At 53.7% G+C, this 57671-nt stretch carries 53 protein-coding genes and 3 pseudogenes (2 of these 56 cut by a window edge); 3 read left to right on the plus strand and 53 right to left on the minus strand.

What is annotated here, in order from left to right; translation table 11 throughout:
- From tssE to C1N64_RS15220, 26 genes and pseudogenes are all read right to left on the minus strand, one after another.
- Positions 1-74, minus strand: the 5' portion of a protein-coding gene (gene tssE / locus C1N64_RS15095; protein ID WP_033742150.1) for a type VI secretion system baseplate subunit TssE. 502 nt of this gene lie to the left of the window's left edge; 74 of the gene's 576 nt are visible here — the first part of the coding sequence; the start codon lies at positions 72-74; its stop codon lies beyond the left edge, outside the window.
- Complete coding sequence (locus C1N64_RS15100) at positions 64-891, minus strand: type VI secretion system accessory protein TagJ (RefSeq protein WP_375123836.1); 828 nt, start codon at positions 889-891, stop codon at positions 64-66. The genes tssE and C1N64_RS15100 overlap by 11 nt, the downstream gene beginning before the upstream one ends.
- A gap of 16 nt (positions 892-907) precedes the next feature.
- The gene (locus tag C1N64_RS15105) at positions 908-1912 is read right to left on the minus strand and encodes a hypothetical protein (RefSeq protein WP_394514919.1); all 1005 of its coding nucleotides are present in this window, start codon (positions 1910-1912) and stop codon (positions 908-910) included.
- 10 nt (positions 1913-1922) lie between these two features.
- A complete protein-coding gene (locus tag C1N64_RS15110; RefSeq protein WP_039338221.1) occupies positions 1923-2714 on the minus strand; it encodes a PP2C family protein-serine/threonine phosphatase in 792 nt (263 codons plus the stop codon).
- On the minus strand, positions 2711-4561 hold the full coding sequence (tagH, locus tag C1N64_RS15115) for a type VI secretion system-associated FHA domain protein TagH (protein WP_133745324.1): 1851 nt from the start codon (positions 4559-4561) through the stop codon (positions 2711-2713). The genes C1N64_RS15110 and tagH overlap by 4 nt, the downstream gene beginning before the upstream one ends.
- 518 nt (positions 4562-5079) lie before the next feature.
- The gene (locus tag C1N64_RS15120) at positions 5080-5493 is read right to left on the minus strand and encodes a hypothetical protein (protein ID WP_367143895.1); all 414 of its coding nucleotides are present in this window, start codon (positions 5491-5493) and stop codon (positions 5080-5082) included.
- Positions 5490-5930, minus strand: a pseudogene (locus C1N64_RS15125) (hypothetical protein); the annotation flags it as partial. The gene C1N64_RS15120 and the pseudogene C1N64_RS15125, both read right to left, overlap by 4 nt.
- A gap of 208 nt (positions 5931-6138) precedes the next feature.
- On the minus strand, positions 6139-6540 hold the full coding sequence (locus tag C1N64_RS15130; protein WP_110268306.1) for a lysozyme inhibitor LprI family protein: 402 nt from the start codon (positions 6538-6540) through the stop codon (positions 6139-6141).
- Between the two features lie 12 nt (positions 6541-6552).
- Positions 6553-6966, minus strand: coding sequence for a lysozyme family protein (locus C1N64_RS15135; RefSeq protein WP_324030433.1), 414 nt, complete (start codon positions 6964-6966; stop codon positions 6553-6555).
- 329 nt (positions 6967-7295) lie between these two features.
- The gene (locus C1N64_RS15140) at positions 7296-8105 is read right to left on the minus strand and encodes a lysozyme inhibitor LprI family protein (RefSeq protein ID WP_394514920.1); all 810 of its coding nucleotides are present in this window, start codon (positions 8103-8105) and stop codon (positions 7296-7298) included.
- 512 nt (positions 8106-8617) lie between these two features.
- Positions 8618-9169 (minus strand): hypothetical protein, encoded by a 552-nt coding sequence (locus C1N64_RS15145; protein ID WP_110268302.1) that lies wholly within the window; start codon positions 9167-9169, stop codon positions 8618-8620.
- A gap of 18 nt (positions 9170-9187) precedes the next feature.
- Positions 9188-9727 (minus strand): annotated as a pseudogene (locus C1N64_RS15150) (N-acetylmuramidase family protein).
- A gap of 455 nt (positions 9728-10182) precedes the next feature.
- A pseudogene (locus C1N64_RS15155) lies at positions 10183-10422 on the minus strand (FHA domain-containing protein); the annotation flags it as partial.
- Positions 10423-10562: 140 nt separating this feature from the next.
- Entirely contained in the window at positions 10563-10964 is a 402-nt protein-coding gene (locus C1N64_RS15160; protein WP_052133231.1) for a lysozyme inhibitor LprI family protein, read from the minus strand.
- 12 nt (positions 10965-10976) lie between these two features.
- On the minus strand, positions 10977-11846 hold the full coding sequence (locus tag C1N64_RS15165; RefSeq protein ID WP_110268301.1) for a peptidoglycan-binding protein: 870 nt from the start codon (positions 11844-11846) through the stop codon (positions 10977-10979).
- A 121-nt stretch (positions 11847-11967) separates the two neighbouring features.
- Positions 11968-12450 (minus strand): Hcp family type VI secretion system effector, encoded by a 483-nt coding sequence (locus tag C1N64_RS15170; RefSeq protein WP_033742159.1) that lies wholly within the window; start codon positions 12448-12450, stop codon positions 11968-11970.
- A gap of 540 nt (positions 12451-12990) precedes the next feature.
- Positions 12991-14490: a type VI secretion system contractile sheath large subunit gene (gene tssC, locus C1N64_RS15175; RefSeq protein WP_033742163.1), complete on the minus strand. Its 1500-nt coding sequence runs from the start codon at positions 14488-14490 to the stop codon at positions 12991-12993.
- The gene (tssB, locus tag C1N64_RS15180) at positions 14490-15020 is read right to left on the minus strand and encodes a type VI secretion system contractile sheath small subunit (protein ID WP_033742165.1); all 531 of its coding nucleotides are present in this window, start codon (positions 15018-15020) and stop codon (positions 14490-14492) included. Before tssB ends, tssC begins: the two co-directional genes overlap by 1 nt.
- An 80-nt stretch (positions 15021-15100) precedes the next feature.
- The gene (tssA, locus tag C1N64_RS15185; RefSeq protein WP_033742167.1) at positions 15101-16126 is read right to left on the minus strand and encodes a type VI secretion system protein TssA; all 1026 of its coding nucleotides are present in this window, start codon (positions 16124-16126) and stop codon (positions 15101-15103) included.
- A gap of 10 nt (positions 16127-16136) precedes the next feature.
- Positions 16137-16853: a type VI secretion system-associated protein TagF gene (gene tagF, locus C1N64_RS15190; protein WP_033742168.1), complete on the minus strand. Its 717-nt coding sequence runs from the start codon at positions 16851-16853 to the stop codon at positions 16137-16139.
- A gap of 14 nt (positions 16854-16867) precedes the next feature.
- Positions 16868-20494, minus strand: coding sequence for a type VI secretion system membrane subunit TssM (tssM, locus tag C1N64_RS15195; protein ID WP_033742169.1), 3627 nt, complete (start codon positions 20492-20494; stop codon positions 16868-16870).
- Between the two features lie 3 nt (positions 20495-20497).
- The gene (locus tag C1N64_RS15200) at positions 20498-21745 is read right to left on the minus strand and encodes a DotU family type VI secretion system protein (protein WP_080752842.1); all 1248 of its coding nucleotides are present in this window, start codon (positions 21743-21745) and stop codon (positions 20498-20500) included.
- A 16-nt stretch (positions 21746-21761) separates the two neighbouring features.
- Positions 21762-23102, minus strand: a complete 1341-nt coding sequence (gene tssK / locus C1N64_RS15205; RefSeq protein ID WP_033742173.1) for a type VI secretion system baseplate subunit TssK — start codon at positions 23100-23102, stop codon at positions 21762-21764.
- A gap of 21 nt (positions 23103-23123) precedes the next feature.
- Positions 23124-23627, minus strand: coding sequence for a type VI secretion system lipoprotein TssJ (gene tssJ / locus C1N64_RS15210; protein ID WP_050504999.1), 504 nt, complete (start codon positions 23625-23627; stop codon positions 23124-23126).
- A gap of 23 nt (positions 23628-23650) precedes the next feature.
- Positions 23651-24247: a hypothetical protein gene (locus tag C1N64_RS15215; RefSeq protein ID WP_033742175.1), complete on the minus strand. Its 597-nt coding sequence runs from the start codon at positions 24245-24247 to the stop codon at positions 23651-23653.
- A 1078-nt stretch (positions 24248-25325) separates the two neighbouring features.
- A complete protein-coding gene (locus C1N64_RS15220) occupies positions 25326-26786 on the minus strand; it encodes an EmmdR/YeeO family multidrug/toxin efflux MATE transporter (RefSeq protein ID WP_394514921.1) in 1461 nt (486 codons plus the stop codon).
- A 344-nt stretch (positions 26787-27130) separates the two neighbouring features.
- Here C1N64_RS15220 and C1N64_RS15225 point away from each other — a divergent pair, with 344 nt between their 5' ends.
- Positions 27131-28585: an AMP nucleosidase gene (locus tag C1N64_RS15225; RefSeq protein WP_394514922.1), complete on the plus strand. Its 1455-nt coding sequence runs from the start codon at positions 27131-27133 to the stop codon at positions 28583-28585.
- A 77-nt stretch (positions 28586-28662) separates the two neighbouring features.
- Here the strand turns inward: C1N64_RS15225 and C1N64_RS15230 are convergent, their stop codons facing one another.
- Together C1N64_RS15230 and C1N64_RS15235 are read right to left on the minus strand one after the other, a co-directional pair.
- Positions 28663-29307: a hypothetical protein gene (locus C1N64_RS15230; protein ID WP_394514923.1), complete on the minus strand. Its 645-nt coding sequence runs from the start codon at positions 29305-29307 to the stop codon at positions 28663-28665.
- Positions 29308-29703: 396 nt separating this feature from the next.
- Positions 29704-31002, minus strand: coding sequence for an NCS2 family permease (locus C1N64_RS15235; protein ID WP_205955453.1), 1299 nt, complete (start codon positions 31000-31002; stop codon positions 29704-29706).
- A 437-nt stretch (positions 31003-31439) separates the two neighbouring features.
- On the opposite strand from C1N64_RS15235, the gene C1N64_RS15240 reads away from it, so the two are divergent.
- Positions 31440-32183, plus strand: a complete 744-nt coding sequence (locus tag C1N64_RS15240; RefSeq protein WP_033739476.1) for a response regulator — start codon at positions 31440-31442, stop codon at positions 32181-32183.
- On the opposite strand, the gene C1N64_RS15245 is transcribed toward C1N64_RS15240, so the two are convergent.
- From C1N64_RS15245 to C1N64_RS15270, 6 genes are all read right to left on the minus strand, one after another.
- Positions 32120-33172, minus strand: coding sequence for a carbohydrate kinase family protein (locus C1N64_RS15245; protein ID WP_054633549.1), 1053 nt, complete (start codon positions 33170-33172; stop codon positions 32120-32122). The two genes, C1N64_RS15240 and C1N64_RS15245, sit on opposite strands and share 64 nt — an antisense overlap.
- The gene (locus C1N64_RS15250; RefSeq protein WP_054633548.1) at positions 33173-34033 is read right to left on the minus strand and encodes a ketose 1,6-bisphosphate aldolase; all 861 of its coding nucleotides are present in this window, start codon (positions 34031-34033) and stop codon (positions 33173-33175) included.
- The gene (locus C1N64_RS15255) at positions 34033-34725 is read right to left on the minus strand and encodes a D-lyxose/D-mannose isomerase (protein WP_054633547.1); all 693 of its coding nucleotides are present in this window, start codon (positions 34723-34725) and stop codon (positions 34033-34035) included. The genes C1N64_RS15250 and C1N64_RS15255 overlap by 1 nt, the downstream gene beginning before the upstream one ends.
- 47 nt (positions 34726-34772) lie before the next feature.
- A complete protein-coding gene (locus tag C1N64_RS15260; protein WP_054633546.1) occupies positions 34773-35711 on the minus strand; it encodes an ABC transporter substrate-binding protein in 939 nt (312 codons plus the stop codon).
- A gap of 71 nt (positions 35712-35782) precedes the next feature.
- A complete protein-coding gene (locus C1N64_RS15265; RefSeq protein ID WP_394514924.1) occupies positions 35783-36763 on the minus strand; it encodes an ABC transporter permease subunit in 981 nt (326 codons plus the stop codon).
- A 10-nt stretch (positions 36764-36773) separates the two neighbouring features.
- A complete protein-coding gene (locus C1N64_RS15270) occupies positions 36774-38288 on the minus strand; it encodes a sugar ABC transporter ATP-binding protein (RefSeq protein ID WP_394514925.1) in 1515 nt (504 codons plus the stop codon).
- 146 nt (positions 38289-38434) lie between these two features.
- On the opposite strand from C1N64_RS15270, the gene C1N64_RS15275 reads away from it, so the two are divergent.
- Complete coding sequence (locus C1N64_RS15275) at positions 38435-41035, plus strand: ATP-binding protein (protein WP_394515510.1); 2601 nt, start codon at positions 38435-38437, stop codon at positions 41033-41035.
- Here C1N64_RS15275 and phnE (C1N64_RS15280) read toward each other — a convergent pair.
- From phnE (C1N64_RS15280) to C1N64_RS15370, 19 genes are all read right to left on the minus strand, one after another.
- A complete protein-coding gene (gene phnE, locus C1N64_RS15280) occupies positions 40989-41873 on the minus strand; it encodes a phosphonate ABC transporter, permease protein PhnE (RefSeq protein ID WP_033739486.1) in 885 nt (294 codons plus the stop codon). The genes C1N64_RS15275 and phnE (C1N64_RS15280) overlap by 47 nt on opposite strands.
- Before the next feature lie 2 nt (positions 41874-41875).
- Positions 41876-42730 (minus strand): phosphonate ABC transporter, permease protein PhnE, encoded by an 855-nt coding sequence (gene phnE, locus C1N64_RS15285; RefSeq protein WP_263758990.1) that lies wholly within the window; start codon positions 42728-42730, stop codon positions 41876-41878.
- A 119-nt stretch (positions 42731-42849) separates the two neighbouring features.
- Positions 42850-43779 (minus strand): phosphonate ABC transporter substrate-binding protein, encoded by a 930-nt coding sequence (phnD, locus tag C1N64_RS15290; protein ID WP_006119630.1) that lies wholly within the window; start codon positions 43777-43779, stop codon positions 42850-42852.
- A gap of 25 nt (positions 43780-43804) precedes the next feature.
- Positions 43805-44635 (minus strand): phosphonate ABC transporter ATP-binding protein, encoded by an 831-nt coding sequence (phnC, locus tag C1N64_RS15295; protein WP_006119631.1) that lies wholly within the window; start codon positions 44633-44635, stop codon positions 43805-43807.
- A 200-nt stretch (positions 44636-44835) separates the two neighbouring features.
- Complete coding sequence (gene phnP, locus C1N64_RS15300; RefSeq protein WP_039338203.1) at positions 44836-45606, minus strand: phosphonate metabolism protein PhnP; 771 nt, start codon at positions 45604-45606, stop codon at positions 44836-44838.
- Positions 45603-46139: a ribose 1,5-bisphosphokinase gene (phnN, locus tag C1N64_RS15305; protein ID WP_006119633.1), complete on the minus strand. Its 537-nt coding sequence runs from the start codon at positions 46137-46139 to the stop codon at positions 45603-45605. The genes phnP and phnN overlap by 4 nt, the downstream gene beginning before the upstream one ends.
- Positions 46139-47275, minus strand: a complete 1137-nt coding sequence (gene phnM / locus C1N64_RS15310) for an alpha-D-ribose 1-methylphosphonate 5-triphosphate diphosphatase (protein ID WP_394514926.1) — start codon at positions 47273-47275, stop codon at positions 46139-46141. The genes phnN and phnM overlap by 1 nt, the downstream gene beginning before the upstream one ends.
- On the minus strand, positions 47272-47991 hold the full coding sequence (gene phnL / locus C1N64_RS15315; protein ID WP_033739491.1) for a phosphonate C-P lyase system protein PhnL: 720 nt from the start codon (positions 47989-47991) through the stop codon (positions 47272-47274). The genes phnM and phnL overlap by 4 nt, the downstream gene beginning before the upstream one ends.
- Entirely contained in the window at positions 47991-48752 is a 762-nt protein-coding gene (gene phnK, locus C1N64_RS15320; protein WP_394514927.1) for a phosphonate C-P lyase system protein PhnK, read from the minus strand. Before phnK ends, phnL begins: the two co-directional genes overlap by 1 nt.
- Complete coding sequence (locus C1N64_RS15325; protein ID WP_006119637.1) at positions 48742-49590, minus strand: alpha-D-ribose 1-methylphosphonate 5-phosphate C-P-lyase PhnJ; 849 nt, start codon at positions 49588-49590, stop codon at positions 48742-48744. The genes phnK and C1N64_RS15325 overlap by 11 nt, the downstream gene beginning before the upstream one ends.
- Positions 49583-50659 (minus strand): carbon-phosphorus lyase complex subunit PhnI, encoded by a 1077-nt coding sequence (locus tag C1N64_RS15330; protein WP_394514928.1) that lies wholly within the window; start codon positions 50657-50659, stop codon positions 49583-49585. The genes C1N64_RS15325 and C1N64_RS15330 overlap by 8 nt, the downstream gene beginning before the upstream one ends.
- Positions 50650-51234 (minus strand): phosphonate C-P lyase system protein PhnH, encoded by a 585-nt coding sequence (phnH, locus tag C1N64_RS15335; protein WP_033739495.1) that lies wholly within the window; start codon positions 51232-51234, stop codon positions 50650-50652. Before phnH ends, C1N64_RS15330 begins: the two co-directional genes overlap by 10 nt.
- Positions 51231-51680 carry a phosphonate C-P lyase system protein PhnG gene (gene phnG, locus C1N64_RS15340; protein WP_006119640.1) on the minus strand — a complete coding sequence of 150 codons (450 nt, stop codon included), beginning with the start codon at positions 51678-51680 and terminating at the stop codon, positions 51231-51233. The genes phnH and phnG overlap by 4 nt, the downstream gene beginning before the upstream one ends.
- Positions 51677-52393 (minus strand): phosphonate metabolism transcriptional regulator PhnF, encoded by a 717-nt coding sequence (gene phnF / locus C1N64_RS15345; protein ID WP_394514929.1) that lies wholly within the window; start codon positions 52391-52393, stop codon positions 51677-51679. The genes phnG and phnF overlap by 4 nt, the downstream gene beginning before the upstream one ends.
- A gap of 215 nt (positions 52394-52608) precedes the next feature.
- Complete coding sequence (locus C1N64_RS15350; protein ID WP_394514930.1) at positions 52609-53451, minus strand: oxidoreductase; 843 nt, start codon at positions 53449-53451, stop codon at positions 52609-52611.
- Positions 53452-53549: 98 nt separating this feature from the next.
- Entirely contained in the window at positions 53550-55331 is a 1782-nt protein-coding gene (locus C1N64_RS15355; RefSeq protein ID WP_394514931.1) for a thiamine pyrophosphate-requiring protein, read from the minus strand.
- 138 nt (positions 55332-55469) lie between these two features.
- Positions 55470-55985 carry an Lrp/AsnC family transcriptional regulator gene (locus C1N64_RS15360; protein WP_033740352.1) on the minus strand — a complete coding sequence of 172 codons (516 nt, stop codon included), beginning with the start codon at positions 55983-55985 and terminating at the stop codon, positions 55470-55472.
- 249 nt (positions 55986-56234) lie between these two features.
- Positions 56235-57548 carry a 4-aminobutyrate--2-oxoglutarate transaminase gene (gene gabT / locus C1N64_RS15365; protein ID WP_164482129.1) on the minus strand — a complete coding sequence of 438 codons (1314 nt, stop codon included), beginning with the start codon at positions 57546-57548 and terminating at the stop codon, positions 56235-56237.
- Between the two features lie 113 nt (positions 57549-57661).
- Positions 57662-57671 carry the 3' end of a M20 aminoacylase family protein gene (locus tag C1N64_RS15370; protein WP_133745332.1) on the minus strand. Its footprint extends 1124 nt past the window's final position, so the window shows 10 of its 1134 coding nt (coding positions 1125-1134); its start codon lies off the right edge, out of view; it ends in the stop codon at positions 57662-57664.

Consider the following 57671-nt stretch of genomic DNA (forward strand, 5'->3'; position numbering starts at 1 on the left):
CGATTTTTACGCGAACGATAGCCGCCATGCAGCTGTGAATAGCCGTCACCGGATGAATTGTCGTTACGACTCATGAGGTAACTCAGTTTCGTTGAAAATCATCTGTTGCAGCGTCAGTAAGGGAAAGTCTGCCTCGTCACTGAGCCACATTTTTTGTCCGTGCCCAATGAACTGCCCTTCGTCACCGTCCAGTGCCTGCCATTCTGTGATGCTGGCACGCAGGAAGCGTTCGTCTGCGCCTTCCTGAAGAGGATAACGAACCGGGATCTGACAGATTTGCTCACTGCCATCCACCAGTTGCAAACGCGTATGACGCCAGACCAGATCCGTCACGCTTGCTGGTGCCTGGAATTCCATTTCCGCGATCGCCGCAAACGGGATCCAGTAATAGCGACCATTAGCAATCGCTTCACAGATCGGTCCGAAGCGACTGTCGCCGTCCATCAGCCAGGCGAACGAGCTTTCGCCCTCCTGCGCAACGGCACGACCGGCACTCGCTTCTGCGCTGTCCAGCGCCTGAGCACGCAGTGTCGCCCCTGCTACGCTATCCCCGGCGATATCGGCTTTCAACGCGGCCAGCATCAGATTGCACCAGGGCCAGGCACTGCCAGGCAGTTGTGGATCGGCCTCGCCGCGCAGGACAGCCTCGCGTAATACTTCGCCCGCAATTGCCTGTTGCAGCAAGGTGACGGTGGGCTGCGCCTGCGGCAGCATCGCCAGCCAGGATTTCAGTTGTGTCTGTGCCCGCTTCCAGTTACCGGCAAGGCACAACAGCTGGACGAAGGCAGCCCGTAAATCGGCATCCGCAGGGTTTGCCTGGATTTGCGCGGTAATGCTGGCCAGGTTTTCTGCCAGAGAGGCGTTAGCCAGACGCTGTTGTAAAGAATCCATTCAAACTCCTTATGCCTTAGTTGATGGTGCGATAGACGGCGGCGGCCGGATCTTTCAGTTCCGGATGGAGTTTTTCCACCAACTGCACTTTGATTGAGGCAGGGCTGCTCAGCCAGGGTGACCAGGTTTTCCGCACTTCCTGCAGGCGCGCCCGCAGGGCATTTTCATCTGCGGCTTCGCTGGCAGGCATCGCCACAACGACCTGATTCACCGCCTGCCAGCCGTTGAATTGTGGGCTGAACGGCAGCACCAGCCAGCTGTCTGGCGATTTTTCATCACTCAGCACCATGCGCTCGCTGTTGACCGTGGTAATCGTCAGCTCATCAAGCTGTTGTTTGTCGCTCAGGCCCGCCACCGGGAAACCCTGTAAGAAGCTGACAGAGACGGGTTTGCTCTGGCCCTTGCCCACTTCCGTTAAGGTACTGTGACCGCTTAGCCAGCCATCTTTGCCACAGGTCACGCCCTGCTTAGCGGGCACGAAGACGGCACTTGACTGCGCGGGCTGATGCCACCAGGTCCGGAAATGACAGCCATCCAGCAAACTGAACTGCAGCCATGGCGTGGTATCGGCGGGTGGAGAATTCAGCACGACCGGCGCGGCGGGTTGCGTCTGCGTCACCGCTGCCTGCTGCTGTGCAGTGGCAGCTGAAGCAGGCTGTGAGGTTGCCGGCGGTGTGATAACCATTTTCCACTGCTGCGCTTTTGCCGCACTGCCGTTACCCAGTTGGGCACCTTCGGTATCGGTTAATGTCCAGTGCAGTTGTTGCAGCGGCTTACATTGCGAGCCCATTAATCCGGCGACACGCGGCAGAAAATCATTTAATACTGAAGGATCTTTATCCCCGTGCGTCACAATGCGCAGGTTCACCGTGCTCTTACACCAGCTTGCGAGCTGGTTATCTTTAACATCATCAATCCAGACATCCAGTTTCTGAGTTGGCGACTGCACAATGCGATAGTTCTCAGCAAAGGCATGGGTACTCAACAGCATTGCAGCCAGGCCCACTAATCCATATTTCATGTTGGCGTTCTCAATCTCGAAGAGGGAAAAACTGCGCCGCATCTGACAGCGAGTGCAATAAAGTGGTGTCTTCCGGGGAACCTACCCAGACAGCCATGGCGCTGAAGTTGTCCTGCTGACCACCCTGCGGTTGGCTGTTTTTGATAATTTGTTGCATCAGGGTCAGCCACTCTTCTGGCGTGTTCACCATATGCAACGATTGCTGCATTTGTTCCAGCGTGACGCCATGCCAGAAGCCGTCCGTGCACAGCAGAAAGGCGTCGCCGTCTTCAATAGGCACCACGTCGCTATAGCTGGCATCACGCTGTTCATCGCCCATGCCGAGGGCGAAATAAAGCAGGTTACTGTTGATGCCTTCGGTCTGATGACCGGCATCTTTCATTTGCTGCACCAGGCTGTGATCGGTGGTGACATGATAGAGATAGCCGCGGCGAAACAGATACAGGCGGCTGTCGCCTGCGTGTGCCCAGTAAGCCAGCTCATAGTCTCTGTCGATAAACAAACTCACCAGCGTGGTGCCCATGCGACTGTGCTGACTGTTGGCTTTTTGCTGTTGCCGGATTGCGTCGTTGGCATAATTGACGTAATCGCGGATAGTTTGCGCATCCAGGTGCGCATTGCCATCGAAGGCTTCCATCAGGCTGCTGCGCGCAATTTTCGCTGCCACATCACCGCCAGGAAACCCTGCCACACCATCGCACACCACAAAGCAGGCCGAACGTTCACCGATGCGCTCACCGGTTTGATCCTGATTGGTGGCGCGGTCGCCCTGATTCGACGTGGAAGCAGTAGAGATATTCATGCGTCATCCGTGTGGGTTTGTGAGTCTTTATACTGATTTACTTCCATGTCGTACGCGTGCAAGAAGGCTTCGCCAAACAAGGTATGGAAGTCATCTTCGATTTCACCGGCGGTTTCGCCATAGCGCTGAACAAAATGTTCCCACAGCGCGGCTTTGCGATTACCGAGCAGACCAATGCGTGAGATTGATCCGTTCTGACGCGCCTCTTCTTCCAGCTGATCGGGATTAAACGATTGCAGCATGGAGGCGATAATCGCACGAATACCGGCAATCATACCCAACTGATGGGCCTGCAAATCAATCAGCGCATCGCGTACCGCCTGACGTGGTGGCATAAAGCCTGGCATGCGGCTTCCAAACATCTGCATCAGCACGGTTTTGCCCGAGGGCAACAGTTTAAACGGGTTATTCGCGTCGTCGAGAATCACCGTCATATCCGCCTTCACGCCGCGTTTCAAAATTGAGCGCGACGAGAGCAGCGCAACCGTTCCCTGTGAAAACATGCTCAGCATCTGGCCAAATTGCCGCATCTGCTCACGGTCGAATTGCGGGGTTGGTTGCAGATCCTGCAGACCCATGCCTTCGAGCAGCGCATCCAGCAATTCACCTTTCAACGCATCACCGCTACTGCTGTTTCCTGTCGTCTGCTCTGCCCCACCGTTATTGTTGTGCGAGGCAACCGGATCAATACGCAGTCGTCCTTTTGGCGTCGGCGAAGGTGCACGCTGAACCGCCTGCGGCGTCGGTAACGTAATGCCACCATAATCAATGGGACTCTGCGCCCCTTCAGGCGGCGCAGGCTCCGGCTCGGTTTCGAATACGGGATCGTGAGTGGGCTGCGTTTCAGTGTGATCAAACAGCGGTGAGCTGCTTAACTCGGCCAGCTCAACCGGCGCGCTGTCACGCGGTTCGGGAGCAGGCTCAGGCGTTTGCGGGGCCGGTTTCTGCGGGGCTGGCCGTGCTTCAGGTTGTGTAACCGGCACCTCAGGTTGCGCCAGTGGTACCGCGCCGCTCATCATTAATCCAAGGGGATCGTCATGATGACGTGGGTCGGGCGTATTCTGACTGCCAAACAGATTCAGGGGATCCAGATCGCCCGATGGCGCCTCGACTTTCGGCTGTCCCTGAGCATTTTGCTGGGCTGATAAGGTGCTCGGCGTACGATCATCAAAGATGCTTTCCTGCGCAAAGAGCGCATCGCCTTCATCAAAAAGACTGCTGGTTTTAGGCTGTTGCCCGATATCCAGCGGCTTATCGCTGATCAACTGTGCCAGCGGATCTTCCGGATTACGGTTCGCCGCCGTCGAAGTTAACGGATTGGCATCTGGCATATCGGGGGCCGGCGTTTTACGCTTCGACAAATCATCCGAAATGGAAAACTCTTTTGCCAGGCTGTCCCAGATTTCACTCGGAATGGCCGCCGTGCTTGCTGTGGCAGTTACTGGTGCAGCGACCGGTGGCGCATCGTTCATGACCGGCGCTTTAGCTGGTGCAGCCATCACGACAGGCGACGGCTGGGGTTGCTGTTCACCGTTAAGATCGTTAACCAGCAGGCGGTAGTCATCAATACCCAGCACGTCGCCGTCCTGCAATTCCACCTGGCGTCCCCGCTCCAGTGGGATATCGTTTAACAGCACGCGCGTCACGTTACCGCGATTCGTCAGGCGGCATTCACCTTCAGCAGTGATATGCACAATCGCCTGCAGGCGGGAAATCGTGCGATCGTCGTCGGGCAGTACCAGATTGTTATCCACGCCACGACCAATTGTGCCGCCGGGAGGAAGAAAATCAAAACTGGTTTGCGGCGGTTGATGGCCGGGTTTAGCGGTTATTATCGTAAAGCGCATCACGGATTCCTGCGGTTAGCTGTTCGACATCTATATCGCGCGTCTCTCGGGGAGAAAGGCGGGATATAGAGGCTTAGTGGATTGTGCTGCCTGGTCTTCATTGTTTAAATGATAACTCAGTAACGTTCATTTCATCATTAAAACATGTGCAGGCTTCTTGCTCATTATTACTAATGGCAGCCTACAGTCATTTACCCGGGCCTATTTTCTCAATAAAATGGTCTATAACTTTTCCATTTTCAGACCAAGCGATGAAACAAACAGATTACGTCGTATTAACTCAGGCGCTTTCCTGAATAAGCGCTTCAACTTCTTTACTGTCGTTAAGATGGAATGTTTGACTATGGTTAATATCAACATACTTGTTAACCCAAGTTATGAATTTTAATTTTCGGAAGTAGAACGCTATCACCCAGGAATGACCTAAAAGGTGAAAGTGTAAAGCCCGCAAAACGTAAACACCTAAAAACATCATTACCAGTTCGAGATTTATTTTCTCACTTTAATTAATCGATAAACTAGTTGAGTATGTAAACAAAGAAAAACAAAAGAAAACCAAAAATCGCAGTCAGGGCAAATATAGCTTTATAAAAAACAACTAAATCAGCGATCCACGCTGTCATATTTTTTGGTTGCGACTGAATAAAATTATAAGCTTCCTCCCTTACTTCTTCATTTTGTCTGAATTTCATTTTCACACCTTTTTGAAGGCGATATAAATATGAAATCTTTTGATAATTTGCATAAAACCCCAAGTTACTTGAAAATTTAGTAGTAGTATCAAGCTGGAGACCTGCATTATTAAATTCACGAATTATCTTAGCGTATTTTTCACTGTTTTTCTTAAAAATAAAAGAGGCATAAATATGCAAAAAACCAATAAGGAAAAATAAAAAAATAATCGTATACATGGTGATATCATATAATGTCATAAGATCTTATCCATGATAAAGTCCACGGCTTTTCCACCGGCTTCACCAAAACCATATCCACCTGCGGCACCACCAACTATACCACAAGCCAAGGCACCAACTCCGCCAGTTGCCACTCCCAACGCAACGCATGCGCCTGTGGCAAGTGAAGCTGACAACGCCCCACCATAAAAACCAGCCACTGTACTTCCTGCAAACTTCGAATATTCTTTTACAGCAACTTTTGTACACTCATTCTCGCGATCAACTGTGCATCCTTTATAGACATCATTAGTTGTGTTCAATGCACTGAAACCGATAGCAACCCAACCTCCATACTTCATGAATCTTGCGGCCTTAGCTGCTGCATCAACGTAAGTTGAGTATCCTCGAATAGCTCCTACACCTGCCGTTTGCCACTCATGGACTATTGATGAACTTGAAAGATTTAAAGCATGAACTGCAAGGGTGCCTCTGTAAAATTTTTAATACGAGCTAAAACATCCAACCCTGCCTTGCCAAAAAGAGGTGCATACATTTACGATCTATTTTTAAGCATTAATAAGGTCAAATCTTTTAAAAGACATCACTTATCCTATGCTATATTCAGTTGACGACAGCTGAAAATAAAAATGCACCCCAGAGGAATTGATTATTATAATTTAATTAATGATAAGGTATCATCTTTAACTTTTTAATTCTTTGTTCATTGTGCTCATACAGGCAGATATTGATATAAGAAAGACTTGCATCACTACCTTTATCCGCTGCAAAAGAGGCAAGTTCACAATCATTTTCTCTGTACTTTAACCATGCCCGTTGTGCTTCAGTTAACGTGCTTATGTACTTATTAAGCTCCTCATCATTGCCTTTATAAAGCTCCTGAACCCTTGATTTAGCTGCTTTATATTCCTTATTCAACATCACTTCTGTTTCAGATTTATTCTTTTCTGCACAGGAGTAAACTTCTTGATCATTATTTCCTTGTGAGCAATCACTTAAAGCATAAACCGGATTAAGCACTTGCATACCAACTATGAGCAAAGTAGAAAGCAATATCTTTTCCATGTAACCTCTTATCTATCGTCTACTTCTGAGATAACGAGCACGATGACGACCCTTTTCAAACTTTTGGAGATATGCTGAGCTATCAATAAAATCTGTCAATTTATTGATATCATTATGCATAGCCGCCTGCATATTTATCTTCGAATCTGCACCTTGATAAATTAAATCCACAATAATATCTTTGATTGCGGGCTTCAGCTTATCCCAATCCGTTCTTTCATGATGACTGGCAGTTTTAGATAGATAAGAAGATTTACCACGACTTACATAGATTGGGTAAATAATCTCAAAGAGCCTTGCCTGCGACTCACGTGATATGATGCCGCATTCATCCCTGTATTTTTTAACCCAGGCATGTGCCGCACTTCCTTTTTTTGTTGAGCCTAAAGAAAGACGCCTTGCCTGCGCTTGCTCAACCCCCACCATCAAAAGATCAGAATAAATTTAACCTGAACTTCTTCCGCCCATTTCGTAACCATCTTCCGATGGTTACCCCTGAGTTATATCCTGGCCAATGTATATGCCTACTGAAATAAGGACTATGAATGTTGTCATTACCTTCGGCATCAAATGTAATTTGTCCCGCATTAACGGTAAGACGGCCAGAATTAACATTTGGATCATCGACTTTCCCAGGAGGTAAAACTTTACTGGTATTGTTACCTGAGCGAGAGAGTACACTCCATTTTTTCAATGAACATTAACCAAACCATCTGACCGTGACATGAAACGTGCTTGTTTAAAAAGGCATTTATTTATGACTTCGCAAGCTCAATAAGTTCGGCAACACGAGCCTGCATTTTTTTCTTTATACAGGTAGAATTAGCAGAACACGCATTTCTGGCGTCAAGCCAGTGCTTTTGGTTTTGATGGAACTGAGCTAAACGTATCTTGGCATCTAAACCTGTATTTGTAATTTTCTTTAATACAATATTATATGCCTCGGCGACACTCACATCCCAGGAAGACAAATCTGGATCATGGCAAATCGTTTTTTCACTATCATTCGTTGCCCTTTCGCACGCGAACGAAGGTGAAAATCTGGCATTATCTGATAACTTTTTTAGTAATATGTAAGATTGGTTATCCCAGTTCAGTAATACCAAATTAACATCAAGTTTCACAAGCCAGTGTTCAATATGCTCATCTGAAGGACTGATCTTCCCATTCTGACAATGAATACTATAAGGATGTATATTCAGCGTTCCTTTGACCGGCAGAGAATAGCTTTTAGCAGGGTCGTATTGAACCCCTTCTGTCGTACTGCTCATCAAATGATTTAATATTGTCACATTCATAGAATGATAATCTGGAAACTCGCAGCCACTATCTGGCTGTATAGACGTCTTTATTTTATCCGACGTGAATTCAAATATACGTCCTTTTAGATTCGGATCATCAGGAATTAGCGTTATCAGCTTCGCAGAGGCAACATCCTCGTCAACATATACATGTTCAACTTTCCACTTACCATTAAGATTTAAAGAATATTCCTGTTCAGAAAAACACTTTAAGGACATGACCAACGACGCGATAAAAAGTAACACATAACCGGTTCTCTGCATGATGGACACCTGAAAGTGGGATAAAGTAAAAGAAAATATTTCAAAATACAACATTAACTGTAAGGGGTTCTTCTCAACTTATTAATGATTTGTTTGTCCAGACTTGCTTCACAGGTGTTTTGTATGCCATGCTCGCGGCAGAGTTCTTATCCGCCGTCAGTGAGGCGAACGCGCAATCCTTCATGGCGGTATTTAAGCCATGGACGCTGTGATTCAGTAAAAAGCTGCAGAGACTTATCTTAGCTTTTGAAAGGGCTATAATAAAATCATTGATCCTTAATTTTATTGCCTGGCATTCTTTGTTAAATTGCCTCTCGTCTTATTAATGATTCTTTCTGTACAAGCGTATACTTACTGCTCGTTGCTATCGTTGCAGAAATTTTCTATAGCGGAAAATTCATCAATTTCAACTAATAGTACAAAGGAGTTTAATCATACATCTCATATGCAAACCCCTTTAATTAAAATTAACATATAACCTTGGTTGGTTTGCTAAAGAGGTTTAATTAAAATTACTTTTGATAAGCCTTACGCAGTTCAGAGAGATTTTTTATATATGAATTTTGAAACTTTTCAGTAACACTCTGATCGTAATAGATGCTGTTATCACCACTTTTTAATCCCAAAATGTAATAATCATTTGCATAGTGATCAGGGGCTTCAGTGGTATAAATAACCGCAACTTTCGTAGCAGGATCGTCTTTTTTTGAAATAAGGCCAACTGAATCAACTTTATGGCAACCTACTGTTTCCCAATCCCCTTGACCGATTGTTTGGATAAACTGATCAGATTTTTTACTATCCTTTGTCCAGGCAATAAAACATACAGGCTGAACTTCTCTTACCCATCCTTTTCCTTGTACAAGAGTACCTAATACTTTGCCATTTTTGATTAAATCGAAAGTTTGATTTTTATCTAATTCAACTCGCTCAAGACCTTCATGCTGAGCTTCCTGAATAATAGTCTTTTCATAATCATTTGAATGAGGTTTAGAAAGAGTTATGGAAGCATTCGCTATAGGGCTAATAACAAGTAAAGACAATACCAGATTGAAGATTTTCATATTATATAAAATCCTGAATTAATTATGCATGGCTCTGTCATAATTTCTTGATAAATGAACATCATAATTATTCTTTTTATAATCACTACCATTGTTGTATCTGGCAAAACTTGATCAGTTCTTCGTTCGGATTGCATACAAAAGAGTCGGCGTATGAGAAACATGATTAACAAAAGCGTATACCTGCCCCGGAATAGTATTCATTCCTTTGACAAACTCTTCGATATTTTCGTAACCCGAAGTGACATAATTACTACCCATAATTTGGAATGCTCCCCAGTAAGCTGACTGGAGCGCTGCTGCACGATCAAGTGCTATTGCTTTGTTTAATTAGTCGTATTGCTCACTAAATTTACCATAATGATCGTATGGCTTTCCTGATATTTCAGGATGAGTTGCATCATAATTGTGATTTGTTAATCTACTGAAATAGTGCCTTTCATATAGAATTGTCGGCCGACCTGATGAATCGAATGGACTTTGCTTGGTTTCCGACATCACAACTGCTTTTATTGCTGCTGGTTCGCAATTTAATGCTTTCGCCATACTAACATACATTTCATCAGTAACAGCAGAGGCTGTAGTATCGAGGCTTAATTTTTATATTGCTGACCGGCGTAATATTTCCATGTAACCTACGCATTGTAGGCCCCCGGGGTGAAACAATACCGTCCGGGTTGCGAAGACCCACAATCTTTTCCTGGAATATTTTTATTTTATCAATAGTTTTTGGTCCCAAAAAACCATCAACTTTTAATTCACTACCAGTGAGGTGTAACAGACTTATTGGAATTTAATAATGATTGAACGGTTTTAACATCAAGTGATTTATTAGGTTGTCTTAAACCAACGCCCTGGCTTATCTGTATTGTAGTCACGTCAAATCCCTCTCGACTCAGCTTTAACAGATTAGTGTAAAGGGCGCCTCCTGATGGAGGCGCATCTTATTAAGCTTCTTTATTCTCTTTGATGTTCCAGCCCGCGCTGGTTTCTGCACCTTTACCAGAAGAGCTCTGCTCCAGTGGGATATCGTTTAACAGCACACGCGTCACGTTACCGCGATTCGTCAGGCGGCATTCACCTTCAGCAGTGATAAGCACAATCGCCTGCAGGCGGGAAATCGTGCGATCGTCGTCGGGCAGTACCAGATTGTTATCCACACCACGACCAATTGTGCCGCCGGGAGGAAGAAAATCAAAACTGGTTTGCGGCGGTTGATGGCCGGGTTTAGCGGTTATTATCGTAAAGCGCATCACGGATTCCTGCGGTTAGCTTTTCGACATCTATATCGCGCGTCTCTCGGGGAGAAAGGCGGGATATAAAAATAGATAGAGTTACTAGAGCCTTACAATATAATATGCACCTGGATTACAATAGGTGCATATTAAAAAAATCAATCGTATGGGATCTGTTCCAACTGTTTAGTTCTTGCCTCATCAAGTTCTGCAATACAATTATTCGTAAATACCGTATAAGGATTACTGTTTTTATCGGCAACATGCGCAAATAACTTACACTGCCCATCGCGATATTTTAGCCAGCTTCGCTGTGACTCAAGAAATATATTCAAATATTCTTTTTTGACTTCCGCTTCGTTTTGAAAGACTTTATCGATGCGTTTCTTTGCCGCCGAGTACTCATTATTTAACTTTTGCTCTGCAGTGTTTTTGTTTTTTTCAGCACAAGTAAACACTGCAGGATCACTTGTTTCCTTAGAGCAATCATCCATCGCATAAGCTGAATGACCAAATATAAAAAAAACAAAAGCCAAACTATAAATATATTGCTTGCACATAAAAACTCCCGCCTATTTATGTTTTCTCAGATAATTTGCTCGTTGGCGTCCACCCTCATAACTTTTTACTTGGGCATTATTTTCAATAAAATCTATTAATTTATCGATATCGTTGTACATGCAGGCTTTCATGGTTCTTTCAAAACCCAGCCCTTGATATACAAAGTCTACAGCTATATCTTTTATAGGAGGTTTAAGGTTTTCCCAAGGGGTTCTTTCTGGGAAGCCAGAAGTTTTACTAAGATAAATTGATTGCCCTCTAACCAGATATTTAGGGTATATCATTTCAAATAATTTAGCTTGAGCCTCACGAGTAATAATACCACACTCATTACGGTGTTCTTTTACGAACTTGTCTGACTGTGAAGGTGATAATCGAGCGCCTCTTGCCAGAAGAATAGCTTGTTCCTGCGGAACACCAGCCTGGATCAAGTCTATTTTCACCGTCTCACCAGAACGCCCACCCATATCATAACCACGTCCGATTGTTACGCCAGAAGCCCCTTTAGGCCAATGGATATGTCGACTAAATCCTGGGCTGTTAGGCCAATCATTACCTTCTGCATCAAAAGTTATTTGCCCTGCATTTACAGTTAAGCGACCTGAATTGAGATGGCGATTTTCTTCTGGTGTGGGCTGCGTTCGGTTAGTTTTTTCAGAATTAGATAATTTATTCCAGGTCCGACCATGAACATCAACCAAACCATCTGGCCGTGACATGAAACGTGATTGGTAACTTTTGATAGCTTCGATAGTTTTTGGCCCAATTCTGCCGTCATCACGAAGCTGGGGAAAACCATTATTTTGTAAAAGCCGTTGAACCGTTTTTACATCGCCGTAATTATTACGGCCACCTATACCAACTGACCCTGTAATACTCATTTACTATCTCCACCCAATGAATCTGATCCAGAGAAATCCTTGTAAATTGGCTGGGAGCCTAACGCATAAAAAGAAAAAACCACTTAGCGAGAAACGCCTCCCGATAAGGAGGCGTTTTTTCTTACGCTTCTTTATTCTCTTTGATGTTCCAGCCCGCGCTGGTTTCTGCACCTTTACCACCAGAAGAGCTCTGCTCCCAGTACTGCTGTTTCACTTTCGCAGCCTGGAATGCATAAGTTACGCCCAGGGTGTCATCGTGCTCTGAACCCACGAACTGAACGTTGGTTACCAGCACATCTTCCAGGGTGATTCGGGTGTATTCGATTTGCGTGCCGCCCGCTTTACAAACTGACACTTCAACTTTAGAAACGTGCTTACCGCTGGCACAGTTTTTCAGCAGTGCAGTTACCGCTTTGTCGATTTTGGCATTAATGTGCAGGTCGTTGAAGTTAACTTTACCAGCACCGCCACCGCCGCCCACGCTCATATTACCCGGCTGATTAGCGCCCCAGGAGAAAGAGGTAATATCAATCCAGCCGGTATGGTTAGAATCTTTAGATTCACCCGTAATGCCGTCTACCTTCAAATACATATCAATAGCCATAATATTTACTCTTCGTTATGGAAAAAGTTGTCGCTTTCGAAAAAGCATCTATATGGCAAAGAGAAAAGCATGGGGCTGAATAAAACAGTCCATATTTTACTTTTGCCTCGACTTCGGGAGTGCTACAGGCTTCCCGAAGGGTCCCACTACAATAAACTGCAACAGCAGGAGATTTTTTTGCCGTATCGGTATGTCAAATGAATGCTGACGCACACAAGGCATCCGTCGTAAATACGCTAAATTTAATTATGTCGTTCATTCTGTTGCAGGCTGATGACTTAACCCCTATCCATTCTCACAGCGATAACAGAACAGTTGAGCTAATTATTTATCTGGCCGACATGGAACAGCAAAATATCTGATTAGGTAGCCTGCCATTATACCTTTATAGCCCGGTCGAAACCCGTAGACCTTCTACCGGAGCCAGTATTTTCAGAAAAGGTTTATTTTGCGGGCAACAGAATTTTTGAAGTGAAAAAGGTCATGCTTAATCGTCTGAAAAAGCACGCCACCTGGACGTGCTTTACATTGCAAAAAAATTTAATTCTCGTTCGACTTCAGCGAAGGCAGCTTCGATACCAGACGCAGCGACACTGTTAATCCTTCCAGCTGATAATGCGGGCGCAGGAAGAATTTCGCTGCATAGTAGCCAGGGTTGTCTTCCTGCTCTTCCACATTCACCTCCGCCGCAGCCAGTGGCTTGCGTGATTTGGTTTCCTGTGAAGAGTTAGCCGGGTCACCATCAACATAGTTCATTATCCAGTCATTCAGCCAGCGTTCCATATCGTCACGCTCACGGAATGAACCAATCTTGTCGCGCACAATGCACTTCAGATAGTGAGCGAAACGGCAGCAGGCGAACAGGTACGGCAAACGGGCAGCCAGACGAGCATTCGCGGTAGCGTCCGCATCATGGTATTCCGCCGGTTTTTGCAGCGACTGTGCGCCAATAAACGCGGCGAAGTCAGAGTTTTTACGGTGGACCAGCGGCATAAAGCCATTTTTCGCCAGTTCGGCTTCACGGCGATCGCTGATGGCGATCTCGGTCGGACACTTCATGTCCACGCCACCGTCATCGCTGGGGAACGTATGGCAGGGCAGGTTTTCCACTGCGCCACCTGATTCCACGCCACGGATGGAGGTACACCAGCCGTACTCTTTAAATGAACGATTGATGTTGGCCGCCATCGCATAAGCTGCGTTGGTCCAGCTGTAGTTGCTGTGATCCGAGCCATCGGTCTGCTCTTCAAAATCGAAGCTGTCAACCGGGTTGGTACGAATGCCGTAAGGCAGACGAGACAGGAAGCGCGGCATTACCAGGCCCAGATAACGCGCATCTTCCGATTCGCGCAGGCTGCGCCAGGCGGCATATTCGGTATTCTGGAAGATTTTGGTCAGATCGCGTGGATTCGCCAGCTCCTGCCAGGATTCCATCTGCATAACGCCTGGCGCGGTACCGGTGATAAACGGACAGTGCGCGGCCGCACCGATGCGGGCCATCTCGCCCAGCAGCTCAACGTCCTGCGGGCTGTGGTCGAAGTAGTAATCGCCGACCAGGCAACCGAACGGCTCGCCACCGAACTGGCCGTATTCCTGTTCATAGATTTTCTTAAACAGCGGACTTTGATCCCAGCCCACGCCTTTATAGCGCTTGAGCGTGCGGCCCAGCTCCTGTTTAGAGATGCTCATGAAACGAATCTTCAGCATCTCATCGGTTTCCGTGTTATTCACCAGATAGCTCAGACCGCGCCAGGCGCTTTCCAGCTTCTGAAACTCTTCATGGTGAATAATCTGGTTGACCTGCTGAGACAGCTTTTCATCAATCTCAGCAATCAGTGCCTGAATGGTGCGGTAAGCATCGCTGGAAACGGTCACCGTATTTTCCAGCGCCTGCTGTGCCAGCGTTTTCACCGCGCTTTCTACCGCTTCGCGCGCCTGATCACTCTTTGGACGAAACTCTTTGTTCAGTAAGGCACTAAACTCGTCCTGACTAAAACTGGCATCGCCCTGTGACTGGGGTTGTTGAGAAGTCTGATTCATTATTGCTCCTCCTTCCCTTCTGCGGCATCCGCCTGCTTAGGCACATGCGTCAACGCCTGCAGCAGGGTCGGATCCTGAAGAATTTTGCCGATAAGCTCTTCAGCGCCATTTTTGCCATCCATATAGGTCAGCAGATTTGAAAGCTGAGTACGTGCTTCCAGCAGGCTGTTAAGTGGTTCGACTTTACGGGCAATGGCATCCGGGGAGAAATCGTCCATGCTTTCAAAAGTCAGGTCAATATTCAGTTTGCCGTCGCCGTTCAGCGTATTGTCGACCTGGAATGCAGCGCGTGGCTTCATGGCTTTCATGCGCTCATCGAAGTTATCGATGTCGATTTCCAGGAATTTGCGGTCGTCAACGCTGGCCTGCGGCTCCAGCGGCTTACCGGCTAAATCGGCCAGTACGCCCATGATGAAGGGCAGCTGAATTTTTCGTTCTGCACCATAAACTTCCACGTCATATTCAATCTGAACGCGTGGCGCGCGATTGCGGGCGATAAATTTCTGCCCACTGGACTTCATTGTTGGCATGGTTCTCTCCATAAATAATGCGCGGTTACTGGCTCGCAGGAGGCGCGCAGGTCTCGCTGCGTTAAGACTTCACTGATAGCTTAGTCGCGGCGTCCAAAAATGTTTTCTAACTGATGTACACCATCCGGCGCAAGGTCGCGAATGATGTCCATAAAGTCGAGTTCGATCAGGCGCTGTACACGGTCAATCATCAACGGTGCCGGATGGCTGGGCTCGTGCTGCGTAAAGTACTGTTTCACTTTTTCCAGCATTAACTGCGCTTCAGCACGCGAGTTAAGCTGAGCACTGCGCCAGTCTGTAGCGGCGCGCGACGCGGCCCTGGGCGCGGTTGGGTTTTCAGTTTCCGGTGCAGACTGTACGGCCGCTGCCAGAGACTGTAACGCGCCGATATCGGTGGCCTGGCAACGCTCATTCAGCATGGCGAAGCTGCGCTGAAGCTGACTCATATCCGGTAAGGCCGTTTCATCCAGCTTTTCAGTCACCAGGCTACGAATGCGCTGCAAACGTTCGCCAATGTCCTGAATGGCCGCAACGCCGGGTTGCTCGCCTCGCGCCAGTTCATCATTAAGACGCGGCAGGCCGCCAGGGTAGTCTGGCACTTCCGTTTTACTGCCGTCACATAATGCAGCGGCATCGCGAAGCGTAATCCCGTCGGAAGCATAACGCAGCAACCACGACTGGCGCACCGCGCCCGCCAGGGCTGACTGGTCGCCCAGCACGGCCAGGGCATTGATGCGGTAAAAGGGATCGGGCTGGCCATCTTCTTCCAGACGTGGCCACAAGGTTTCCCAGTATTGCGACATGGCCTGCTCAATCAGTTGCAACCCCTGTGCATAGCCGGGCAACCCTTTAAGACGAGTCCAGGCGTGCGTCAGCGTGAGCATGACGCGTAAATCTTTACTGCGGCTCATTAAATCCAGTGCCAGCTTTTCGACCTTGTTCCAGTCAGCCGGTTCGGCCGGAATGATGGTATTGCCGAACTGCTGCTCGGCTTTGCCTACGCTGGCCTGTTCCATCGCCTGAAAATCCGCATCGTATTCCAGGTTATCCCCGCAGGGATTATCGTGGCTTACCGGTATCAGCAACGTGTCAATATCAATACTCATCCGTTTCGCCTCAGGATTCAAACATAGGAGGATAAAGTCCATTTCGCCCGGGCTTTGCACCGCCCGCCGGATCGAATAACAGCGAAAATAACTGCGCTGTCAGGTTGCCGCTGTGGACATGGGTATAAAGCGGAAAACCGTCGCTCTGATTGGTCCACCAAAAGCTGCTTTGAAACTGGGGATCAAAACTCTGTGATGGCAAATTCCAGCTCAGGGTGGAGGCATTATTCTCCCCGCTGCCGATCACCGATAAGATATCCGATGAGGCTTCGCCTTCCTGAGGCTGTGGAAGGGGAATACTTAACAACGCCTGATCAAACTGCTCGGGCGTGCCACCCTCCTGAACCGCCCGCAACAAGGTATTGCCCATCTGGTGATACCAGTCACCGGCGCGGGCCAGCAATAACGGGGCCCATTCCGTTGGCGTAAAGTAGCGCAACGCACAGAGCGGATAATGTCGCCCGACGCTGTCGCGGGCGGCGGTCAGGCAGCCCATCTGAATCAGCTGCGTACCTAACATGGGCGGTATGACAAAATTCCATACGGGCGCTTTAAGAAAGGCCCGGGACGCGGAATGCTCGCCTTCCGCACTGGTTTGCCAGTGATGCAATCCTACCTGAAACCAGTTCGACCACTGGCGCTGCAGGGTATCGGGGAAACGTCGTTTTACGAAATCACCCGAACTGGGCAGTTTGCCGTACCAGCCAGGTGCTGCGTATTGAGTCATAGTCAGATCCTGTTTCAGGGACAGCTAAATGCAGGGAGCTGGAAGGGGTTCCTGATGCTGCCCGGCGTAAAGGACAACGTCACATTATGGCCGTCCACATTAAAGCTGGCTTCGCGCGTCAGTCCGCCGACCGAGGTGACCTGTGCGCGGTCAAAGAAGCGATTAAGCGCCCATGGCCCGCTGGTGGTCAGCGTGGAGGTCGTGCCATTCGTCAGGCCCAGTTGCATGCGCACCTGACTGGTTCCCCCCGGACCGGGCCAGCTGACTAACTGCACCGCCTGTGGACCATGACTGTAGCGTAAGATTTGCCCGTCCACGTCCAGCGTCATATTAAGAATGTCGTTGTCCATTTTTACCGTGCGCAACGTCACGCGGAAAGAAGGCGTGGTGGCACCATTGGCAAAAAACGCATCGCGAATCGACTGAGCCTGCTGGAACGGACGCAGCAACGCTTCGCCCCCCGGTAACGTTTTACCATCAATGCCCGGCGTGAAACGCCATGCCGCGCGGGTGGTATCCACTTTACTGGCCAGATTGTCCCGGAAGAAGCTGTCCATCAGTCCGCTGCCTGGCGCAAACATGCGCGCCAGATCGTCAGGCGTGACTTCACTTCGCGCGTTGCGCACTAAAGGATAGCGGCCGGCAATCGCCTGGCGACAGAAACTGCCAACTTCCATGGTAATGCGCTTGCGGACGTTATCCATATCGCGACGCTGTGCATCACTGCTGGCACCGACAGCCATACCGGAGACCATATTTTGCAGCGAGCCAGGCAAACGGCCCGCGCTGGCCTGCAGACGGCTGATCGCATCACTGGACGGCGGTGGCATTCCGCTGTTCGCCGCGTCCTGTACGGCCGTGAGGTAACGATAGAGGTCGTCAATCTGCTTCAGGAAATCATCCACGGCCAGCACTTTGCTGCCCTGCTGCAATGGCTGTGCCAGTTCGATAATCGGTGCGAAATGGGCCGTTACCGCTTGTTCAGGCGTTTGCTGCACCGCACCCTGTTCACCATTCGAGCGCGGCGAGGTAAACAGTGCCTGTAACGTGCGCGTGGCACTGTTATCTGACGCGGCTGCGGCATTTTTCGCGCTCTTGTCGTCAGGTTGTGCCCGCGTCAGCGTGAGCTGTTTACTCAAATTAATAACCAGTTGCCGCAGCGGGGAATGGTTACTGGATAACAGACGTGCGGTATTAATACGCTGCGTTAAATCGGCACTGCTGTTGAGCTGGATATCGCTGAGAAACTGCTCCCACTGGCGAATATAGTCCTGAATATACAGCTGACGCACCGCCATATCGGTTTGTTTGCTGTCTTCATGGGCCGTTTCGCCGCCCAGCACCCAGATATCATCCTTGTAGAGAGCATCCGTAACGGGGGCGATCTCTTTATCAACGTGGTTCCAGTAGCCGTCGGGCGTGAAAAGTCCGGATACGCCTTCATTCACGGATTTACCGCTTTTACGTGAGAACACCAGTTCGCTTTGCGGCCCACCCAGGGCAGCCAGGGTCACGGGTGACAATGCACTATCGCGTTCCAGCAGGCGTTTCAGGCGTCCGTAAACGCGCTGTGAAAGCGGCATCTGACTAATCAGCGCCTGCTCGCGCTTTACCAGCGCGTCATCCTTCGCATACGGCGAGGACTGGATCTGTGTTTCCAGCAACTGCTGCAGGTGCCACGCCAGCTGTTTCACCTCCGCCTGCGTCACATCCTGAGGCAGTTCACGGGAGATATTTAACATCATCCACGCCTGAAGAAACTTACCGTCATAGTGCTTTGGCTGATACAGCATCTGATAAGCCTTCAGGGCTTCATAGCTGTAATCGGCATCGCTGCCGTTGTCATTGCGTAACCAGCGGGTAATATTTTGCGCCACTTGTGGCATCAACAGTTGTTTAAGTGCGCGATCGTATAACGCCTGCGTGGCGTCACTCACTTCCGTACCCCGATACAGTCCCATGCGACGCGTCAGCGGCGGATGCTCCAGGGAAAAAGACGCGCTTTCCGGCAGGTGCAACAGCGTGTTGAGATAAGGGACCAGCGCAAACAGGTTACCGTTCACCTCTTTTTGCAGTTTGTCACCCAGTTGCTCGACCTGCGGCGTTTTGGCCGCCATCTCCTGCAGATAAGTTTTATTTTTGTTGTAGCTGATCAGCCACAATGTCCCCGCAATCAGCACCAGGATAAGCAAGGCCAGGTAGCCCGACCAGAGCCCTACGCGATTACGGAGTTCCCACCAGCGATTGCTGCCCGCCAGGCCCGACTCCTGAAAGATGACGTTTTCCAGCACCCCTTTCAGGAAGAAACTCTGGCCTTTGTTCTGCGGAATCGGGGCCTCTTTATCCACCTTGTCCCAGCTACCTGACTCGCCCTGCTGCTGGCCCGGCAAGTGCAGGGCACGTGTCAGTTCGCCCATCACACGGTCAAATGGCAGCCCTTCCTGGGTGCCGCTGGCGAAATAGATCCCGCGCGGCGCAAACTGCGTTTCGAAATCAGAACGGGCAAAGAGAATATCCAGCGCTTCAGCCAACTGTGGGCGCAGCGCGGCAAATTCTTGTGGGAACAGATAACTTTCTGCCCGCGCCTGCGCATCACTTTCCGCCAGCAGAACATCCGCCAGCCCGGCATCCAGCCGCTGTTGCAACAGAGCATATTCCTGCTGGAACTGGCTGCTCAGTTCGAAATCCGCTGTCGAGGCTTTCGCCCATGGGAAGGTAAATCCCCAGATCTGTTCGCGCTGTGTTTTATCCAGACTGGCAAAATAACTGCGGAAACCTTTTAACAGGTCAGCTTTAGTGACCAGCACATAAACCGGAAAGCGAATGCCCAGTTGATCGTGAAGTTCCATCAGGCGCTGACGCAGCGCCATCGCCTGATTACGCATGGCGTCGGGCGACTGCGACAACAGATCAGCCACGCTCAGTGTCACAATGACGCCGTTTACAGGCTGACGGCCACGGTATTTGCGCAGCAGCGCCAGAAAATGGTGCCACTCACTGGCATCACGCTCCTGCTGACTTTCCTGCGTGGTATAGCGTCCTGCGGTATCCAGCAGAACAGCTTCATTTGTAAACCACCAGTCGCAGTTTCGTGTTCCGCCAATACCGCGTAAGGCCGCTTTGCCAAATTTATCGGCCAGCGGAAACTGCAAACCGGAATTCACCAGCGCCGTCGTTTTACCCGCGCCAGGCGCACCGATAATCATGTACCACGGCAGTTGGTACAGGTACTGATGGCTGAAGCGCTGCGCCCAGAAAGGGGCGCCTTTGCTGCTCTGGCGCTGAAAATGCGCCTTTTTCAGCATTTCTGTCGCTTCAGAGAAGCGGCTGGCAAGCACCTGATCCTCACTGGTCAGGCGTTTGCGCTCTTCCTCAGGTGCGTCCGGTTTGCTGGTCTCCAGACTGGACATCAGTTTGCGGTTTAGCCAGTAGTTATACAGACGTGGAATCGCCTGACTCAGACCCCAGACCACATACAGCAGCGCAATACTGATCATGCGGTTCTGTTCAGACTCCAACGGCCGGGAATCCACTATCGAGAACACCGGGCCGATGACCCAAATGATAAATGATAACGCTGTGATACCGACGAAGCCCCACGCCAGGCGGCTGGTCAGTATCGAAAACAGGACATTCAGCATGGATTAGTTCCCTCTTGCCAGGCCGTTAAGTTCAGCTTTCGTCGTGTCAGGTGCGACCTGCAGCGTGATTTCAACACGACGGTTGCGGGCGCGGTTCTCTGCACTGTTATTAGGCACCAGCGGGTGCGTTTCGCCCCGCCCTTCCGCTTTGACACGTGACGGATTGGCCAGCTGTTTTTGCAACAGGTTCTGAACGGACTGAGCGCGAGCCAGCGACAGCTCGTAGTTCGACGCAAAACGTGCACTGCGAATCGGCACGTTATCGCTGTATCCCACGACCAGGATTTTCCCGCTGACGTTGTTCATGGCCTCGGCAATGCGCTGAATCACCGCATCATAACGCCCACGAACTTCCGTTGATCCAGAGGCGAATAAGCCGTCTCCTTTCAGCGTCACCACGCTCTGATCGGCCTCGTCACGCACCGCGACCAGGCCTTCATCGATTTCTGGTTTGAGGAAGGACTTCAGGTTCAGTGACGGCGGCGGCGGCGGTGCCGGATTTCGAATCTGCACTTCGGGCAGTGTCGTCTGATAAATTTTGGCCAGCACCGGCGAGGTGTAATCCCCCAGCCGCCAGTTAAGCACAATGTAGAACAGGCAGGCCGCCAGGCCCGCCAGCGCGGCGCAGGCCCACAGCGGAATCATCGGTCGCCAAAGTTTGCGCAACACCGGTTGATCGGTAGGATGTGGCGAAAGCGCAGCGGCAAAACTTCCCCTGACGCTTCGGATCATCTGCAGCAGGCGCTGTTTGATGGTGTCCAGCTGTGAACGCCCGTTGTCGAGTACGCGGTAGCGCCCTTCGAACCCCAGCACCAGACAGAAATAAATCAGCTCCAGTAACAGAATATGCTGTCGCGGATTTTGTGACAGTTTAGCCAGCAGCTGGAAAAACTTTTCGCCACCCCAGGTTTCGTTGTGAAAAGTTACCAGCAAGCCATTACTGGTCCACACACCGCGGCTGCCCCAGGGCGTCAGCGCAGCGGCTTCGTCCAGCGCCGTACACAGGCAGTAACGTGCGCCAACGATCACTTCGTAGCTCAGACCCGACTGCTGACAGGCCAGCTCGAAACGACGAATCTGTTCGATAAGTTGCTGGCGTAAACGGGCGGGATCGTCATGCGATACCGAGTGACGAATCTGGGGAATGGCGTTGATCAGCGGATTAGCTGCGGCCACCAGCGTGTTCTGATGGCTCAGACTTAACTCCTGCTGAAAAGCATCACTGTTCGGTTTGTTTTGTTCCTGCATCATGCCTGCTCAGTTTGAATTATTCTGACTGACTGCGAATGGCCCAGAACTCCATGTTCAGGCCCGGAAACTCACCGGCAAGGTGCAGCGCGAAGGCACCCGATCGTTCCATCTCCTGCCAAAGCTCGCTGTTTTTATCCAACTCAAAATAGCTGTATCCCGCGTGCCAGGGGATTTGCGGGGGCGCGCCAGGCATGGCTCTCAGAGCCAGCCCCGGAAGCTGCAACTGCACGAGATCGCGAATTTTGGTCACAGGCGCGACCTTCATCTGTGCCGGGAAATGGGTTTTGAGTGCATCGGCGGGAACGCTTGCCTTGACGGCCAGCACAAAGCCAAATTCACGCACCATGCTGTTGTCTGGCACGGTGGCGACGTTCAGGCCGTGTGAACGCTGCGTCAGTGGCAGCTGAATGGCGCTCTCTTCCATGACCTGCGACAGCCCCTGACGCAGCAACAGGGTGAGGCGCGAAAAGCAACCTTGCAGATCATCGTGATCGTAAAGGGGAAGCGCGTCAGGCGTACGGGCCTGCGTCCAGGTTGCCAGTTCCGCGGCCAGTTGTAACCAGTGGCTGTAGAGCGTTTCAGGATGCAGTAACGGCAGGTGCTGCAGATGAGCGTGCAGCCCCAACTGGCGATTAAGGAGCGCCAGCAGCATGAAATCCACCATATCTGCACTGTTAAAACGCCCGGTACCTGGCGCGCGCTGGCTCAGTTGCTGGCTGCGCTGCTGAATCATACCGTGCAAATCCGTCATCATGCTCTGAAGCGGACGACTGCCTGCAAGCGTTAAGGTAGGAGGGATGTAGTCATTGTCTAAACGAATGTGGTTGTCACTGCGTTTTTCAACAATCTGCGCCACGCCCATGGCCGTCCACTCTGCGGTCAGATCCTGCTCCAGCATTAACCGCAGGCGAAGCTTGCCAAACTGGACGGTGGCGGTGCCAACAGCCTGCGCGTTGTCATCTTCGACTTCCGCTTCCCAGGCGAGGTAGCGCGCCAGAGAATCTGGCGCATCTTCAAACGTTACCGCTTCGCGGCCATTACGCCGCGCGGGGATGGCCAGCACCACTTTCGCCCGGTCAATATTCGCGGGCACGTCTAATGGGGCTGGACCTTGCTGGGGCTGGCTGAAAGCAAAAAACGTCCCATCCGGCAGACATCCACTGGCGGCATTGAGCGCCAGCTTGCCCTGCCGTAACAGCGCTTCATCAAATTCGAGATCGAAAAATCCCCAAATGTAAGGACGTTGCGACTGGCCCCATTCACGCAGCGAGCTTTGCAGAAAATTTTCTGCCTGCTGGAAATGGTGAGGACGCAAAAACATCCCTTCCGCCCAAACAACCTTTTCGGCTCTGTTCATAATCATCCTTTGAAGACGGTGTTATTGCTTAACGGGACGCATACCGGCATCGTCAACAATAATGTTGGCGTTTAGCTCACCATCATTGCTTTTCCAGAACTGCCAGAATGAACTGCTGTCGCTGTCCGGAAAAGGCAGCGCCAGCCGCCACACTTTGCCATCCAGCTTTTGATATTCCGCCATGATGCCGATAAACCGTGCCTCAGGCAGGCTTTTCGCACTCAGCGTTTTACTGAGCTGACCGGACATCAGGAAAAACTGCTGACTGTTAAGTAGCGTATTGCCTAATGCTGTCGCGGGTTGATTCTGTAATGTGAAGAAATCAGCGGACATAAACTCGGCATCCGACGTCAACAGCATGACGCGCACTTTGAGCGGCGCGCCGGCGTTGATGGGGGGATGCGCCTGAAAATTCAGGTTGTAGCGCGCGATATCGGGCTTACTGCTACTGCATGCGGTCAGCAGAAGTAGCAGGAAGGGCCAGAGCCATTTTTTCAGGCCAGCGCGCAAGTGGGTATGTGCCATATCTGCCCCTCCCTGCCCCTGACTTAGTTAATGATCCAGGTACCGTTATTGCTGTTCTGGCAGGCCTGGCTGTTGCCATCAACAGAGACGCAGGTCTTTTTCTTCGCGGCGGCACGCGCACGACGCTTAGGCTGATCGGCTTTGATGGTTTGGTCGTATAAATCGCTTTTTACCACTGCACGGAAAGGCACATAGCCAATGACTTTGACCGCATTGGTCGGTGCCTGAGGCGCGGCGCCCTTACTGTCGGTGGCTTTCGCGTCAGTTGCGGGTGGTGAAACCGCGTCAGCTTCTTCGCCCAGTGCCAGCCAGTTATTTTCTACCTGACCCACAACGGTATAGGTTTCACCCGTTTTCAGCGTTTCCACGACCTTGCCGCCAAAATCCGGGCGTGTCATCACAGAGGCAGGATACAGGGCACGGTAACTCTCATTGACGGCGGTGAACTGTGCAGGCGCAGCTACGGCATGACGGTGAATCAGGGTAGTGCCATCAACGGTATTGGTGACCATTGTGTCATCTGTCATTTTTGGCGGTGTTTTACAGCCTGCAACAGCAAAAACAAACATCAGGCTTAATGCAATTCGAAAGTTCACCATTTTTTTCATATTTAGTTCCATTAATACCCAAAAAAGTGGCCATTGGCCGGTGGTCAGCGCGTCATATTGTTGCACAACGTCAACTGGACGCCAGATAACGCCAAATCATTGATTAACAATACAAGTTGCCTGAATAGGAGCGTTGATTGAGTGTAAATTTTATACGATGAGCATGAACAGTATAGGCACAGTTCATAAAACCTGATGACCGGAGAAGCGGGTCGGCTGAATTTCACAAAATACATTCAGCAAACTGACCCATTCCTAAAAGCAAACGGTATTAAAGCAGCCAGATTATGTTTTGGTAAGACACGATTTTTGTTAGGTAATCGTTAAACTTAACGGGGCTGGTTAATCGTTATTCGTGTGGGGAGAATGGTAACATCCTGCTTAAATTCCAGTCGATCTCACACAAATAGCAATAAATCAATGGGTTACAAAAAAATATGCAGCACCATAGCTACCGCACGAGCCTGTACATCCTGCTCGCCTGTGTAAAGTTCTTTTCCATTTATTAACATCTTACACAGCTTTACATATTGCCTTGAAAAATTCAATACAGCTCCCAGTTACGTAACTAAGTAATAGTATTTATGTTTTTTACTAACTCAAACAGATGACAATACGGTGAAACCTGCACATTTCGTACGTCTGATACTCATCTATGGTCTCAGCGCCCCTATCCTTTAGTATAAAAGCTTAAGCCAGATGAATATTTTAAGGTGCCGGATGGCCCTGAACGCTGAGAAAACCGTCAGCTCAAACGCGATGCGTAAGTTGAAAAGAGGAATTAAGTCAAATTTGGCTACCTGGTCTTTCTGAAACAAAATCAATAACACATATTAATCAAAGAGTTAAACGAAGCAATGGCGTTAAATTTAAGAGTATTCCTACCCGAAGGCGATACGCGCGGCCCTGGATTCGAACGCATTTCGTCCGCTTTGCGGGAAAAGTGGGCACAGAACCGTCCTGACGAATGACGAAACCTGTGTAGAGGCAGGTAAATGAAAAGCGTGGCAGTATTAAAACAGACTGTGATGATGCGCGGCGCGAAGCTGCCACGCATCATCCCCTCTCACAAACGGGTGGCTGAAGGTATTCAGGTGGATTCTGCCCTGGCGAGCATCTTGCGGTAGTTATTAAGCCATTTTCCGCTTTTCAGTCGCCCCCAGAAAAATCCGCCGCGCACCGTCCAGTCAAGGAACATGCCCAGCCAGACACCAATCACGCCCATACCGAGTTCAATGCCCAGCAGATAACCAATAACAACCCTTGCGCACCACATACTGAACATCGATACATACATCGTATAACGGGCATCACGCGCGCCCTTCAGGCCGGCGGGCAGCACCCAGGAGGCGGCCCAAATCGGCATAAACAGGGCATTCAGCCAGATAAGATGTTTGGTGACGCTAATCACTTCCGGATCGCTGGTGTAGAAGCGTGCCAGCAGCCCCGCCAGCGGTATGGTCAGCGCAGCAACGCCTGTCAGACAGATTGTAGCCAACAGATAGACGTGCTTGATTTGCCGCTCTGCCTGAAAAACCTGATATTTACCTAAGCGTTTTCCCGTAATAATGGTCGACGCCGATCCCAGCGCATTACCAGGCAGGTTAATCAGTGAGGCGATTGAAAACGCGATAAAATTGCCGGCAATTTCGTTGGTGCCCATGCCCGCCACAAAGACCTGTGTCAGTAACTTCCCGCCGTTAAACAGCACGGATTCAATACTGGCCGGCACACCGATGCTTAAGACTTCAAATAAAATACTGCTGTTCCAGCGCCTGAAATAGCTGGACAGCGAAATTCTCAGTGAGGCGTTGAAGCCAATCATTAACACGTAGATGACCGCTATTGCGCCAATGTAGCGGGTAATTGTCAGCCCTAATCCGGCCCCCACAAAGCCCAGCCCCTTCCACGAAAAACAGCCATAAATCAGCACACTGCTGATAACGATGTTAAGGATATTCATCCCACCGTTAATCAGCATCGGTATTTTCGTGTTCCCTGCCCCACGCAGCGCACCGCTACCAATCAGCGTAATGGCCGCCGCCGGATAACTCCATGCGGAAACCTGCAGATAGCTGAGTGCCAGCGCTTTCACTTTCGGTTCTGCTGCGCCTGCGATGGCGTCAATAATCAGATGCCCCCAGAACTCAATGGCGATAACCAGCACCAGGGCTAATACCGTCATCATTGCCAGCGACTGCCGTGTTGCGGCGCGGGCCCGTTTACCATTTCGTCTGGCCAGGCTAAACGCGACCACTACCGTGGTTCCCAGGTCGATGGCGGCAAAAAAGGAGATGACGACCATGTTGAAGCTGTCTGCCAGCCCGACGCCGGCCATGGCTTCTTTGCCCAGCCAGCTCACCAGGAAGGTACTTAACACGCCCATCAGTAGCACACAGGCATTTTCAAAAAAGATAGGAACTGCAAGAGGCGAAATTTCACGCCAGTACAGCGTGCGGTAAGCGCGACGTTTCGGATACCACGCCGTGCGCTTAATCGCCTGCACCACTGCTACGCCGGGATTTTGCAAAGGAGTACCAAATATGAACATGTCGGGAAAGAACTCTAATGATGGTAGCGTAAAGTGAAATATGCAAAACGTTTTGCATTCCTGTTAAATCATCGTTACACACTTTTCTGCTCTCGCCTTTAGTCGCGCCGAATCGGTGCTGCCATGCTCCGGTCCACCCTCTTGCCTTAGCGAAAGCCATTGCTGCCCTGCACATCCTGATGCTGTCGGGTTAATCCGTTTTTTACTCAGTGCAACATGATGCCCACTAGCCTCGCCCATAACAGGCAGCCGCAAAATGCGCGTGATCATAGATTCTTCACCCAATCCGTTGTTAAAACCGCTAAGCTGAGGAGCATTGTGGTAAGAACCTGAAAGGAGAAGTTATGCCAGCCCAACGGAAAAAGCTGACACGCGAACAGGCACTCGATGCGCTTGAGCAACTTTACAATGACGCCGTCGATGCGCTTCGTGCGTCCATCAAGGCCTACACGGAAGAAGGCGTGCTGCCGGACCCCGCCGCGCGTGAGCAAGGCCTGTTTGTTTATCCTGAATTACGCATTACCTGGCAGGGAGACGGACCGCAACAGAATCGCACGCGTGCATGGGGCCGTTTTACACATACAGGCAGTTACAGCACCACCGTCACCCGCCCCGCTTTGCTTCGTCATTACATTTCAGAACAGCTGGCGATGCTGGAAAAAGAGTACGACGTGGACATCGAAGTCGGCCCGTCACGGCAGGAGATTCCCTACCCGTATGTAATAGACGGCTCTGACCTGTCGCTGGACCGGACCATGAGCGCCGGCATAGCCCGTCATTTTCCCACGACTGAACTCTCGCAGATTGGGGATGAAACGGCAGATGGCTTGTTTCATGCTGACGCCACCTTTCCCCTTTCCCACTTTGATGCGCTGCGCACCGACTTTTCGCTGGCACGCCTGCGCCACTATACCGGCACGGCTGTGGAGTATTTTCAGCCGTTCGTGTTGTTTACCAACTACACGCGTTATGTGGATGAATTCGTCCGCTGGGCCATCGAACAGGTACGCGATCCGTCAACCCCGTTTGACAGCCTGGTGTGCGCCGGAGATGTCATCCTGACGGCTGACACGGAAAACAATGACGCGATGCTGTCCGATCTGGCCTGGAAAAAACATCAGATGCCTGCCTGGCATCTGACGTCACCGCATCGTCGCGGCATCACGCTGATCAATATCGGTGTGGGTCCTTCTAATGCCAAAACCATCTGCGATCACCTTGCCGTCATTCGCCCTCATGCCTGGCTGATGATAGGTCACTGCGGCGGTCTGCGCGAAAGTCAGCGTATTGGGGATTACGTGCTGGCCCATGCGTATTTGCGTGACGATCATGTACTGGACAGCGTGCTGCCACCGGATATCCCGATTCCCAGCATCGCCGAAGTTCAGCGTGCCCTCTACGATGCCACCAAATCGGTCAGCGGTATGCCCGGCGAAGAAGTCAAAGAGCGCCTGCGCACCGGTACTGTTGTCACCACCGATGACCGTAACTGGGAGCTACGTTACTCGGCTTCGGCCCTGCGCTTTAATCTCAGCCGCGCCGTGGCGGTGGATATGGAAAGTGCCACCATTGCCGCCCAGGGTTACCGCTTCCGGGTGCCTTATGGCACGTTACTCTGTGTTTCCGATAAACCGTTACACGGCGAAATTAAGCTGCCCGGTCAGGCGAATCGCTTTTACGACGGCGCCATCTCTGAACACCTGCAGATTGGGATTCAGGCGGTAGAGCTGTTACGGGCTGAGGGTGACAAGTTACATTCGCGTAAACTGCGAACGTTTAACGAACCCCCGTTCCGTTAAAGAGTAAAATCAAAGACGGTATTAAGGGTGAGTCTCTTTCACATTAATGCCGTCATCCCTTCTCCGTTTCTGCTGAATCAGGCTGCGTTCAGTACGGCAGTATTTATAAACCAGGCAAACACAGCCAGAATAGCCGGGACCATAAATGTCCAGATAAGGCGATTATTCAGGCTTTCAAATCGCGCATCCAGCTTATCGAATTGCTCATCCACCTTGTCGAATCGCTGATCCACCTTGTCGAAGCGACGATCCATTCCGTCGAGTCGTTTATCAATGCCATCAAGGCGATAGTCGATTCCGTCTAGCCGCTTGTCCACACCCTCGAACCGACAGCCAAGTCCGTCCAGCCGCTTATCTGTCCCATCAAATCGGCTGTCAGTATCATCAAATTTCGCTATGACAACCGAGAAGGTGGCGTCAATGCTGTTAAACCGGTTAGTAACGTCGACTAATACCTTATTGATTTCAAAAATTTTGCTGTCAATACGATCCTGCCTGTTCTCAATACCGGCAAACTGACTCGCGACGTGTCCTACATTTTCTTCCAGGCCAGTGAATCGCTGAAGCATTTCAACGTGAAACAGCGTTTGCTCTGAGCGCAGTATTTCAAGATCAGTTTTTGTCGCAAATGCCGTCGCGCGCCCACTGAACAGCGCCAGATCAATTTTCATCTGATGGCTGTCTTGCTCCAGTCGCTCAAAGCGCTTTTCAAAATTTTCCATTGTTTTGCCTCCCGTCCCGCAATGACGGTCGATTACGTTTGGCTTTCGGCGATCCCGTTTTATACAAAGGTTGCCCATTATCGGTCCCTGACAGGCGGATTACATGCATCCGTTAACGTTATTCACGACCTGCTTCGACGTTATTGAAGCAAAGTCCCGCACAATAAACATTACCTGATTGAATAAGAACGCAAAATAAAACCAGCGTGCCGCCTTATTCAGAAGGTGTTGTCGGAGAGTAAGAGGTGAAAGGCGTGAAGAAAAGGCAGTTCATATTCATTTTGGAAGAGAATGCACAACGATTGAAAAAGCTGAGGCAGCCTGGTGATGCATCGACGCGAAATATAACGCTAAAATCGTTACAGCATATTAAATATGCTGTAACGGTGAAGTTAATTATGCACTCAACCAGCCGAGCTTAATGACAAACAGCAGGGAAAGAATAATCAGCGCCGCATTAATTTCTTTCGTCCGTCCACTCAGCAGTTTCACCACGGTCCAGGTGATAAAGCCGAAAGCGATACCGTTTGCAATGGAATACGTTAATGGCATGGTCAGGGCCGTCACCGTAACAGGAGCCGCAGTAGTAATGTCTTTCCAGTCGATCTCGGCCAGGCCTGAGGTCATCAGCACAGCTACAAAGAGCAGTGCGGGTGCCGTGGCGTAAACCGGCACGCTGGAAGCCAGGGGTGAAAAGAACAGCGCCAGTAAAAACAGCACCGCCACCACCACAGCCGTTAATCCGGTACGGCCACCGGCGCTGACGCCTGCAGCCGATTCGACATAGCTGGTGGTCGTGGACGTTCCCAGCAGAGAACCAAACAGCGCCGCCGCACTGTCCGCCACAAGCGCGCGCCCCATTTTAGGCACGTTGCCCTCTTCGTCAGCCAGCCCGGCACGTTTGGTCACGCCCAGCAGCGTTCCCGTGTTATCAAACACGTCGACGAACAGGAACGCAAAAATCACGCTAATCAAACCCACGTTAAACGCACCCGCGATATCCAGATGCATAAACGTCGGGGCGATGGACGGCGGGGCAGAAAATACGCCGCCAAACGGCGTCAGGCCAATTCCCATGGAGATAAAGGTAATGATCAGAATGCCAATCAAAACCGCGCCCGTCACACGGCGCGCCTCCAGCACGACGATGATGATAAAACCTAACATCGCCATCAGTGGTCCAGGCTTGGTCAAATCACCAATTCCTACCAGCGTGGCCGGATTGTCGACGACGATTCCCGCCCCTTCCAGCGCGATAATCGCCAGGAACAGACCAATACCGGCGGCAATCCCCGCACGCAACGGCAACGGAATGCTTTTGATAATCCATTCGCGAATTTTAAAGATTGATAACGCAAAGAAGATAACCGCAGACAGGAATACCGCGCCCAGCGCAATCTGCCAGGTGTAGCCCATGTGCAGCACAACGGTATACGTGAAGAAGGCATTCAGGCCCATTCCCGGTGCCAGGGCGATAGGATAGTTGGCAATCAGTCCCATCAACACAGAACCAATTGCTGCCGCCAGACAGGTCGCGACGAAGACCGCACCTTTGTCCATGCCGGTCGCCCCTAAAATACTGGGGTTAACGAACAGGATATAAGCCATTGCCAGAAAGGTCGTGATCCCGGCGATGATTTCGGTGCGAACCGTTGTGTTGTGCGCTTTTAATTTAAATAGTTTTTCTAACATCATTATCTCTCGATGATAGAGACGTCACTCAGGTACGTGCTCTCTTGCCAAAGTTATTATCATGCTGTTTGTGGTAATGCCGACGGCTGGCCCGCGCCGTTGCAGGCCTGCTAAAAACCGGGGTTGCTTTCCTTTGTCATGTGAGCAATTGCTAAGGCTTAAGCAATTGCTGTGCCAGTCCGACACGCAATCGATTACCTGAATAAGCGCAAACGAGCCTTAAGAGAATTCTGAACCGAATCAGGGCGCGATTATGGTGCATTGCCCCCTAAATGCGCAAACGTTTTCCTTTCAATGCCGAAAAGGCGGAAAAAGGGTGCTGACGCACGCTTCAACACTTTGTGAGGCGACGCTGGTCACGTTTCAGCCGCATTAACCTGCAGGCAAAAGGGGAATGTGTAAACTCGAAATTAACTCTTTAGTAACATTGAGGTCACACAATGAAGCCAGCAGTTCTGGTGGTGGATGATGATCCTGCGGTCTGCGATCTGTTGCAGGACGCGCTCAGTGAACATGCTTTACGGGTTTATCGTTGTCATCAGGGTAAAGAGGCGCTGGCGATGGTCAGTGCTCACCCGGACATCGCGCTGGTAATGTTGGATATGATGTTGCCTGATACCAATGGATTGCTGGTGCTCCAGCAGTTGCAGCGTCAACGGCCTGATATCCTCGTAATCATGCTGACCGGCATGGGTTCGGAATCGGAGATGGTCGTGGGTCTGGAGATGGGCGCGGACGACTATATTGCTAAACCGTTCAATCCCCGCGTGGTCGTGGCCCGCGCACGCGCCGCCCTCAGACGTAGCGGACGTGCCGCAACCAGTGATGACGCGCAGTCAGGCTGGCGCTTCAATGGCTGGGTGCTTGATGAAGCACGCTGCCAGTTACTCAATCCTCAACGCGAAACGGTTCCTCTGACGCAGGGGGAATATACTTTGTTACGCGCCATGGTACGGCATGCACGCAAGGTCCTGACGCGCGATCAGTTATTAGAACTGACCCACAGCGAGACGATGGATGTCTTTGACCGCACGATCGATGTGCTGATCATGCGGTTACGCCGTAAAATTGAAGCCAATCCGCATCAGCCCGGCCTGATCCGCACTATCCGCGGGCTGGGCTATGTTTTTTCTGCCGATGTGGTCAAACCTGAAGGGCTGGGACTTTCCACACAAACCGCCTGAGCCATCCATTCACGCATGTCGCGCAAGGGGCGAATGCCGTCTGTCGCATTGGCGGCACGCAGATTAAAACAGGCGCAGGTATGGGCCAGTTTCAGCGTCGAGACCATATCCTCGCCTTCATGGCTGGCAAACAGCACGCCCGCACAAAACGCATCACCCGCTCCGACGCTGCCCACAATGGCGTCGGGTGCCAGCTGCCAGGCGGGCTGCCAGACACCTTCGCCGTCCGCTTCACGTCCCCATGCGCCCTCGGGCGCATGAATGACAACACGCTGACGCACGCCCTGCTCCGCCAGCCACTGCGCGGCACGGGCAAAAGCGGCGGGCGGCTGAATGCCGCGGCCATCACGTAACAGCACGCCTGATAACGCCTGCGCTTCCAGTTCATTAATCACCAGATAATCCAGCCAGCGTAAGGCGGGCAGCACCTGAGGGCGGTAATCGCCCGCGCGGGAAGCCAGATCCAGGGACGTGAAATAGCCCCGCTGCTGCATGTGTGCCAGCAACCGGGCGCTGCGGGTACCAAATTCGCTGTCCACGCCGTCCAGCGTTTCCAGTAGCAGCAAATACCCCAGATGAAAGATGCGCTGTGCGTCATCGACGGCGGCGAAGTGCGGTCTGTCCAGTAAGCTGTTGGCGCCGGGTGAAAAGAAAAAAGTCCGTTGTCCGTCCGGGGTCGTCATCACCTGGGTCATCGCTGTAGGCTTGTCGTCGGTGCGCTGCACTAACCGGTAGTCAATCTGCGCCGCTTTCATCATAGCCAGCAGAAAATCGCCATCGGCGTCATTGCCGAGCAGGCCAATCGCCGCCAGCGGCAGTGCGCACTGCATGCGTGACAGCGTGAGCAGGACATTGAGCGGCGCGCCACCTGCGGCCTTTTCGCTGTGCTGTATTTCGGTCAGCCAGCCCTGTTCCGGCCAGTGGCTGATGCGATGCACATAATCCACCAGCATGACACCTGCGGCCAGAATGCCGCTTCGCGTTGCCATTTACGCCTGGCCTGTGCTGCCGAAAATGTTCATCTGCTGCATAACGGTTTCACAAATCGCCTTTTCCACCGCCATTAGTAACTCTGCGAACTCATCATAACGGGTATTGCGCGAGGCCAGGCTGCGTTCCACCGCGTCAAGGGCCGCCTGAGACATGCCGGTATAAAAGTTAATTTTGTGAATACCGAGTGAGATTGCCCGACGGAAATCCGCGTCGCTGATGCCCGACCCGCCGTGCAGCACCAGCGGTACACCGGTTTGCTGACGAATCGCCGCCAGCCGGTCAAAATCCAGTTTGGGTTCCCCTTTGTATTTGCCGTGCGCATTACCAATGGCGACCGCCAGCGTATCAATGCCGGTTTCGCGCACAAATTCAGCGGCCAGTCGCGGATCGGTAAATTTCTCGCTGTCCGCTTCCCCAAACAGTGCGCCGCCTTCATCACCCCCGACTGCGCCCAGCTCTGCCTCAACGGAAACGCCGACGGCATGTGCGGCGCGAACCACTTCCCGCGTCTGGCGAATGTTCTCTTCATAGCTCAGGGTCGAACCATCAAACATCACCGAGGTGAACCCGAGACGAATCGCCTGCATCACCGCCTCAAAGTGCAAGCCATGATCCAGGTTCAGCACCACCGGAACAGTATGCTTCGCGGCTTCAAAACGGATCGCCTCAGCGATCTGATCGAGCGTGACGTACTTAAAATGCACTTCGGCAATGTTGATAATAAACGGCGAGCGCTGTCGCTCTGCCGCATCAAACAGCGCACGCAGGAAATGGCTGTCCAGGACATTAAACGCGCCCAGCGCATAACCCTGTTGCTGGGCATGCGCCAGCCCCTGTGCCAGAGAAATCAAAGCCATCATTCACTCCTCAAGGTGAGCCAGCGGGAATAGTCGTTACAAAGCAGCCTCTGGGGTTCCTCATCCTCGTCAAGGTCGTTGAAACGCGCCAGCGGCGTCAGGAAGACGTTGTCGTTGTCATCATCGTTGGGCATGGAGACTTCCCCCACCAGCACGTCACCAAAGCCGTTTTCGCCCCAGAAGCTGTGCCAGACGCCCGCGACGAGCGTGACACTTTCACCAGGGGAAAGCCTGATCTGCGAACCCGCCGCATGGGTTTGCCGGATGCCGTCCAGGGAAACCGTCACCGGCGTGGCGGCTTTGTCATGGCCTTCACGGTTATACAGCTCGACAATCAGGTTGCCGCCGCCGCGATTAATAATGTCTTCCATCTTGCGCGGATGGTAATGCATCGGCGTTACCTGCCCTTCACGCACGTGCATCACTTTTTCTGCATAAGGTTTGTGCCAGGGCGTTCCGTGCGGCGAGCCGTTGCGGAGTGTGAATAACGTCAGGCCGGTTTGCAGAAAATCGTCGCCACCAAAACTGGTCAGATCCCAGCCCAGGCGTAAGGCAACGATTTCAGTGATGTCCTCCTGTTGCTGACGCCACTGCCGGAGACCGTAATCGGCCCAGGACGGCAGTGGGACGTCCTGACGGGTGAAAAAGTCTCGCGTATATTGCAAATGTCTGTTCACGTCGGCGCGTTTCATCTTCCGCTCTCCCGTTAAGGCGGCACCCTGCGATGCCGCCTGCTGGTTTATTTCACGGTCCAGCCTTTGTAGCTGCCGACATTATTACGGTCGATCAGCTTCACCGGGATCAGCACGGGTTTATCCGGTGCGGGTTTTCCCTGCAGGATGTCGTAACCGATTTCGACGGCTTTCGCGGCCATCACCTGAGGATCCTGAGCGGGCGTGGCGGCAAAGAGCGAGTTCTTACGCTTCAGCGCTTCTTCGCCGTCCGGTGAGCCGTCCACTCCGACAATGAAGAACTCGTTACGCTGTGCCTGTTTCGCCGCTAAATCCGCGCCAATTGCGGTTGGATCGTTAATCGCGAACACGGCATCGATTTTCGGGTTGGCCGACAGCAGGCCGGTCATCACTTCCAGGCCGCCTTCACGGCTGCCTTTGGCGTTCTGATTAGAAGAAAGCAGTTTGATGTCAGGATGGCGTTTCAGCGCCGTCATACAGCCTTCCACGCGGTTTTGCACCGCCGAGACCGGCGGCCCGTTGATAATGACGACGTTGCCTTTGTCTTTCAGACGGTCAGCGATATATTTACAGGCCATTTCACCGGCCTGAGTGTTATCCGAGGTGATCGTCGCGTTGGCACCGTCGGCGGCGACGTCGACAGCCACCACCACAATACCGGCATCCCGTGCGCGTTTCACTGCGGGCGCGATCCCTTTTGAGTCCGCGGCATTCAGGATAATCATGTCGACTTTAGCGGCGATGAAGTTATCTATCTGCCCTACCTGCTGTCCGAGATCGTAGCCACTCGACACCAGCGTCACCTTGACGTTATCGCCAGCCAGCTGGCGCGCCTTCATCTCTGCGCCCTTGGTGATTTGCACGAAGAACGGGTTAGCCAGATCGCCCACCGTCACGCCAATCGATTTCAGTTCTTTTGCCTGAGCCATACCGGCGCTGAGCAGCGTTGCCGCCAGCAACCCGGTTACAATCGGATTAAAACGCATAGATCTTCTCCTGCTGTTATTTATCGGCCAACTGCTGAATGGCGCGTTGTGTACTCTCTGCATAGGGGACATCAGCCCACATGATGACGCGTGCGATATTTGTCGATCAGCACGGCGATGATGATCACGGCACCTTTAATCACCAGCTGCCAGAAATAAGAAACGCCCATCAATGTCATGCCGTTGTTCAGCGTGGCAATAATCAGTGCGCCAATCAGCGTGCCGGTAATGGTGCCGATTCCCCCCACAAAACTGGTGCCACCCAGAATGACCGCCGCAATGGCATCCAGCTCGTAACCCATGCCCAGATTGCCGTTGGCGCTGTAGAGACGTGAAGCGCTCATCAGTCCGCCCAGGCCGGACAGTAAGCCGCTCATCCCGTAAACGAACAGCAGTACCAGCCCGACTTTGATCCCGGTCAGACGGGCTGCCTGGATATTGCCGCCTACGGCGTAGATGTGAACGCCCAGCGTGGTGCGGCGCAGGATGAACCAGCTAAGCGCAATCACCGCGAACGCAATAACAATCAGCCACGGTACCGGCCCCAGATAGCCATTGCCTATCCACTCGAAATTGATATCGGCGTTGATGACCGTGGTGCCGTTCGCCAGCAGATAGGCGGCTCCGCGCAGTGCGGTATAGGTGCCCAGCGTCACGATAAACGGCGGAAGCCCGGCCCAGGCCACCAGAATGCCGTTAAACAGGCCCATCGCCAGCCCGGCTCCCAGCGCCATCGGAATCGTGAGCGAGGCCAGCATCGGATCCAGCGAAGTGAGCAACGCCACCACCGCCGTCGTGCCCAGCATTGAGCCGACAGATAAATCGATACCGCCGGTAAGAATGACAAACGTCATGCCTGCGGCCAGTACAATGTTGATGGACGCCTGGCGCGTAATATTCAGTAAATTGGCTTCGGTAAAGAAATTGGGTGTGACAACGCCGAAGACCGCCACGATTAAAATCAAAATGGGTAAAATGCCGACGGTCTGCATGATGTCGCCCATCAGGGCTCGTCTGACCGTGGGTGGATGAATCCGTGCCGTTTGTGTCATGGTTTTATCCTCATACTTCAAGCGGTGATGCGCTATACGCACCGGTTGCCAGCGTCATGATGTTTTCCTGACCGATCTCGTTACCTGCCAGTTCCCCTGCGATAGTGCCTTCATGCATCACATAAACCCGGTCACTCATGCCGACCACTTCCGGTAATTCACTGGAGATCATCAGAATGGCCACGCCCTGCCGCGCCATATCCTGCATCATGCGGTAAATCTCGCTTTTGGCCCCGACGTCCACGCCGCGCGTCGGCTCATCCAGGATGAGAATGCGCGGACCAATGGCAATCCAGCGGGAAATCAGCAGCTTCTGTTGGTTGCCACCGGACAGGCCTCCTGCCCGCACCAGCGCGTGGGGAACCCGGATATTGAGCGCGGCAATCGCCTCGCTGGCGATCTTTCTGGCTTGACGGCGGTTCAGCATGCCGTACTGCGCATCCCGTTCCAGCGTGGCCATCACGATGTTTTCCTGTGCAGCCATTTCGAGGAATAATCCCTGCTCTTTGCGGTTCTCGGTCAGAAAGCCAATGCCGTGCGCAATCGCTTCTCTTGGGGAGTGAATCTCTACCTTCTGGCCGTCCACCCAGATTTCACCCTGCTGAAGCCGGTGCACGCCAAAAATCAGCTGGGCCAGTTCGCTGCGTCCCGCACCAACCAGGCCGGCCATGCCGACAATTTCGCCTGCCCGTACGTTAAGGCTACAGGGCTGTACCTTGCCGCCATCGGACAGATTGTGCAGAGCCAGACGCACCTCGCCGCGAGGAATGGTGCGGTCTTTATTGAACAGATCGCTGAGTGGGCGTCCCACCATCATGCGCACCAGCTCGCTGGCGTTAAGGTTGTCGCGCGTCAGACTGCCGACGTACTGCCCGTCGCGCAGTACGCTGACGCGATCCGACAGCTCATACACTTCCGCCATGCGATGACTGATGTAGATAATCGCCATTCCCTGGCTGCGCAGCCGTTTGATCAGGGCAAAGAGTTGTTCAGTTTCGCGGCTGGATAAGGCGGCGGTGGGCTCATCCATCACCAGAATACGGCTGTTGCGATGCAGGGCGCGCGCAATCTCCACCTGTTGCTGCTCGGCAATGCTCAGCCTGCTGACTTTGTCCGTTGCGCTGAACTGCGCGCCTAAGTGGTTAATAACCTGCTGCGCTTCACGGGCCATCTGGTGACGCCTGACCATGCCAGCACGGGTGATTTCGCTTCCCAGAAAGATGTTTTCTGCCACGGTGAGATTCGGAGCAAGGTTGATTTCCTGATAGATCAGCGTAATCCCGGCCGCTAATGCCGCTTTCGGTCCTTTAAGCGGATACGGCTCACCGTTGATCAACACCTCGCCGCTGGTGGCCGTATAGGCCCCCGCCAGAATCTTCATCAGGGTGCTTTTGCCCGCGCCATTTTCCCCCATCAGCGCATGCACCTCGCCAGGATAAACGGTCAGGTCAACGCCTTTCAGTGCGTAGAAGTGGCCAAAACGCCGGGTGATCTGACGCATTTCAAGTATCGGCTTAGCTGTCATCGCCCCGCTCCTGCTGATTATGGATAGCCGCGAGTTAAGCAGGAGAAGATAAATGGATAATGTCAGCGGCCATTCATATTTGTCATATTCCGCTTCGCACTCACTTTTATACTCGCCCTATCGTCGCATGGCCGGAGAGCGTATTGATGCAACGCAGTTTGCCGTGGCAGGTCGGGGCGCGCGGTCGCCTGTTGCTGTCGCATTTATTAGTTGTGTGCGTCACCCTGATGGTGAGCGTGGTGGCCATTACCAGCTTTCGCCATGCCGGAAGCCTTCAGGAACAGGCTCAGGCTCAGACGCTGGCCGATATGAACGGCAGCCTGGCGCTGGCGCGCAATACCGCGAATGTCGCCATCACCGCCGTGCGGTTATCTCAGGTCGTGGGCGCGCTGGAATATCAGAGCGAATCGCGACGACTGCAGCAGAATCAGCAGGCCCTGCAACATTCACTCGCCCTGCTGGCCAGTACGCCGCTGGCTGCACGCGAGCCTGAACGCGTGGCCCGACTGCGTGCACGCAGTCTGATGCTTGAGCAGTCTGTGAGTCTGTTGCTGCGTAAAGGCCATGAACGTCATTTGCAGCGCAATCTTGTGCTCAGCGGGTTATGGCAGTCACAGCTGCTGCTGGAACGCATTAATGACCTGGCACACCGCAACGGAACCGGCGCACCCGATTTCGCCTTGCGCCAGCAGACCGGCAGGCTACTGGATATTGCGATTCGTACGCCCTCCTCGACCGCGGTCATCGATCAGTTGCAGCAGGTGATGACGCAATGGCGCAACGTGGCCGCATCGGGGGCGTTGGGTGACAACGTGCAGCAGTTACTGGAAACCCAACGCAGCCTGATCCCGTTGGCGGCAGCGCTGGAACAGAGCGATCTGTCCATCGCCTATGCCACCTACCGTATCAAGGCGCTCGTAGCCGCGCTGAATGATGACATTACCGCGTACGTTCAGCAGGTAGCCCGGCAAAGTGACCAGCGTAACATTGCCACTCACCGACAACGGGATTCGGTCAGTGGCTTTATCCTGCTTTCTGCCCTGTTGGCACTCGCCATCACCGTCTATACCGGGTACTACATCTATCGCAACCTTGGGTCCAGCCTGACCGCCATTGCCGCCGCAATGACCCGGCTGGCCCAGGGGGAACACAATGTCAGCGTGCCGGGCCTTCAGCGACGGGATGAACTGGGCGAGCTGGCGCGCGCCTTCAACGTGTTTGCCCGTAATACCGCCTCGCTGGCCCATACGTCGCGTCTGCTAAAAGAGAAAAGTACCCAACTTGAATCCACCTTTCTGGCAATGCGTGATGGCTTTGCCCTGTTTGATAACAGCGGCGAATTGGTGGTGTGGAACGATCAGTATCCGCAGCTTCTGGGCATCGCACCGCGGGATTTGCAGCGGGGACTGCACTACAAGCATCTGCTGGCGCAGCTTGATATACACCTGCACGATCTGGCGGAACCACAGGAAGTCAGGCTGGCCGATGGCCGCACCGTAGAACTGCGCTTCAGCCCGGTCCCCCGGCGCGGTAGCGTGAATACGGTGCTGGAACGCACCTCACGGAAGGTGCTGGAAGAAGCGCTGGTACACAGTCAGAAAATGAAAGCGGTAGGTCAGCTGACCGGCGGCATCGCGCATGATTTCAACAATCTGCTGGCCGTCATTATCGGCAGCCTGGCGTTAACCGAGGGGCAACTGCCGCCCGGCCCTCTTGCGAGCCGGATAGAACGCGCCCGCCAGGCGGCGGATCGGGCAGCCCTGCTGACCCAGCGACTGCTGGCCTTTTCGCGTAAGCAAACCCTGAATCCGCATGCGGTGTCAGTCGTGTCGTTAGTGGAAAACCTGCAGGGGCTGCTGCAACATTCGCTGTTGCCCGGTCAACACCTGATTATTGATGCCCAACGGCCCGGCTGGCCTGCCTGGATTGATGCCAGTCAGTTAGAGAATGCGGTCATGAATCTGGTGGTGAATGCCAGAGATGCGATGGCCGGACAAAGCGGCGAAATCCGTCTGCGTATCTGGAACCAGCGCCGCACTGAGCGCGGTGAAAAGCGAGACCGGGTCACCATTGAGGTCATCGATCACGGTTGCGGCATGTCAGAAGAGGTGCGTGCGCAGGTGTTTGAACCCTTCTTTACCACCAAAACAACCGGTACCGGTAGCGGCCTGGGCCTGTCGATGGTCTACGGTTTTGTTCGTCAGTCGGGCGGACAGGTAGAGCTGGAAACCGCGCCGGGCCAGGGCACCACCGTACGGCTGTTGCTGCCCCGCGCGCCCGATGTCCCGGCGGTCCGATTCGTCGCCTCGCACCCGGCGCAGCCGGATGCCGCGCAGGACCGGTTAGTTCTGGTGCTGGATGATGAACCGGCTGTGCGGCAAACCCTGTGTGAACATCTGCACCAACTGGGTTACCTGACGCTGGAGTGTGACACGGGCGAAGCGGCGCTGGCGCTGCTGCACCAGACGCCGGATATCGATTTGCTGATCAGCGATTTGATGCTGCCGGATGAGATTAGCGGTGCGGAGGTGATTCGTCAGGCACAGCAAAAGTGGCCGCAGTTGGCTACATTGCTCATCAGCGGCCAGGATCTGCGTCACCAGCCCGTCACGTTGCCGTTGTGTGAACGACTGGCGAAACCCTGGCAGGCAGCGCAGCTGGTGCAGGCGCTTCAGCGCGCCTGGCAGCGCAGCGCACGGCTTAATCGTGCCCGCCAGGCTGCCACAACGGCACCGGCTTCCCGATGATATAGCGTTTACGCAGACGGCTGGAGATGGCATCCATCACCATGACCACGACAACCAGGATAATCGTCAGGAACATCACCACATCCCAGTTCCACAGGCGCATGTTCTCTGCGTACACCAGGCCGACACCGCCCGCGCCGACAAAGCCAAGCACCGCCGCTGAGCGGGTATTGGACTCGATCTGATACAGGCTCAGTGCCAGAAACTGTGGGAAAGACTGGGTGAAAATACCAAACCGGTGCTTCTGCAGACTGTTTGCGCCCAGCGCGCCCAGGCCGCGACTGGGTGAACGCTCAACCGCTTCGTGGCCTTCGGAATAGAGCTTACCTAACAGACCAATGTCCTGCAGGATAATCGCCAGCACCCCGGCCAGCGGCCCCATGCCGACCGCGCGAACAAAAATCAGGCCCCAGATCGCCATATCAATGCCGCGCAGCATATCGAACAGGCGACGCACAACAAACGCAATGGGACGGGCAACCTTATCATGCATCACATTACGCGCCGCCAGAAACGAGAGCGGCAGCGCCAGCAGCGTGGCGGTCAGCGTGCCGGCAAACACAATCGCCAGCGTAATGCCGACCTGAGAGAAATAGTAGCCAAACGGCCAGTTCACGAAGTCCTGCCAGACAAACATGCGCAGAAAATAGCGGCCCAGTTGCTGGCATCCTGTGAGCAGGCGGTTCCATTCGATGCCAAACACCATAAAGAAAAAGACATAATAGAGCACCAGCGCCAGGGCCAGCATGGCAAGGCGACGCAGATAGCGGTTTTGTGCAGCAAACAGCGCGGGATGCTGCTGCTTCATCGCGCTGATATCGGGCGCAAGCGTAACCATGGTTATTCCTCCACAACGCGACGGCGCAGGCGGCCAGAAACGGTGTCCAGTAGCGAGACCACAATCAAAATCAGTAGCAGCGTCATGCTGACCTGATCAAAGCGATCCAGTTTAATATTGGTCATTAACTCCTGACCAATGCCGCCCGCCCCCACCAGCCCCAGGATGGTCGACGAACGGAAATTAACTTCCAGGCGCATAAAGCTGTATGACAGAAAAACCGGCTTCACCTGCGGCCAGAAGGCATAGCGCATCCGTTGCAGTTTGCTGGCACCGCAGGCCGCCAGCCCGCGCACCGGTTTATCCGAGGCGGACTCGATGGCTTCATAAAACAGTTTGGTCAGGCTGCCAATGGTGTGCAGCGCCAGCGCCAGAAAGCCGGGAATCGCTCCGATGCCAAATGCCATCACAAACATTACCGCCCAGGCCAGTTCCGGCATGGTGCGTAGAAAGGCGACAAAAGCGCGAATCGCCATGCGCAGACTGGCTGGCGTTTGTGTGTTATCGGCCGCAAAGAAGGCCAGCACGCCCGCTATCACCACCGCAATCAGCGTGGAGGCCAGCGCCAGCTGCAATGTTTCCCATATCAACGGCAGCTGGATATTCAGACGATAGCCCCAGTAAGCCAGCGATCCTTCTGTCTTGCCATCCGCAAATAACACCGGCAGATGCAATACGGGCATGATCTCGTGCAGGTAATCAAAAAAGTGCGGTAAGGATTGCCAGATGGTCACGAGATTGAACTCGGCCATATTCGCCGCCGCCAGGTAAAGCCCCCCCAGCACCAGTGACCAGACGAGCGAGTCACGCTTCTGTTGGCGGCGGATGCGTTGATAATAGCGTTCGAAGTCGGTCACGGCGGTGTTCTCAGATTGATGTGTGGCAAAGTCAGCAGAGAAAGGGAAATCTGTCTGTGATAACGGGCCGCCCGCACCCCGGCGGGCGGCTCGCTGGCTCAACGCCAACGGCTTTACCGTTAGCCGCGTGCGCCTTTCATCAGCTCGCGCTTCATGTCGATGATGTTCTGGAAGTCAGCCACAGAGGTTTTGCCAATGTGCTGCTGGCCGCCTACGGCTTTGGTGAAACAGGCGTGGTCGTCTTTATCCAGTTTTTTGATGGCAGCAATCACTTTCGCTTTGAAATCGGCGGGCAGTTTATTGCTCACGAGAATAGGCCCGTTAGGAATTAACGGTGACTGCCAGATGATGCGGATCTGTTTCATCAGGTCAGGATGATCCATACGGATCAGGCGGCCAAACGCACCGGAGGTGTAGCCCTTATTGTAATCCCCCACCATGGAGGTCCAGGTGACGGCGCCGTCGAACTGATTATTCAGTACGCCCAGGATGTCCTGCTCATGACCACCGGAGAAGGTTACGCTGGAAAAGAAATTGTTGTATTTGTTGTCGATGTTGCCGCCAAACAGCTTTTTAAAGGCCTGATTGGGTACCAGGAAGCCTGACGTGGAATCCGGATCGGCCATCCCAAACGATTTGCCTTTCAGATCTTCCAGCTTTTTGTAAGGACTGTCAGCTTTCACAATCACGACAGAGTGATAACCGCGAGACTGATCTTTGTCATCCACGACAATGCCGACTAAATCGACGGCTTTCGGGTCCTGAATATACACCGAGGCGTAAGACGACGGCGACATGCTCAGCACCAGATCCACTTTGCCACCCAGCAGGCCCTGAATTACGCCGGAATAGTCGGACGAGTTGCGGATTTTGGTATCCACGTGCAGTTCTTTATCAAAGAAGGATTTCACACACTGGTTATCACCAATCTGCTGGGTGGCGTTCTGACCGCCCAAAATGCCCAGATTCAGTTCTTTAGGTGCATCCGCTGCATTAACGCCAAAGGTAAGCAGTGCCGTAGTCAATAACGCGAAAGCTTTGATTTTCATTAGCCTTGTTCTCTTGCTGTGATAGTTAGTGGATCTGGTTGAATTCATCGCCGTACAGCTGATGCAGCAGGCCATCGGTCAGGTCAGAAGGATGGCCGTCAAAGAGCACCACACCGCGTTGAATCCCGATGACGCGGGTGCAGTAACTTTTCACCAGCTCGATCGAGTGCAGGTTAACCATCACGCTGATGCCCTGTTCACTCACCTGGCGCAGAACGTCCATAATGCGGGTGGTATTTTTGGGATCGAGAGAGGCAACCGGTTCGTCGGCCAGCAGAATTTTGGGGTTTTGCATCAGCGCCCGACAGATCGCCACGCGCTGCATTTGTCCACCTGAAAGGTTTTCGGCACGCTGTAACGCCTGCGGTAGCATGTTCATCCACTCCAGCAGTTGAATCGCGCGGGCGCGGTCGGCGTCAGAGAAGACTTTGAAAAACGATTTCAGCGTCGACGTCTGGCTGAGACGACCCAGCAGCACGTTGGTCAGCACGTCAAGACGCGGCACCAGGCAGAAATCCTGAAAAATCATGCCGCACTGCGCACGCCATTCGCGCATCTGGCGGCTACTGAGGTTGACCACATTGCGATCGGCTTCGCCGTGATGCAGGCTGATGATTGCGCCCTGCGAGGCCGAAATGGTGCCGTTCAGCATATGCAGCAATGTCGATTTGCCTGCGCCAGAGCGACCAATCACCGCCACTAATTCACCCGCATGCAAATCGAAACTGACATTATCGAGGACCTTGTTGCTACCGTAGGCTTTGCTCAATCCCTGAACAGATAACACTTTTTGCCCGCCGGAGTGGGTCAACGACGTGACGTTATCGACCACCGTTTTCAGCAGTGCCTGTGCCATGATGTTCTCCGTTGTTCCAGTTAACGTTCTGTGCACCCGACGCTGAATCCGGGGCTTCATTACCCTGTCTGGCCCGTACCTGTTGGCTCAGTGCCTTTGCTGGCAGCAGGGACAGCAGGCCCTGCTCACGCAGCAGGAACCTGACGAGAGACCGCTATATTAAGAACACCGGGGATGAAAGCTGTATTACGGTTATGTGATTAAACGATGACAGGCAAAACGGCGTCCAGAGACAGCGACAGGCCGTCATGCGCCGCCTGCACCGAGGCCGGTAGCGGGTGCTCGGCCAGCCAGTTGTCCATATCGTGACTCAGATGAATCAGCCAGGCCTGGTGGGGTTTCAGTGCCTCGATGATGGTCAGGGCCGCGGTCACATCGTTATGGTTACGCCCGCCCTGACCGGGGGGATCGTTGCAGTCCACCACCAGGTGGTCCAGCGTTTGTCCACGAAGGAAATCCGCGGTATCCGGCGGCAGACCGCAGGTATCACACAGCCAGGCCAGCCGGGCACCGTGCCAGTCAAACAGATAGCCATGCGTAAGCCGTGAATGCTGGAGTGGTAAGGGCGTCACCCGCAGGTCGCCAAATGACTGGGCCACGAAGGGGGTTAACGCGGGCCGGAAATCCAGTAAGCCGGGATGTTTAAACAAGTCGTCACAGCCCTTTTCATCCGGCGGCCCCCAGACGGGAATCGGTTTCCCTTTGCCCCAGCGCAGGGTAAATAAGCCCTGCACATGATCCATATGATAGTGCGTCAGCAGAATCCGGTTGATATCCTCAGGCTGAAACCGTTCTGCCAGCAAGGGTAAGCCCGCATCCAGTAAAATACGTTCACGTCCGGCTTCGATTAACGCGCTTGTAGGCGCGCGGCGATAACGGGCAGACTGACGGGCGCGCAAACAGGCGCCACAGTCACAACCGAACACGGGTGCCCCGGTTACGCCGCCCGTACCGAGCAGGGTCAGTTTCATGAGGCGCCCTCCAGCAGCTGACGTAACTGTTGTACGGTCTCTTCGAGTGCGCCATCATTATTCAGCCGCAGGCAGCCTTCTGGCTGATGCCGGTCAGCCCGTGCCAGCCGTTGGGCGATCGCCGCTTCGCTCTCACGGCCACGCTGGCGTAACCGTGCGGCCAGTACCGCAGACGACACCTCAAGGCATAGCGGTAACAGTCGCGTGCCGTAACGTGCCCGGACGTGTTCCAGATGCTGGCGCGATCCGTTGACCAGCACGTTTTGCCCGCACGCCAGCCAGTGGTCGATTTCACTGCCCACGCCATAATAAAAACCGTGCGCCTGCCAGCTGACGGCAAATAACCCCAGCGCATCGCGCCGGATAAATTCCGCTTCCGTCAGGGCGATATGGTTTTCGCCCCCTACATCATGGGGGCGCGTAATATAGCGATGAGCAATCAGCAAGCCCTCAGGCGGTGCCTCGCGCAGCCGGTCCAGCAGGCTGTCTTTGCCTGAACCGGACGGGCCGATAAGCCAGATGAGCCGGGCCATCAGTACACCTGCCGACCTTTACACCAGACATGGCGAATATGGGGATGGCCATGTTGAGTATGCGCCAGGACCAGGTCGGCGCGGCAGCCTTCGCTGATCACGCCACGATCTTCCAGCCCCAGCGCACGTGCCGGATTGCACGTCACCAGCGCAATGGCCTGAGGCAAAGAGAGCGTATTGCGCTCATCGGCGGCCAGACGGAACGCCGCATCCAGCAGGCTGGCGGGATAGTAGTCCGACGACAGGATATCCAGCATGCCGTGAGCGGCCAGCTCCCAGGCGGCCACGTTGCCGGAATGCGAACCGCCGCGAACAATGTTGGGCGCGCCCATTAACACCTGCATGTTGCGGTAGCGTGAAGCTTTTGCCGCCTCCAGCGTGGTGGGAAACTCGGCAATCGCACTGCCCACGGCGTGCGACTCTTCGACATGGTCAACAGTCGCATCGTCATGACTGGCGATCGCGATGCCGTGATCGCGGCACAGCGCGGCAATCGCCAGACGATTAGGCTGTGACCAGGCCTCGGCCAGTTCCAGTTGCTCGCGCTCAAACGCATCCATCTGCTCGTCATTCAGCTGGTATTTTCCCTGGTAGTATTCCCGGTACTTTTCCAGCGACGCATACTGACGCTGGCCGGGTGAGTGATCCATCAGCGACACCAGCGACAACTCGGATGAGGACAGCAAGGCTTCAAACAGCGGCAGCGTTGCATGATGCGGCAGCTCACAGCGCAGATGCAGTAAATGCTCTGCGCGATTAAGCCCCTTTTGGTTGCTGTCACGAATCGCGCCAATCATTTTACTGAGATTTTCCAGTCGGTGGCCGCCATCACGCACATCCCCCACGCCGATAGCATCCAGCACGGTGGTGATGCCGCTGGCCACCATCAGCGCATCGTGGCTGCTCATCGCCGAGTGCGCCGGCCAGTCGACTTTAGGCCGTGGGGTGAAAAATTTGTCCAGGTTATCGGTATGCAACTCCACCAGGCCCGGCAGCAGATATGCGCCTTCGCCATCCAGCGCACTGGCCAGCTGGCTGTTCGTTTCGCTAAAGTTGGTAATACGGTCTTCGCGAAACTCCAGCGAACCGGCAACAACCTCATTTTCCAGCACCAGCTTTACGTTATTAATGATCATGCTTCTGCCCCTGTTTTGAAGGGCTGCATGACGTGCAGGCGATCGGCCACACGTTCCCGCACCGCTTCATCATGAAAGATCCCCACGATTGCCGCGCCGCGTTCACGCGCCTGCTCAATCAGGCCCACGACCGCGGCACTGTTGACACTGTCGAGTGACGCTGTGGGTTCGTCCAGTAACAACACCGGATAGTCCGCGATAAAGCCGCGGGCGATATTGACGCGCTGCTGCTCGCCTCCCGAAAAGGTTGAGGGGGCCAGAGACCAGAGGCGCTGCGGGACGTTAAGTCGCGTCAGCAGCTCTTTCGCGCGGGCTTCACAGAAGCCGCGTTCCACGCCGCGCTCCAGCAACGGCTGCATCACGATCTCCAGCGTCGGCACGCGCGGGATGACGCGCAGAAACTGACTGACCCAGCCGATAGTATCGCGACGAATGGCAATAATCTGACGGGCCGGTGCCTGCGCCATATCCACCCACTCACCCTGATGCTGTACCCAGATGTGGCCGCTGTTGGCCTGATAGTTACCGTACAGGGCACGCAGCAGGGTGGATTTCCCGCTGCCGGAATGCCCGTGCAGTACCACGCATTCGCCCTGACTGACGTCCAGGCAGGCATCCTGTAATACCGGCAGCGCCGCCCCGTTTTGATTGTGCAACACAAAGGTTTTGCACAAATTTTCTACGCGCAGTTGCGTTTTCATAGTCGCCGTCGCCATTAGTTGAGCACCGATGAAACCAGCAGTTGCGTGTAAGGATGATGCGGGTCATCCAGCACGCGGTCAGTTAAGCCACTTTCCACCACCCGGCCCTGCTTCATCACCAGCAGGCGATGCGCCAGCAGGCGCGCCACGCCCAGATCGTGCGTCACAATTACTACCGCCAGATTGAGTTCTCGCACCAGCGTACGCAGCAGATCCAGTAACCGTGCCTGCACCGAGACGTCCAGGCCGCCGGTCGGTTCATCCATAAACACCAGCTTCGGCTGGGTGACCAGATTGCGGGCGATCTGCAGACGCTGCTGCATGCCGCCGGAAAAGGTTGTCGGCAGATCATCGATGCGGTTAGCTGCGATTTCCACCGCCTGCAGCCAGTGGCTGGCTTGCGCGCGGATCTCGCCGTGATGGCGGTGACCGACGGCCATCAGGCGCTCGCCGATATTGCCGCCCGCCGTGACCTGAGGGCGCAAACCTTCCAGCGGGTGCTGGTGGACCACGCCCCACGCCGTACGCAGTAAGCGGCGGCGGTCGCTTTCGCTCATTTGATACAGATCGCGTTGCAGATAGTGAATCGCGCCTGCCTGCGGTGCCAGCCGCGCTGACAGGCTACGCAACAGGGTGGTTTTGCCCGATCCGGATTCCCCGACGATACCCAGAACCTCGCCCGGATAGAGATCAAAACTGACGTCTTCAAAGCCTTTTCCTGGCGCATACAGATGAGTAAGGTTGTTCACCGCGAGCAGCGGTTGTTCACTGTGCATGGTGTTGTTCCTGCTGCTGGTGGCAAAAATCGGTATCGGAGCACACAAACATGCGCGTGCCCTGGTCGTCCATTACCACCTCATCCAGATAGCTGTGGCGCGAACCACAGAGCGCACAGGGTTCGTCCCACTGCTGCACGGTGAAGGGATGATCGTCGAAATCGAGGCTTTCAACTTTGGTATAGGGCGGCAAGGCATAGATGCGTTTTTCACGACCGGCACCAAACAGCTGGAGCGCGGGCATCATGTGCATCTTGGGGTTATCGAATTTGGGGATCGGCGACGGATCCATCACATAGCGATCGTTGACCTTTACCGGATAGGCATAGGTGGTGGCGATGTGACCAAAACGGGCGATGTCTTCGTACAGTTTGACCTGCATGATGCCGTACTCTTCCAGCGCATGCATAGTGCGGGTTTCCGTTTCGCGAGGCTCAATAAAGCGCAGCGGCTCGGGAATCGGCACCTGGAAAATCAGGATCTGATCTTCTTGCAGCGGCGTTTCCGGAATACGGTGGCGCGTCTGGATCAGCGTGGCGTCCACTGTGCGCTCGGTCGTCGCCGCACCGCTGACGCGCTGAAAGAAACGGCGGATCGAAACCGCATTGGTGGTATCGTCCGCGCCCTGGTCGATAACTTTCAGAACGTCTTTGTCGCCAATCACGCTGGCGGTAATTTGAATGCCGCCGGTGCCCCAGCCGTAAGGCATCGGCATTTCACGTCCGGCAAACGGCACCTGATAGCCGGGAATCGCCACGGCTTTCAGGATAGCGCGTCGGATCGTACGTTTGGTTTGTTCGTCAAGATAGCCGTTGTTATAGCCGCTGAGTTCAGCCATTTTGCTGCTCCTGATAGTCCTGGCGCAGACGTTTCAGCAGTTCCAGTTCCGCCTGGAAATCGACGTAGTGCGGCAGTTTTAAGTGGGACACAAAACCTGCGGCTTCGACGTTATCCGCATGGGACAGCACAAACTCCTCGTCCTGCGCCGGGCTGGTAATGCGTTCATGGTGTTCACGCGTCTGTAGCGCCCGATCCACCAGCGCCATGGACATGGCTTTACGCTCAGCCCGGCCAAAGACCAGGCCATAACCCCGTGTAAAGTGCGGGGCGCTTTCGCCGTCGTGCGTAAAACCGTTGACCATTTCGCATTCGGTCAGCAGCATTTCCCCGATCTCCAGTTCAAAACCCAGCTCTTCGGGGCAAATGCTGACGCTGACGTATCCGGTACGAATTTCACCGGCAAAGGGGTGCGTGCGGCCATAGCCACGCTGAGTGGAATAGCCCAGCGACAGCAGAAACCCTTCGTCGCCGCGCACCAGTTGCTGAAGACGTGCCGCGCGCGAGGCGGGAAAGCCCATCGGCTCACGGGTGATATCCGTGGGTTCGCTGCCATCGTCGTGTTCTGCCTCCGCGAAGCCTTCCTCGCTCATCATGCTGAACATATGCGGACAGTGTTCCGGTAGCGCCCGCTCACTGCGCGGCGGCGGCGGTGTTTCGCCATTTGCCATCAACGTAAAGTCCAGCAGACGGTGGCTATAGTCGTAGGTCGGCCCGAGTACCTGACCGCCGGGTAAATCCTTATACACCGCCGAGATGCGTCGCTCGATTCGCATGCTACCGGTAGCTAACGGCGTGCTTTGCGCCAGCCGCGGCAGGGTTGTGCGATAGGCACGCAGCAGGAAAATGGCCTCCACCAGATCGCCGCTGGCCTGCTTAATCGCCAGCGCCGCCAGCGCGGGATCGTAAATGCCACCTTCCGTCATCACCCGATCTACCGCCAGACCGAGCTGCTGCGCGACCTGGTCGCAGGATAATTCAGGCACCGCGCGATCGCCGCGCCGCACATCCGCCTGCAGGTGATGGGCGTTAGCAATGGCTTTTTCGCCCCCTTTCACGGCTACGTACATGAGCACACCTCAACGTGGGTTGTCCGTGGCACCGCCATCATCGCTTCGCCACAGGTAAAGATGAGATCCACACCCTGAGGAAACGGATGCGGGCGGGCACGCAGGTAGTCGATCACGCTTTCCGGCAGTTGTGGCGCAATGGCGCGTGCTTCGCGCAGCCCCGGCCCTGTCAACCGTAATGCCAGGCCACCGTTCAGCGCAGGTACCTCAATAATCAGCGTGGTGCTTTTCTCAGGTGCCAGGTTATCACCCGCGGAAAAGTCGGCCGGATTAGGCTGAGCGGTCGCGTGACTTAACGCAAATGCCGCATCACTGCTGTCGGTAATCGGTGCGCCGGTATGAAAACGCAGGTTATCGCGTAGCGTCTGATTATCGACCTGTGGGTCCAGCCATAAGGGGCTTTCCTGATCGACCAGGGTCAGCAGCACGGCAGTAGCGGCGGGAGAAAGTGCGCCCCAGCCCTGTTGCAGCGGCAGCGATACCATAACGCCAGGTTCGCTCATGGCTTTCAGAATGCGGCGAAAAGCATGCTGCGCATCCGCAACCGGGTGATGAAAACTTGCCAGTAAAGTCATTCATTGTCTCCGCGTACCAGCGTAAAGAAGTCCACTTTGCTACTGGCGATTTCACGTGCACGCAGCTGACGCTGCTCGTCGCGTAAGGCCGCCAGTGGGGTAATAATCTTTTCCTGTAACAGCTCGGCGGTGCCCGTCTGCTGCAACAGCGCATCCATCAGGGCACAGCGTTCGGCGTGGGCTTTATCCCGGCCCAGCAGGTAGCTGTAGCCCAGGGTGCCATCGTTTAGCCGGACGACCGCGCGCGTGACGGTGGCATCGCCCATCACAAAACGTTTGCCCGTCGCGCCCATGCGGGCCTGCAACCGTGTCAGGCCAATTTCAGCCGGTCGGATCAGCGTAAATGCCGGCGTAAGGTTGAGCGGCTGCCAGAGCGCGTCAAGCTCGGCGGCGCTACTGTGGGCCAACACCGAAAGCCAGTGCTGGCGTGCCGTTTGCTGTTTCATTCGTGCTCCAGAGTGAGTTCAATCATGTCGCCACGCGTCAGGCTGACGGAGTACTCCGCCATCGCACCATCGGTGGTTTTATTCAGGGTGCGCACGCACAACAAGGGGGAATGCAGTGCGATCTCCAGCTGCTTGCACTCTTTGGCCTGAGCCCGACGGGTGCTGATGCGCGTTTGCGTGCGCACCAGCTGCTTGCCGGTGTGCTGCCGCAGGAAGTCGTGGAGCGAGCCGCTGGTAAAGCGTTGTAGCTGCGGCCACCAACTGAGGTCGGGCAGGAAGTGATTAATCAGGCACACCGGCAGGCCATTGACCCGGCGCAGCGTGCGCAGATGAATGACGTTGTCGCCTTCGTTCACGCCTAATGCGGCCGCGACGTCTGTACTGGCAGGACGCAATACGGCCAGCAGGCGCTCACTGGTGGGATCGCTGCCCTGTTCCAGTAAGTTCTGGCTGAAGCGGGCCTGCGTATGGAGCGGATAATCATACGGGCGCATTAACACCAAAATGCCGACGCCGTGGCGACGCTGCAGCAACCCTTTATTCACCAGTTCATCAACCGCCCGACGTAAGGTGTGGCGGTTAACGGCATAGTGATCGGCCAGCTGTTGCTCCGAAGGAAGATAGTCACCACTGCGATAACGCTCCTGAACAGCCTGCTCCAGTTGCGCCGCAACGGCCTGATACACAGTGGTCGGATGTCTGGATAACTCCATCACAAATAAATCCTCACAGCGTAAGGGGGGATTTCGCAGCCGGTGGACTGCGGGATGGCTACAGCGTGACGGGATCAGATGACAGAGAGGTGACGACTTAGTGAAGCGAAGGTGAATTTGTCTGTGAAGCGCAGGACACCGGACAGATCTGAGAGTAAACCGCTCAACGCCATAGGGCATCCATGCCATATGGCGGTCAGGGCTTATCCGGCTGTTTAATCAGGAAAATCGGTTGATAATGACGTCTGTTTCCAGGCTTCTATCTGTGCCAGTCGCGCTTTGAGTTTTTCCGTTACCGCCTCATAACCCCATGCTCCCATCACCACGTGGCGCGGCGGATCAGGGTGTTCAGCAATGGCGATCATCGCGCTCGCCGCACGAACAGGGTCACCTTTCTGCGTGCCGCTGTACGCCGCCGTCGCCTTCATCCTGGCGGCAGCGGTTTCGGCATAATCCGGTAAGGTGCTCGGGGTCTGATGCAGCGAACGTCCTGCCCAGTCGGTACGAAACGGGCCGGGTTCAATACAGGTCACGTGAATCCCTAACGGACCCACTTCCTGGGCGAGCGAATCAGACCAGCCCTCTACGGCGTGCTTACTGGCAGCATAAGAACCTGAGCTGGCAAAGCCGATGAATCCTGCCACAGAGGTGATATTCATAATGTGACCCCGTCGCGCGGTGCGCATAGCCGGCAGTACCGCACGCGTCAGAGCAAACAGACCGAAAACGTTGGCATCAAACTGCGCGCGTATGGCCTTGTCTTCCCCTTCTTCGACGGAACTTTGGTAACCGTAACCCGCATTATTGACCAGTACGTCAAGGGTGCCGAACGTTTCAAGCGCTTTGTTGACCGCCTTATCAATACTGTGTTGTTGCGTCACATCCAGTTCAACCGCAATCGCGTTCGGATGGCCGTCAACCAGATCGGCGATCGCTGATCGATGGCGTGCAGTTACGACCACCCGGAATCCGCGGGCGATGGTCTGCTGCGCCAGTTCACGGCCAAATCCCGTTGAACATCCAGAAATCAGCCACACCGGTTGTGTGTTTGTTCCCATGATCAGGCTCCTGTTATCGGTTTAGCAAAGGGCTGCCGGACATCCGTATGGCCGGGAGCAAGCAGAGTCTTGCCGCAGGGCGAGTGAAAATTTACCCGCTATTGCTTTTTATGAAAAAGTTGGCTGGCCGTGTCACTGAGAATCTGGACCGCGCCACGATCCCCTTTAACCATGGAGGCCATAAAGGATTTGGCCTGACTGAACGTGATATGTGGCGGCAGAGGCGCGACTTCCGGATCGGTTTTTACCTCCAGCAGTACAGGCCGGTCAGCGCTGAGCGCCCGTTGCCATGCACCTGCGAGCGCATCCGGATTATCCACATAGATCCCTGTCAATCCCAGGGATTCAGCGAACTCAGCATAGTTAACGTTCGGCAGTTGCTGGGTTGCTTCGAAGCGCGGATTGCCCTCCATCACGCGCTGTTCCCAGGTCACCTGATTGAGGTCCTGATTATTGAATACACAAACAATCAGGCGCGGATCGGCCCATTGTTGCCAGTATTTCTGAATGGTGATCAGCTCAGCCATATTATTCATCTGCATCGCCCCGTCTCCCACCAGCGCCACAACCGGCTTGTGCGGATGGGCAAATTTGGCCGCAATCGCGTAGGGCACCGCCGCCCCCATACAGGCCAGGCCGCCGGACAGTGAGGCGCGCTGGCCCTGTTTTACACGATAGTCACGCGCAAACCAGTTGGCACAGGAGCCGGAATCGGAGGTCACAATGGCATCGTCCGGCAGTTGCGGCGACATTTCCCATACCACACGCTGCGGATTAACAGGATTGGCAGGAGCATGCGCTCGCGTTTCCATCAGTGTCCACCACTCTTGTACCTGACGTGCAATATCCTCCTGCCAGCGACGATCGGTTTTGTGCTCCAGCAAAGGTAACAAAGCACGCAACGTTTCTGCGGCATCGCCGTGCAGATTCACTTCACAAGGATAACGCAGGCCCAGCATGGCAGGATCGATATCAATCTGTACTGCGCGTGCCTGACCTTCTTTCGGCAGAAATTCCGTCCAGGGAAAGCCGCTACCGATCATCAGCAGCGTGTCGCAGTGTTGCATCATTTCCCAGGAGGGCCCCGTGCCAAGTAAACCAATAGCGCCGGTTACAAAAGGGGCATCATCCGGCAGCACATCTTTACCTAACAACGCTTTTGCCACGCCCGCGCCCAACAGATTAGCCGCTTTCACCACTTCTGTCGCCGCATCGCGGGCACCAGAACCAATAAGAATGGCGACCTTTTTCCCGCTGTTCAGCACCTCCGCAGCACGTTGCAGATCATGGTCGTAAGGGACAACTTTGGGGCGCTTATAGCCGCTGCCAGAATGGGTAAAACCGTGAAGGTGCGGAGGCGCCTGCCAGGCTTCGTCCTGAATATCTTTCGGGACGATCACCACCGCCACGCCATTCTGTGCAATGGCAATACGAACGCCACGGTCAATCAGATGGCGGACCTGCGCAGGCGCGGAGGCTTCCTGCACAAAATTAGCCACGTCGGAAAAAATCCGGTCAAGGTTCATTTCCTGCTGATAACTGGCACCGCGAGCGGTCGCTTCCGCCTGCCCGGCAATGGCGAGAACCGGTGCGTGATCCATTTTGGCATCGTAGAGCCCGGTCAGAAGATGTGTCGCACCCGGGCCGCCCGTTGACAGACAAACGCCAAGCTCGCCGGTAAATTTGGCATGTCCGGCGGCCATAAAGGCGGCCATTTCTTCGTGACGGACCTGGATAAATTCTATGCCGTCACCCTGTTCGTTGGCACGCTGAATGGCCCCTAAAACACCGTTGATGCCATCGCCCGGATAGCCATAAATGCGCGTAACGCCCCACGCCTTGAGACGCTGGACAAAAAAATCACTGGTTTTGGTACTCATGGTCGCCTTCCCCTCTTAGTCCGTGCAGACTTAAAGGGTAGTCGATCAAAAAAATATCAACGGTCAGTGATGGGTTTCGTGCACAGGCGATGTTGCATTCGTACCTGTCATCGCGAAAAAGCGTTCTTACTGCGCGGGCTACTGGCTTCCGTATTCCATCGCGTTATGTTTGCCGATCAGTGAGCGCAGGGGCACACTGCTTTTCATGACCGGGGATTTGATCACGATGTAGCTGAAGTATTTATCAATGCCGATTTGGGCATCGAGCATCTTCTCAATCACGTCCTGGTAGTGCTCAATACTGCGGGTGATAAAGCGCAGAAGGTAATCGTAACCGCCGGTAATCAGATGGCACTCCATCAGCTCATCGACATCACGCATCGCAGCTTCAAACTTCATAAAGTCTTCGCGGCGGTGTCCGTTAAGCGTGACTTCGGTAAAGACGGTGACGGAATCGGTAATTTTGGTGAGATTAACGTGCGCTTCATAGCCCGTGATGAATCCCGCCTGTTCCAGGCGCTTGACGCGTTGCAGGCAAGGGCTCGGGGAAAGCCCGACGGCATCGGCGAGATTAACGTTGCTGATACGGCCATCTTTTTGTAGTTGCACCAGAATATTGATATCGATGCGATCGAGTTTCATTAAGCCGTTCATAGCACCCCTCATTGTTTACCGCTGTACTGGACGTTCGTGACTACCCAGAAATACGCTGTGTACTCGCGCAAAGCGCACTTTTGTTACTCCTTAAAATACGCCTTTTAAAATAACAACTGCGCTACTTTTTTGTAACACAAAAAATCCCGGGCTTATCACGCTTTGCAAAAAATGCGCCAGCGTGACACCCGGTTGCGGCCTGGTGGACCGCATCCCGGGTGGCTGCCTTGTCAATGAGGGCCAGTGCAGTTACAAACGACCGGTCGCCCGCGCCAGCGCGATATCGAAAATATGCAGCGCCTCTTCAAGTTGCGAATCGGTGGTCACTAACGGTGCAAGGAAACGTATGGTATTGCGATGCAAGCCACATTTAATCAGCAGCAACCCTTCCTGACAGGCGCAGTCGAGGATCTTTTGCGTCAGTGCACTGTCGGGTTTGTGTGTGTCCACATCCAGAATCTCAACGGCCTGCATAAAACCTACGCCGCGCACATCGCCAATACAGGCATACTTGTCTGCCAGCTGACGCAGACGCTGATTCAGTTGCTCACCTAACTGACAAGAACGCGCCAGCAGATTTTCCTGCTCAAAGATATCCAGTACCGCGAGGGCCGCCGCACAGGCCAGCGCGTTACCGCCATAGGTCCCGCCCAGTCCGCCCGGTGCCGGGCTGTCCATGATCTCGGCTTTACCTACCACGCCCGAAATCGGCAACCCGCCCGCCAGACTCTTCGCCGTCGTGACTAAATCCGGTTTGATGCCAAGTTGCTGGAAGGCAAACATTGTGCCGGTACGGCCAAAGCCGCTCTGGATTTCATCACAGATCAACACAATGCCGTGCTGGGTGGTAATGCGGCGCAGGGCCTGCATAAACGCGGGACCGGCCGGTAAGAAGCCGCCATCGCCCTGCACCGGTTCAATGATAATGGCGGCCACGCGCTCCGGCAGAATCTGCACCGCAAACAGCTGCTCCAGCGCCTTCAGACAGTCGGCCTCCGTGACACCGTGCAACGGATTCGGGAACGGCAGACGATACACATCACTCGGGAACGGACCGAAATTCTGTTTGTACGGCGCAGACATGCCGGTCAGCGTGACGCCCAGCAAGGTACGACCGTGGAAGGCACCGTCAAAGGCGATAATGCCGGGACGTTGCGTATAAGCTCGCGCAATTTTTACCGCATTCTCGACGGCTTCTGCGCCGCTGGTGAAGAAAACACTTTTATAACGATCTTCACCGCCGACCAGCTTATTCAGGCGCTGTGCCAGTTCGATATAGCCGGGATAGGCCACAACCTGAAAACAGGCATGCGACACCAGGCCGAGCTGACGGGTCACGGCGTTAACGACCGCAGGATGGTTATGACCGACGTTCAGTACGCCGATGCCGCCCACGAAATCCAGATAGCGGTTCCCTTCCACATCCCATACTTCGCTGCCTTTCGCGCGTTCGATCACCAGCGGATGTGCGGTAACGATGCCACGCGGCACATGATGTTCTCGGACATCCAGCAACAGGCTGTTATCCGAATAAGTTTGCTGTTCTGCCAGGACATTCTGCATTTCTCTACCTCATCCACGTCGTGTTCGGTTGGCTTAAGTATCGCAATCTGTTGAGCGATGACGGTGCCGTAATTCCGCCAGTAGCGGCATTAAGTGTTAAAATCCCACAGGTTTCAGCAAGGA

The organism is Pantoea sp. SGAir0215 (assembly GCF_043543215.1).

Coding starts and splice junctions, on each gene's coding strand:
- phnF (WP_394514929.1), bottom strand. CDS start 52,393: ATGGAGTTATCCAGACATCCGACCACTGTGTATCAGGCCGTTGCGGCG.
- C1N64_RS15145 (WP_110268302.1), bottom strand. CDS start 9,169: ATGAAAATCTTCAATCTGGTATTGTCTTTACTTGTTATTAGCCCTATA.
- phnM (WP_394514926.1), bottom strand. CDS start 47,275: ATGATCATTAATAACGTAAAGCTGGTGCTGGAAAATGAGGTTGTTGCC.
- C1N64_RS15250 (WP_054633548.1), bottom strand. CDS start 34,033: ATGGCTTTGATTTCTCTGGCACAGGGGCTGGCGCATGCCCAGCAACAG.
- C1N64_RS15110 (WP_039338221.1), bottom strand. CDS start 2,714: ATGAATATCTCTACTGCTTCCACGTCGAATCAGGGCGACCGCGCCACC.
- C1N64_RS15230 (WP_394514923.1), bottom strand. CDS start 29,307: ATGGAAAATTTTGAAAAGCGCTTTGAGCGACTGGAGCAAGACAGCCAT.
- C1N64_RS15135 (WP_324030433.1), bottom strand. CDS start 6,966: ATGGTGGGGGTTGAGCAAGCGCAGGCAAGGCGTCTTTCTTTAGGCTCA.
- phnG (WP_006119640.1), bottom strand. CDS start 51,680: ATGAAACAGCAAACGGCACGCCAGCACTGGCTTTCGGTGTTGGCCCAC.
- C1N64_RS15200 (WP_080752842.1), bottom strand. CDS start 21,745: ATGATGCAGGAACAAAACAAACCGAACAGTGATGCTTTTCAGCAGGAG.
- C1N64_RS15140 (WP_394514920.1), bottom strand. CDS start 8,105: ATGCAGAGAACCGGTTATGTGTTACTTTTTATCGCGTCGTTGGTCATG.
- gabT (WP_164482129.1), bottom strand. CDS start 57,548: ATGCAGAATGTCCTGGCAGAACAGCAAACTTATTCGGATAACAGCCTG.
- C1N64_RS15170 (WP_033742159.1), bottom strand. CDS start 12,450: ATGGCTATTGATATGTATTTGAAGGTAGACGGCATTACGGGTGAATCT.
- phnD (WP_006119630.1), bottom strand. CDS start 43,779: ATGAAAATCAAAGCTTTCGCGTTATTGACTACGGCACTGCTTACCTTT.
- phnC (WP_006119631.1), bottom strand. CDS start 44,635: ATGGCACAGGCACTGCTGAAAACGGTGGTCGATAACGTCACGTCGTTG.
- C1N64_RS15355 (WP_394514931.1), bottom strand. CDS start 55,331: ATGAGTACCAAAACCAGTGATTTTTTTGTCCAGCGTCTCAAGGCGTGG.
- C1N64_RS15350 (WP_394514930.1), bottom strand. CDS start 53,451: ATGGGAACAAACACACAACCGGTGTGGCTGATTTCTGGATGTTCAACG.
- C1N64_RS15360 (WP_033740352.1), bottom strand. CDS start 55,985: ATGAACGGCTTAATGAAACTCGATCGCATCGATATCAATATTCTGGTG.
- tssJ (WP_050504999.1), bottom strand. CDS start 23,627: ATGGCACATACCCACTTGCGCGCTGGCCTGAAAAAATGGCTCTGGCCC.
- C1N64_RS15100 (WP_375123836.1), bottom strand. CDS start 891: ATGGATTCTTTACAACAGCGTCTGGCTAACGCCTCTCTGGCAGAAAAC.
- phnK (WP_394514927.1), bottom strand. CDS start 48,752: ATGCACAGTGAACAACCGCTGCTCGCGGTGAACAACCTTACTCATCTG.
- tssM (WP_033742169.1), bottom strand. CDS start 20,494: ATGCTGAATGTCCTGTTTTCGATACTGACCAGCCGCCTGGCGTGGGGC.
- C1N64_RS15325 (WP_006119637.1), bottom strand. CDS start 49,590: ATGGCTGAACTCAGCGGCTATAACAACGGCTATCTTGACGAACAAACC.
- C1N64_RS15120 (WP_367143895.1), bottom strand. CDS start 5,493: ATGACATTATATGATATCACCATGTATACGATTATTTTTTTATTTTTC.
- C1N64_RS15130 (WP_110268306.1), bottom strand. CDS start 6,540: ATGGAAAAGATATTGCTTTCTACTTTGCTCATAGTTGGTATGCAAGTG.
- C1N64_RS15265 (WP_394514924.1), bottom strand. CDS start 36,763: ATGACACAAACGGCACGGATTCATCCACCCACGGTCAGACGAGCCCTG.
- C1N64_RS15270 (WP_394514925.1), bottom strand. CDS start 38,288: ATGACAGCTAAGCCGATACTTGAAATGCGTCAGATCACCCGGCGTTTT.
- phnP (WP_039338203.1), bottom strand. CDS start 45,606: ATGAAACTGACCCTGCTCGGTACGGGCGGCGTAACCGGGGCACCCGTG.
- tagH (WP_133745324.1), bottom strand. CDS start 4,561: ATGCGCTTTACGATAATAACCGCTAAACCCGGCCATCAACCGCCGCAA.
- C1N64_RS15275 (WP_394515510.1), top strand. CDS start 38,435: ATGCAACGCAGTTTGCCGTGGCAGGTCGGGGCGCGCGGTCGCCTGTTG.
- C1N64_RS15225 (WP_394514922.1), top strand. CDS start 27,131: ATGCCAGCCCAACGGAAAAAGCTGACACGCGAACAGGCACTCGATGCG.
- tssB (WP_033742165.1), bottom strand. CDS start 15,020: ATGCCAACAATGAAGTCCAGTGGGCAGAAATTTATCGCCCGCAATCGC.
- C1N64_RS15215 (WP_033742175.1), bottom strand. CDS start 24,247: ATGGAACTAAATATGAAAAAAATGGTGAACTTTCGAATTGCATTAAGC.
- C1N64_RS15260 (WP_054633546.1), bottom strand. CDS start 35,711: ATGCGTTTTAATCCGATTGTAACCGGGTTGCTGGCGGCAACGCTGCTC.
- phnE (WP_033739486.1), bottom strand. CDS start 41,873: ATGGTTACGCTTGCGCCCGATATCAGCGCGATGAAGCAGCAGCATCCC.
- phnL (WP_033739491.1), bottom strand. CDS start 47,991: ATGGCGACGGCGACTATGAAAACGCAACTGCGCGTAGAAAATTTGTGC.
- C1N64_RS15255 (WP_054633547.1), bottom strand. CDS start 34,725: ATGAAACGCGCCGACGTGAACAGACATTTGCAATATACGCGAGACTTT.
- tagF (WP_033742168.1), bottom strand. CDS start 16,853: ATGACTCAATACGCAGCACCTGGCTGGTACGGCAAACTGCCCAGTTCG.
- tssC (WP_033742163.1), bottom strand. CDS start 14,490: ATGAATCAGACTTCTCAACAACCCCAGTCACAGGGCGATGCCAGTTTT.
- tssA (WP_033742167.1), bottom strand. CDS start 16,126: ATGAGTATTGATATTGACACGTTGCTGATACCGGTAAGCCACGATAAT.
- C1N64_RS15235 (WP_205955453.1), bottom strand. CDS start 31,002: ATGATGTTAGAAAAACTATTTAAATTAAAAGCGCACAACACAACGGTT.
- C1N64_RS15220 (WP_394514921.1), bottom strand. CDS start 26,786: ATGTTCATATTTGGTACTCCTTTGCAAAATCCCGGCGTAGCAGTGGTG.
- phnN (WP_006119633.1), bottom strand. CDS start 46,139: ATGGCCCGGCTCATCTGGCTTATCGGCCCGTCCGGTTCAGGCAAAGAC.
- C1N64_RS15160 (WP_052133231.1), bottom strand. CDS start 10,964: ATGTGCAAGCAATATATTTATAGTTTGGCTTTTGTTTTTTTTATATTT.
- tssK (WP_033742173.1), bottom strand. CDS start 23,102: ATGAACAGAGCCGAAAAGGTTGTTTGGGCGGAAGGGATGTTTTTGCGT.
- C1N64_RS15165 (WP_110268301.1), bottom strand. CDS start 11,846: ATGAGTATTACAGGGTCAGTTGGTATAGGTGGCCGTAATAATTACGGC.
- C1N64_RS15105 (WP_394514919.1), bottom strand. CDS start 1,912: ATGAAATATGGATTAGTGGGCCTGGCTGCAATGCTGTTGAGTACCCAT.
- C1N64_RS15330 (WP_394514928.1), bottom strand. CDS start 50,659: ATGTACGTAGCCGTGAAAGGGGGCGAAAAAGCCATTGCTAACGCCCAT.
- C1N64_RS15245 (WP_054633549.1), bottom strand. CDS start 33,172: ATGGCAACGCGAAGCGGCATTCTGGCCGCAGGTGTCATGCTGGTGGAT.
- C1N64_RS15240 (WP_033739476.1), top strand. CDS start 31,440: ATGAAGCCAGCAGTTCTGGTGGTGGATGATGATCCTGCGGTCTGCGAT.
- phnH (WP_033739495.1), bottom strand. CDS start 51,234: ATGACTTTACTGGCAAGTTTTCATCACCCGGTTGCGGATGCGCAGCAT.